Origin of the sequence: Arthrobacter pigmenti, assembly GCF_011927905.1 — a bacterium.
Taxonomy (GTDB): Bacteria; Actinomycetota; Actinomycetes; order Actinomycetales; family Micrococcaceae; genus Arthrobacter_D; species Arthrobacter_D pigmenti.
In genome coordinates this window covers 1895546-1953216 of sequence record NZ_JAATJL010000001.1, presented here as the reverse complement: position 1 = coordinate 1953216, position 57671 = coordinate 1895546, and the positions used below count along the sequence as shown (strand labels likewise).

Genomic DNA, 57671 nt, shown 5'->3' with positions numbered 1-57671 from the left:
GCCCGGCACACCGGCGGAACCATGGTTTTCCGGATCGAGGATACTGACGCCGCCCGGGACAGTGAAGAGAGCTACCAGCAGTTGCTCGATGGGCTGAAGTGGCTTGGCATCGACTGGGACGAAGGCGTCGAGGTAGGCGGACCGCACGGTCCTTACCGGCAGTCCCAGCGCGGCGAGATCTATCAGGACGTCATCGCCAAGCTGGTGGCGGCAGGTCACCTGTATGAGTCCTACTCCACACCGGATGAGGTGGAGGAGCGGCATCGTGCCTCAGGCCGTGACGTAAAGCTTGGCTACGACAATTTCGATCGCAACCTCACTGATGAGCAGAAGGCGTCCTACGCTGCCGAGGGACGCCAGCCCGTGCTCCGCCTCCGCATGCCGGATGAGGACATCACCTTCAATGACCTCGTCCGCGGGGAGATCACCTTCGCCGCCGGCAGTGTTCCGGATTTCGCCGTCGTGCGGGCAAACGGTGCACCGCTGTACACGCTGGTGAATCCGGTGGACGACGCCCTCATGGGCATCACGCATGTGCTGCGCGGCGAGGATCTGCTCTCCTCGACCCCCAGGCAGGTGGCCCTGTACCGCGCGCTGATTGACATTGGGGTGGCCCGGTACATGCCCTTGTTCGGGCACCTACCGTACGTGATGGGACAGGGCAACAAGAAGCTGTCCAAACGTGATCCCGAGTCAAACCTTTTCCTGCATCGGGAACGCGGATTCATCCGTGAGGGGCTGCTGAACTACCTCTCGCTCCTGGGCTGGTCACTGAGTGCGGATGAAGACATTTTCACTGTCGATGAACTCGTCGAGAAGTTCGACATCCATGATGTGCTGGCCAATCCCGCGCGCTTCGACGTGAAGAAGGCTGAGGCGATCAACGGTTCCCACGTGCGTCTGCTGGATCCGGAAGATTTCAGGATGCGGTTGGTTCCGTACCTCCAGTCGGCGGGATTGCTTGGGCAGACGCTCGGCACCAGCGAACTGCAGATCCTCACCGACGCTGCGCCGCTTATCCAGGAACGCATCACGCTGCTCGGCGAGGCGCCGGAGATGCTCGGTTTCCTGTTCAGGTCCGATGCAGAGATCACCGTTGCCGAGGACGCCCGGAAGGGTCTGCCCGCCAACTACGCGGAGGTGTTGGAGGCTGCACTCAAGGCCCTCGAAGCTGTGGAGGAGTGGACGGCAGAGAACATCCAGGCCGCGCTGCGTCATGCTCTCGTCGAAGAGCTCGGAATGAAGCCCCGCGTGGCCTTCGGTCCCGTGCGGACCGCGGTCTCGGGCCGGAAGATCTCACCGCCCCTGTTTGAGTCCATGGTGATCCTCGGCAAGGACTCGTCGCTTGCACGGGTCCGGGCGCTCCGTAGTGAGTGACATGCACGCGGTCGAGGGCGTCCTGTTCGACATCGATGACACCCTCGTGGACCTCGAAACCGCCATGGGCCGCACCCTGCACCATATCGGTGCGGAAACCCTCGCGCATCTAAGCGTTGCCGAGTGGGCCGAGTACAAGCGGCTCTACACCCGGGATCCGCACGGCTACTACAACCAGTACCTCGCTGGAGAACTCAGCTTCACCGAGCAGCGCGTCCGACGGGCCCGGCATGCCCAGGCGTCCTTCGTCACCGAACCGTTGGAAGGCGAATCAGCACACCGGTGGAATACCGCCTACGAGGCGATCCTGCCGCTGCATTTTAAACCGTACGACGACGTCGTCCCCCTCCTGGACGCGCTGGACGAGGCAGGCATCCCCTACGGCGCCGTCAGTAACAACGTGCACGACTATCAGCGCGCCAAGCTGGACAAGGCCGGGCTGGAGCGGGTGGCGGCGCTTGTTGGAATTGACGCGGTTGGCGTCGCGAAGCCGGATCCAGCCATCTACCTCGAAGGCGCCCGCAGGCTCGGCACAAGCCCGTCCGGAACGCTCTACGTCGGGGACAATCCCGCCATCGATGCAGAGGGTGCGGATGCGGCCGGGCTCGTGGGGATCTGGCTGGACCGGGGGTTGCACACCGGTGTTGAAGAGTTCAAGGGGCGGCGCATCACCTCGCTTGCGCACGTTTTGCAGTTCTTGCAGGAAATCCGGTAAAGTTTTATCTCGGCGCGGACGGGATTGGCCTGCTGCAAAGCACGGGAAAACCTCCGAAAAGTGCCATTGGGGTATGGTGTAATTGGCAACACACTGGTTTCTGGTACCAACATTCTAGGTTCGAGTCCTGGTACCCCAGCGCTGCAAATCAGCACAGTTTATGCGGACCGTGTAGGTAGATGGTTCGGATAAATTTGGTCGGTTTCAGTTTGGCGCACAGCGTCGGATGTGAAAGAATTATCTAGCTCGTTTGGCGGGAAACCGGCAAACACAAAGTACTGGCCCCATCGTATAGCGGCCTAGTACGCTGCCCTCTCACGGCGGTAACGCGGGTTCGAATCCCGCTGGGGTCACAAAAGTTCCGCCTCAACCACTGCGGTTGGGGCGGAACGTTTTTAACGTTAAGCGGCGGGAACGTCGCTCTGCAGCTATCCAACTCGGGAGCTATCCAGCTCGGGCTCGCGTGCTTTTTGTCCAGTAGGGGCCGCGAGGTTTTCGTACAGGTGGAGCGCCGTGGCTTCAGAACAACTCCTGCCTGCTGCGCAGACCTAACTTGTGCAAAATATTGCTTACGTGTGTTTTCACTGTCGGCAGTTCGACGAACAACTCATCTGCGATCTGCGCGTTGGTGAACCGTTGCAACATAAATCCGAGCACCTCGCGTTCCCTCCGTGTGAGATGAGAGTTTTCGACAGCCTGCTCCAATCTTGCCATCTGGTCACTCGCTTCGGTTCCGAGCCGCCAGACCCTGCGACCGGTACTTGTTGCCCTGATGCTATCCAGCAAACGTCCAGTGTCTTCGCCCTTGTGCAGATAACTATCAGCTCCCGAGAGGTAAGACGAAGAAGAGTCTTCCTTGGAGTTATAAGACGTGTAAACAAGCACAAACGGTGCATCGGGAACGCTCTTCACCTCTCGGCAAAGTTCGATGCCTCTAAGTTCCCCTCCGAGTCGTAGCGGAATGATGACCAACTGAGGAACGTGCTCTTTCTGCTTGGCCAGCGCTTGTTCGGCCGAATCTGCTTCAGCAACGACCTCCATGTCTGGTTGCGCGCAGATGGCGGTTCGGAGCCCGAGACGAACCACGGGGTGATCCTCAACGAGCAATATTCTAATTCGCCCTGCCACGCCCGTCCTCTCTCGACGTCATTGTTCACGTCCGCTGAAACAGTCAAGCTCGTGATTACCGGGCTCTACTATCGCGCACTCAGCGTACATTAAGGCCGATCTGGCCAGGATGGCAGCAAAAATCATCCTTCAAGGCGGATCTGTGCGAGCGTCCGATCGATCTAACGTCGGAGTGTGAGTTGGAACACATCAACTCGAAGCGCTTTCAGTCATGTCGCACGGAACGAGGAATGTAATGAACACATGCGCCGGCAACAGCGCCGACGTCGTCATCATCGGGGCTGGGGCAGTCGGTGCCAGCATCGCCTATGAGCTCTCAAAGCGTGGCGCTTCAGTCATCGTGCTCGACGGGGGAAAAAACATCGGCAACGGATGTTCGTACGCCAACGCGGGGCTGCTCGCTCCGAGTCACGTAGAGCCGCTGGCCACGCCAGCGAACGTCGCGGCTGGGATACGTTACATGTTTTCGCCTGGCAGTCCGTTCTACGTGCGCCCGACACCCCGGCTTGTCCCGTGGTTCGCGCGCTTGGTTGCCTCGGCTAGTCCGCGGCGCGTCCAGGCGCTGACTGCTCGGATGAGGGAACTGGCGACACGTAGTCTGCAGCTGCACGAAGAGTACGCCATGGCAGGCTTGCCCACCGGCTTTCGCAAGAGCGGATCCCTGGATGTCTTTCTCACGGAGAAGCATTTTCACCAAACCACTGGCGTACTGCGCTCCCGACCAGCCAGCCCTGCAACCGAAGAAATTCTTTCTGCTGTGCAAGCACGCAAGCTCGAACCGATGCTTGGTGAAGTGGCCGGAGCCATTTACAGGCCCCAGGAGGCTCAATGCGGAAGCCAAGACTTCGTTCGAGCCACGTTGGAAGCAGCAGAACAGTTCGGTGCCCGAGTTTTCTGGAACACACAGGTCCACCAGCTTCCACTTGCCGGCGGACGTATAGCTGCGGCAGACACCAACAACGGACGATTCACCGCTGACACATACGTTGTAGCGGCGGGGCTGGGATCCGAGAAGCTGTGCAGGGGAGTCGGAATCAGAATGCCAATGGCCGGCGCGAAGGGCTACGTCGTCGACCTGGCACCGGATGGTCCGAGCCCGCAAATTCCTCTCTCGTTTAAAGAGTTGAAGGTCGTCGCAACTCCGTACTCGGACCGCCTTCGACTCTGCGGAACCTTGGAACTCGGCAGCGATCCGGAGGCTATGAGCGCGCGCCGGATTCAAGCGATCCGCGACGCTGGCCACCGGGGCCTGCCGGAACTGAAATTCCGAAGGACTCTGCAGACATGGGCCGGCCAGCGACCCTGCACGGCCGATGGAGTTCCATCTCTGGGCCGCAGCACCACGCGACCAAATCTCGTCGTGGCCGCGGGCCACGGAATGTGGGGGCTCGTGCTCGCTCCAGTAACCGGTGAACTTATCGCCCAGGGGATCCTCGAGGCAGCACCGAGCCTGCATGAAGCCGCATTCTCACCAGATCGTTTCGGCAGACACAGACGTTTCACCTCAAATCTGCACTAACTACTTGCTCATTCCCAATACGAAAGAGGCCGCCATGCTTCACGATGAATCGACCACCAACAAACTGCAGGAGGGAAATGCCTATGAAGTGAAGCTTTCGCCGGGCCGCAACCGGCTACTTGCGATCTTGTCAGCGGTCGGGCTTATCACTGCCCTGATCGTTGGATTCACAACCTCCACACCGTCGCTATGGGGGCTACTCCCCATCGCGCTGTACGCGGTTCTGGCATTGCTGAGTATGGACATCGTTGTGGCCACGGTCATCGCGCTTCTCTCGGGTCTGCTGATCCTGCAGCCCGCTCCCGTCGAAGTGGGTGCCCTGCTGGGCGATTCCCTCGGCGAATTCATCACCACCATCGGCTTGATCATCATGCTCGGTGCCGGCGTCGGCGAAATACTCAAAGAAACTGGAGTTGCGAGCACGATCGTAAAAGGCGTGATGCGCGCCGTCGGTGAACGCAACATGATGGCCGTTACCTTCGGAGTCATGCTCGCGTGCGGAATCCTGGTTGCAAGCCTCGGCACTCTCGCCGGTGCGATCGCCATCGCCGCACCCATCTTGCTGCCGATTACCGCCCGGCTCGGATTCACCAAGTCGGCGACGGCTTCCATGCTCTTTATCGGTGGCGGTGCCGGCCTGGCTATGGCTCCTTTCGCGGGTTCAAACGTAGTCATCATGGGAGCCGCAGATGTGACTTACCTTCAGTACGTGTTGTTCGGAGGCGGCCCGCTCGCGCTGCTTTCCCTGGCCCTTGGCCCGTTCATCGTGCGCTGGATCCAAAATCGCACTGCGAATAAGGACGACTACTATGATGCTGACGAGTTCGGCGGCGAAGAAGTCGTGCTTCCGGCCCATGCAGGACGAACAACCATCGTATTCGCGCTCGTGCTACTGGTAAGTGTTGGCTACGCTGTGCTGACTGCTGCCGGAACGAGCTTTCCTTTGCTGGCATTGCCCACTATCGGAATCGTGACTGCTATTGCAGCCCGTCTCTCGATCGCTGACACTGTAAATTTCATGTACCGCGGAGCAACCAAATTGATCAGCATCTTCATGCTGTTCTGGTTACTCGCTGCCCTGTTCCTGGTGATCGATCTACTTGCACCATTTGACGTCATCCTGGAGAACTACGGCGGCGCCTTGTCCAATAGTTCCCCATTCGTCTTTGCCATTCTTATTGCCCTGCTGGGCTGGGTCGGTGTGCCGGGTGCGACGGCGGCGCAGGTTGTACTGCTGGACGAAGTCTTCGGCGGCATCGGCGCAACCCTCGGTATTACCGCAGCCTCATGGGTCGTGATTTTGCTGTTCGCCTCAAAAGCCGATACCTACGGGCCCTTTCCCAACGCCAACATGATCGGAGTGATGGGCCTAGCCCGGTCTACAAACCTCAAGAACATGCTGATCACCGGATGGATGTTGCTAGTGCCTGCATGCATCATGTACGGCGCCATCCTGTTCTTCCAAACGCGATAGGAGGCAACAATGTCCGAGACCCGCTTCGACATTGCAATCAATAATGCGCATATCCTCGACGGCACGGGTGGGGCGCCCATGGCCGGATCTGTCGGCATCCGAAATGGACTGATCGCGGAAATTCATCCTCAGATTGGTGGATCTGCTGCCCTGACGGGAGCTGAGACCATTGACGTGCAGGGACAGGTTCTCTGTCCAGGCTTCATTGATCTGCACTCACATGCAGACTTTTCTCTTGCTTCCAGTCCGGAGGCAATTACCCAGCTCACGCAGGGGGTAACGACACTGCTGACAGGTAACTGCGGAACGTCGCCGTTTCCAGTGAGCGATCTAGCCGCTATTCAGGCTGCCACCTCATTTTTACGGCCCGAGCTCGACTGGTCATGGACTGATGCCGCCGGCTTCACGGAGGTCCTGCAGCGCAGCAGTCCAGCAGTCAATGCGGCCCTCCAAGTTGGACACGGAGCACTGAGAATCGCAGCGAAGTTAAATGCTGATCGCGCCCCTAACCCGGAGGAGTTGGAGCGGATGTGCGATTTGCTGCGCCAAGCTGCTGGAGCGGGCGTTCACGGTTTCTCAACTGGACTGATTTACGCTCCCGGTTCGTTCGCGGCCACCGCCGAAGTCGAAGCTCTTGCGCGCGTTGCGGCAGAATGCGGGTTGCTGTACTCAACCCACATGCGAAATGAAACCGACAGCCTGCTTGAGTCCGTGGCGGAGGCTATTGCTGTCGCGCGATTGACCGGAGTCCGGCTCGAGGTTTCCCACATCAAAGCCATGGGTCCACGCAATCACGGCAAGGTCGAAGAGGCGCTGCAGATGATGTCTGATGCCCGCGCAGACGGCATCGATGTTACGGCCGACGTCTACCCTTACACAGCATCCAGCACGTCGCTCAGCTCGCGCCTACCGGGATGGGCCCTCGACGGGGGCAGCCACGGCTTGCTGCAGCGTCTTGCGAACCAGGACCAGCGGCAACGGATTAGCGCCGAACTCGCAATAAGGTTTGACGGTGAAATCGACCCGGCCGGGATTGTTCTAGCCGACCTGCCACCGGGGAAATACTCTGAGTGGATTGGGCACTCGCTAACTGAAATCGCAGGTCGATATGACACCAGCGCGCATGAGGCGGCCATAAACGTACTGGCTGACCATGACGCCGCAGTCGCGATCATCAACCATGCGATGGCCGATTCTGATGTGGAGGCCGCGCTGCGCGACCCCCACGTGTCGGTAGCCAGCGACGGCTGGATCATGACGCCGGACGGCGACGGGAAACCTCATCCGCGCAGCTTCGGCACCTTCACGAGAGTCCTGGGTCACTACGTACGAGAACGAGGCGTGCTGTCTCTAGAAGAGGCGGTGCGCAAAATGACGTCGCTTCCGGCATCCCGCGGGGGTCTTCACGATCGCGGGCGCATCAGCGTCGGGCTTGTCGCAGACCTCACCGTTTTCGACCCGACATCGATCGTCGACAAGTCGACCTATGACCAACCGTGGCAACTGAGCGAAGGGGTCGCCCACGTTCTCGTGGGAGGGCGATTCGCGCTTAGGGATTACACGTCGATGTCTGCGGGGGCTGGCCAAGTGCTCTCGACCTCGACATGACCCCCAGCAACGCCGAAGGAAACATCCAGTGAATGATCAAAACAATATTCTGCTTGGGCCGGCATTCAAGTCCTTCCCGCCCCAGGCCTGGGACATGACAGCAGAGGAATTCCTGAAGACCCGCCCTAGACTGTCAAGTTTTCAAACCCCAGTATTGACGCTTGACCGGAAGGCACTTGACCACAATCTTAAGTCGATGATGTTTTGGTGCAAGGAGTCAGGGGTGCAGCTTGCACCGCACGGAAAGACCACTATGGCTCCGCAACTGTGGAAGGAACAGCTGAAGGCCGGCGCTTGGGGCATTACCCTGGCAACCATCTGGCAGGTGCAATTTGCCCGATCCGTCGGGATCAACCGCATTTTGATGGCCAACCAGCTCATCGATCCAGTCGGCCTGGAGTGGGTAGCCGGTGAGTTCCTCCGCGATGCCAGCTTTGACTTTTACTGCTGGGCCGATCAGATAGAGCAGCTCGAACTGATGTCGACGGTCTTCAGCGCCGCGCACACTGATCGCCCGCTGAATGTCATCGTCGAGCTAGGCGCCTCGGAAGGCCGAACCGGAGCGCGCACAACAGCAGCGGCCTATGAACTGGCGCTTGCAATCGATAAAGCTCCCGGGCTGCAATTAGCCGGAGTGGGCGGCTACGAAGGCGTTCTGTCCCGTGATCGCACCCCGGCCGGCTTGGCTCGGGTCAGCGCCTACCTGGAGGCACTTTGCGGCTTGCACAGACGTCTGAACGAGGAAGGCTTATACCGGTCTTCCGCGCTTCTCACCGTCGGAGGCAGCGCATTCTTCGATCTCGTCGCTGCGCATTGCGCGCCGGAGGCCGATCCATCGGGGGACTTCGGCACACCAACGACAGTACTGCTGCGCTCTGGCGCCTATCTCACACACGACAGCGGACACTATGCCGAGATCTCTCCTCTCGAGCAACCCGGCGCTACCCAGACTCTCAAAGCAGCGATACACGGTTGGACACGGATTCTGTCCAACCCGGAGAAGGATCTATGCATTTTCGATGCCGGCAAACGGGATTTGCCTCATGACTTCGATATGCCGAATCCGCAAGTCCTGCTGAATAAGCACCGTGAGGGACCAGTTGCGGACATCTCATCCAACCAAATCCTGAAATTGAATGACCAGCACGGATTCATGAAAGGCGAGAGCCTTCCCATCGGTTCGGTGGTCAGACTCGGGCTTTCGCATCCTTGTACGGCGTTCGACAAGTGGCGCCTGGTGCCAGTAATCGACGACGCAGATCAGGGCGACCCGGAAGTTGTCGACCTTGTGCAGTTGTTTTTTTAGCACCTGGTGGGAAAGGAACAAGAATGATACGCCCAAATAGATCGATCAATCTGGCGGTCGCGCAGATGGGACCAGTTAACCTCGCTGATGAGAAGGACACGGTGGTTAGCAGGCTTATCGAAATGATGGAAGAGGCGAAGGCCCGTAGCTGCGATTTTGTGCTTTACCCGGAACTAGCCCTTACAACATTTTTTCCCAGATACTGGGTTCCGGAAATAGCTGAGATGGATAAGTATTTCGAAAGCGAGATGCCCAACGAAAGGGTGGCCCCGCTGTTCGAGGCCGCTCGCAAGCATGGCATTGGATTTTACCTCGGTTATGCCGAGCTGACCGCCGAGGGGAGGCGATTCAACTCTTCCATCATCGTCAACAAGGCTGGTTCGATCATTGGCAAATACAGAAAGATCCACCTCCCCGGACACAGTGAGTATCGGCAGGACCGAGAATTTCAACATTTAGAGAAGCGGTACTTTCAGGTCGGTGACCTCGGGTTCGGTGTTTCGGAGCTAATGGGTGCAAAGATAGGAATGGGCTTGTGCAACGATCGTCGTTGGGCGGAAACCTATCGCGTCATGGCTCTACAGAGTGCCGACCTGATTCTTTTCGGCTACAACACCCCTGCAATGAACCAAAATGCGGTCGAGGAACCCCATCTTAAAATGTTTCACAACCTGCTTTCCATTCAAGCTGGCGCCTATCAGAATTCAGTATGGGTCGCTGCGGCAGCTAAGAGCGGTTCTGAGGATGGATACCGTCTGATTGGTGGATCTGCCATAGTAGCGCCAACTGGAGAAGTTGTAGCCAAGGCGCATACGCAAGAGGACGAGGTAATCAACGCTGTGATCGATCTGAGTCTTGGTGACTATCTCAAAGAACACATTTTTAATTTTGACGAGCACCGCCGACCTGAGCACTATCAACTGATTGTGGACCGCACCGGCAGGGGAGCTCCTGAAAGCCCTCCCGAGGAGTTCATCGCGCCGGAGCAAATTGGTCCAGTCTGAACTAACCGAAAAGGATTTTGTGAAATGAATGATCCCATGGTCCCGCCGCCCGCCCAGGGACTCTACGAGCCCTCCAGTAGTCATGCAGATCTGGTTTACTCTGCTGGTATGACCGCCAGAGAAAGTGGAGTTCTTCAGTACAAAGGTCTAATTGGCGGCGGAGTAGACATGGAAGAGGCCAAGGCAGCGGCTCGAATCGCCTCGAAGAATGCCGTGGACGCGATCGAAGCGTCGCCGGAAGGCCGTAGGACAATCCTTCGCGTGGTCCAGACGACGGTATATCTTGCCTGCGTTGAAGGTTTCGAATCACATTCTCAAGTTGCGGACGCTGCTTCGGAGTATCTTCGAGACCGTCTGGGCTCGCAAATACTTGGAGCGCGAGTGGCTATTGGCGTTTCTTCCTTGCCCGGTGGATCACCGGTCGAAATACAGTTAACGGCTACAGCACGAACGGTGATTGGCGAAAACCCTAGAGCGGGCTCATGAGGGCGTCCGAGTGACGCCCGTCTAAATCGCCTTTCGCCCGGCCTCATCTCCCACATACCCGAGGCGCCGGCTCCAGGGGACAACGCTTCAGTTGCTGGCATGATGGGACCATGACTGTCTCGCCGCCGGATTCCGAAGTTAACGGCTACAGCACGAACGGTGATTGGCGAAAACCCCAGAGCGGGCTCATGAGGGCGTCCGAGTGACGCCCGTCTAAATCGCCTTTCGCCCGGCCTCATCTCCCACATGCCCGAGGCGCCGGCTCCAGGGGACAACGCTTCAGTTGCTGGCATGATGGGATCATGACTGTCTCGCCGCCGGAATCCGATGCCGCGGGGCTTCCCGTCCTGCTCGGTCGCCTCCGGGAAATCCTGGACAGCGTCACCTTTCCACTTCAATTTCCCGGCTCCGCTGGTGCCCGGCGGGAGACCGCTGCCGCCGTGGCGCAGTTGGATGACTACATACTGCCCCGCGTGCAGAGCCTTGATGCGCCCCTGCTCGCGGTGGTCGGTGGCTCCACGGGTGCCGGCAAGTCAACACTCGTGAACGCCCTGGTTGGCCACCCAGTCACCCGCTCCGGGGCAATCCGGCCCACCACGCGGCAGCCCATCCTCCTTCACCATCCCGCCGAAGGACACTGGTTCGCTGATGACCGGGTGCTGCCGACGCTGTCCAGGCAACGTGCCGTCGTCGTTCATCCTGAGGCGGACCCGGTTCCGGCCTCCCGCGTGGGCACGGATCACGACGCCGGAAGCGCGGCCCAACTGCGGCTCCAGCCAGACGCGATGGTTCCGCTGGGCCTTGCCCTGCTCGATGCGCCGGACATTGACTCGATCGCGGATGAGAACCGGCGCCTCGCATCCCAGTTGCTCGCCGCTGCGGATCTGTGGCTGTTTGTGACCACAGCCAACCGCTACGCCGACGCCGTTCCGTGGGAGCTGCTGCGGGAGGCATCGCAACGGGACATCCTGCTCGCCGTCGTACTGGACCGGGTGCCGCACGGCGTCGAGGAGGAGGTGCGTGAGGACCTCCATACACTGCTGGCGGCCGAGCAGCTTGGCCATGCGCCGATCTTCGTGATCTTGGAGGAGCGTCTGGATCCGCTCGGAATGCTTCCCGCCGAATCGATCGACCCGCTGCGGCGGTGGTTGCAGGCGATTGCCGCTGATGCCGAGGGGCGCAGGGAAATCGCACGTCGGACGCTCGAGGGGGCTGTGCGGGCGCTTGGTCGCCGGGTCGACGGCCTCGCCGGCGCACTCGATGATCAGGAAGAGGCCGCGGTACGGTTGCGGCAAACCGCCAGAAAAGCGTACGACGGCGCCCTCGCGGCAGTGCTCGAATCCATGAAGGACGGCACTCTGTTACGCGGTGAGGTGCTGGCCCGCTGGCAGGATTTCGTGGGTACGGGCGAATTCATGCGCGGTCTGGAATCGCGCGTGGGACGGATCCGGGACCGGATCGGCGGTTACCTGAGCGGCAAGCCGCCGAGGGCGGTCTCCGTCGAGACGGCCATCGAGAGCGGACTGCAGACTGTCATCGTCGAGGAAGCAGCGAAGGCCGCGGATCAGACAGACCGTCTCTGGCGGGCCGAAGCTGCCGGTCGGGCGCTGCTGTCGGACGGCGCGGAGTCGATGTCACCGGATTTCACCGACAAGGTTGCACGCGAGATCCGTGCCTGGCAGAAGGACCTGTTGGAACTTGTCCGATCCGAGGGAGCGAACAAGCGGTTCGCCGCACGGATGCTGTCTTTCGGGGTCAACGGCGTGGCGGTGGCGCTCATGATTGTGGTATTCACGTCCACGGCGGGCCTCACGGGGGGCGAGGTGCTGATTGCCGGCGGTTCCGCCGTCGTCGGGCAGAAACTGCTGGAAGCCATCTTCGGTGAGGATGCCGTGCGGCGCCTGACCAGGACTGCGCGGGACCAGCTGCACAAGCGCTGCGAGAAGCTGTTGACGGCGGAGCGTGAGCGTTTCACTGACCTCCTCGGAATAGTCTCCGGTGAACCCCTGCCTGCCGACCTCCGCGCGCTCGCGGCGACCCTGTCCGAGCGGCGCACCGTCGCCGAAGACCTGGCCGGTGATGCGTCTCTGGGTTATAACCACGGGAACGGCGGCAACCGGGAGGGTGAGCGGTGAGCCGGCATCGCGGTGAGCGGTTGGAATCGCAGCGGCACGCACGCCTGGCAACGCGCCTGGAGTCGCTGAACACTGCTCGTGAACTCGCTGTTGGACGCATCGAAGCAGACGAGCTGCAGCAACTGTATGGAGTGCTCGACAGGGCGAGCACGCGGCGGTCTCTTTCCTCGGGGCACACGGTCGTCGGGCTGTTCGGGCCCACTGGAAGCGGGAAATCGTCGCTGCTCAACGCGCTCACCGGCACTGACCTCGCGCGGGTGGCTGCGCGACGCCCCACCACAGCCGAACCGCTCGCCGTGATCTGGGGTGAGGACGGCAGCTCGGACCTCCTGGACTGGCTTGAGGTGCAGAACCGTCATGTCATGCCCGACGGCGCACACCTCCTTCCCGGGGTGAACGGCAGCCGCGCGGATGCCGACGGCGGGCTGATCCTCCTGGACCTCCCGGACTTCGACTCAACGGAACGCGGTCACCGCGCGATTGTCGAGCGGCTGGCAGGTCAGGTGGACGTCCTGCTCTGGATCGCCGATCCACAAAAGTACGCCGACGCTGCACTGCATCACGACTTCCTAGATCCGCTGGCTACCCATGGGGCGGTGACGCTCGTTGCCCTTAACCAGGCGGACCGGCTGGCGGAGGACGAGCTTGACCAGGTGACCGGTTCGCTGAGGCAGATCCTTGCCGCTGAGGGGCTGGGCGCCGTGACAGTGCACCCTGTGTCTGCCGTCACCGGACACGGACTGCAAACAATCGCGGAGGATGTCCGCGCGATCGTGCGGAAGAAGGAGGCTGCGACCGGGCGGCTCTCCGCGGACGCCGACGTAGCCGTTGCCTCGCTTCAGGAATTCACCGGCGCCGAGCTGCCGGCCCCTTCGAAGACTGTGCGGACTGCCCTTGCCGATCGGCTCGCAGGGGCTGCCGGCGCCGACGCGGTGATCGACGCCGTCGTGCGCTCTTATCGCCGGGATGCCCACGCAGTGACCGGCTGGCCGGTCACCCGGTGGCTGGGGCGGCTTCGCGCGGATCCGCTGCGGCGGCTGAACCTCCGCCACAGCGATGTGCAGTCATTCATCGGCAGGACCTCGCTGCCGGAACCCGGACCTGCACAACGCGCAGCGGTCGACCGCGCCCTGCGGCACTTCGGCGAGGAAAGCTCCAACGGTGCGGTGGAACCTTGGCGGACGGCGATCCGGGACGCCGCGAGGAGCTCCGAGCCGGAACTCATTGACAGCCTCGATGACGCCGTAGCGAAGACGGACTTCACTTCCGGATCCCGCGCGTGGTGGTGGCCGGTAGCCGGTGTGCTCCAGTGGCTGTTCCTGGCCGCGATGGTGGTTGGGATCGGCTGGTTGGGCGTGCTGGCGGGCCTTGGATTCCTGCAGCTCCCGGTTCCACCCTCGCCCCGGGTCGAGGGGATTCCGGTGCCCACGCTGCTGGCGCTCGGGGGAGTGGCGGCGGGAATCGCCCTGGGCATTCTGTGCGCGGCGCTGGCCCGCCTCGGTGCGCAGCGGCGCGGTAAACGCGTACGACGGCGGCTGGTCGCCTCGATCAGCGGGACCTCCGACGCGGTGGCGGTGGCGCCTGTCGCGGCCGAAGTTGAACGCTACAACGCATTTACCCGTGCCGTGGAGGAAGCAGCGAAGCACCGGTAGTCAGCGCTTGAACGCAGCGAGGACTTTCTGCATGGTCCGGATGTTTCGCGTGGTGGTTGCGCTTTTGAAGCGGGCCTTATTGGTAAAGGCGTTCAGGGGGCTTTCGAGCGTCTGGCCCTTGGGAGACTGCCATGCGGCGGCGACGGTGCCCAGCGCGTGCACCGGTTCGTTGATGGAGCCCGCGAAGGTGACCAGCTCTGTGAGAACGGCGGGGTCCGAGAAGAGCGTGATGTAGGTGTGGGTGGTCGGGTCGTCAGCCGGGAAGGGGCACTCGGCAACGATGCGGGCGATCGCGTCGGCATCGAGCACCACCACCCAGGCCTCATAGCCGAAGCGCGTCCGCAGCGCCTGCTCGGCAGCGGATTTCAGCTCAGCCAGGCCCAAATCGCTGCTGCAGACCACGTTGCCGGAGGCCAGGAGGGTCTTGACATTCGTGACGGGTAGCCCTGCCATTGTCTGCCTGAGGTCCGCTGACTTGATGGTGACCCCGCCAACGTTCACGCCCCGGAGGAACACCGCGTAATCGCTCATGAAGCCCACTCTAAACCCGGAACTTTCGTGCGGCTCTGGTGACTTCAGGCGCTGGAATGTCACCACAGCTGCACGAAAGTTCCCCCGGTCTACTCCGCTGATTTCCCGACGGCGTTGGTCAGCTGCAGTGCGGCGTTCACCACCACCTCGGCGTGGATCCGGCCGGGCTGGCGGGTGAGGCGTTCGATCGGTCCGGATATTGAGACGGCGGCGATCACTCGCCCGGACGGGCCGCGGACGGGCGCCGAGACCGAGGCAACCCCCGCCTCGCGTTCACCGAGGCTCTGAGCCCAGCCCCGCCGTCGTACTCCTGCCAGAACTGTCGGCGTATACCGGGCATTCTGCAGACCCTGGAGCAGCCGGTCATGGTCTTCCCAGGCGAGCAGGCACTGGGCAGCTGAGCCTGCCTTCATGGACAGCTGGGTGCCGACGGGAATGGTGTCCCGCAACCCGATGGGCCGTTCAGCGGAAGCGACGCAGACGCGGGCATCGCCCTGGCGTCGGTAGAGCTGGGCGCTTTCGCCGGTGGCGTCGCGCAGTTGGAGGAGGATGGGCCCGGCGGAGGCGATCAGGCGGTCCTCACCGGCCGCGGAGGCAAGCTCAACGAGGCGGCTGCCGAGCACAAACCGCCCCTGGATGTCACGGCTGACCAGGCGGTGGTGCACCAGGGCAAGCGCGAGCCGGTGAACCGTTGGGCGGGCGAGGCCGGTGGAAACCACCAGCTGCGCGAGGGTTGTTGGCCCCGCCTCAAGTGCGTCCAGCACAAGAGCCGCTTTATCAATCACGCCAACGCCACTAGAATTGTCCATAGGTTGATATTGCCGTCTCAGTATCTGAGACGCAAGTAGTCGGGGTGGCGCACCAAGCCGTGCGGCTGCTTCAGTTAATGGAAGATCTGATCAAAGGCACGCGGAGGAACCGGCCATGGGCAAGACGCTCGCAGAAAAAGTCTGGGAATCGCATATTGTGCGCAAGGGCGAGGTTGTAGGTGGCCAGGCGCAGCCGGACCTGCTCTACATCGACCTTCACCTCGTCCACGAGGTCACGTCCCCCCAGGCCTTCGAGGGCCTGCGGCTGGCAGGACGGCCGGTGCGCCGTCCTGACCTGACAATCGCCACCGAGGACCACAACACGCCCACCATCGACATCGACAAGCCGATCGCGGACCTGACCAGCCGAACGCAGATCGAGACGCTGCGTTCGAACTGCAAGGAATTCGGTATCCGGCTGCACTCGCTGGGCGACGCGCAGCAGGGCATTGTGCACATCATCGGTCCGCAGCTCGGCCTCACCCAGCCCGGCCTCACGGTTGTCTGCGGTGACTCCCACACCTCTACCCACGGCGCGTTCGGTGCCCTGGCAATGGGTATCGGCACCTCCGAGGTTGAGCACGTCATGGCCACCCAGACGCTCTCGCTCAATCCGTTCAAGACCATGGCCATCAACGTCGAGGGCACGCTGAAGCCCGGTGTAACGTCGAAGGACATCATCCTCGCCGTCATCGCGAAGATCGGCACCGGCGGCGGTCAGGGCTACGTCCTGGAGTACCGCGGTTCAGCGATCCGCTCCCTGTCCATGGACGCACGCATGACCATCTGCAACATGTCGATCGAGGCCGGGGCACGCGCCGGCATGGTTGCCCCGGATGAGACTACGTTCGAGTTCCTCAAGGGCCGCCCGCACGCCCCGGAGGGGGCTGACTGGGATGCCGCCGTTGAGAACTGGCGCACCCTGCGGACCGACGACGACGCCGTGTTCGACGCCGAGGTGTTCCTCGACGCCAATGAACTTGAGCCCTTTGTCACGTGGGGCACCAACCCTGGCCAGGGCGTCTCGCTCAGCCAGTCCGTGCCTTCACCCGATGATTTCGCTGACGAGAACGAGAAAGCGGCCTGCAAGCGGGCCCTCGAGTACATGGCCCTCGAAGCCGGAACGCCCATGAAGAACATCCGGGTGGACACCGTATTCCTCGGTTCCTGCACCAACAGCCGGGTGGAAGACCTGCGACTGGCCGCGGACATCATTCGAGGCCGTCAGAAAGACCCGAATATCCGCATGATGGTGGTCCCGGGATCCGCTCGCGTCCGGCTCGAAGCCGAGGCCGAGGGGCTCGACAAGGTGTTCAAGGACTTCGGCGCGGAATGGCGTTTTGCCGGCTGCTCGATGTGCCTGGGAATGAATCCGGACCAGCTGGCGCCGGGGGAGCGGTGCGCATCGACGTCGAACCGCAACTTCGAGGGCAGGCAGGGCAAGGGCGGGCGCACGCACCTCGTCTCGCCCGTTGTGGCGGCTGCGACGGCGGTGCGCGGCACCCTGAGTTCGCCCAGTGACCTCGAGCCCGTACCACCCGGCGCTGCGCTGCGCGCCGAGGACTCAGCCAGCCACGCCGCCTGAACGGGTAAGAGGAGCAAAAATGGAAAAGATCACCACGCACACCGGGATCGGCGTTCCACTGCGGCAAAGCAACGTGGATACCGACCAAATCATCCCCGCCGTCTACCTGAAGCGGATCACCCGCACCGGTTTCGAGGACGCACTGTTCGCGGCCTGGCGCAAGGATGAAAACTTCATCCTGAACACCGAGCCGTTCAACCGTGGATCGGTACTTGTTGCCGGCCCGGACTTCGGCACCGGCTCCTCCCGCGAGCACGCAGTCTGGGCTTTGAAGGATTTCGGCTTCCGGGCTGTCCTGTCCTCTCGGTTCGCTGACATCTTCCGCGGAAACTCCGGCAAGCAGGGCCTGGTCGCGGCCCAGCTCGCGCAGGACGACATTGAGCTGATCTGGAAAGAGCTCGAGAACCACCCGGGAACCGAGATCACCGTGGACCTTGAGGCCCGCCTCGTGACCTGCGGCTCCATCGTCGCCCCGTTCCAGATTGACGACTACACGCGCTGGCGCCTTCTGGAGGGCCTTGATGACATCGGGCTGACCCTGCGCCACGAGGAATCCATCACGGCGTTTGAAGCAGAGCGGCCGAGTTTCAAGCCGACCACCCTGCCCGCCCGCACCTAGCCGAATTTCCGGATGCAAGGAAGATCACCCGCGCATCCGGAATTCTCCGCGTAACCAGGCCGTTTGAACTCCCAGACGGGCACAACACGGTGCAACACGATCCCATCCGGGGACCCGTCGGTATTTCAGTCTGGTAACAGTAGCTCCTATGCTTAGCAGGAGTCTTATCTGCTGTTGGGGCTTACACGTTGAAGGAAATTAGGTGTTCATGGGTAGCGTTCTGACAATCCGTGGTGGTGTCCCTCTCGCAGGCAAGGTGACCGTCCGCGGCGCCAAGAACCTGGTGCCGAAAGCAATGGTCGCGGCCCTGCTGGGCAACGCGCCGTCGGTGCTTCGGAACGTACCGGAGATCAAGGATGTAGACGTCGTAACCAGCTTGCTGAAGCTGCATGGCGTTGAGGTGACCAAGGATGAGGTGACCGGGGATCTCACCATGGATCCCGCGAACGCCAAGATGGCGGCCTCGAAGGACATCGACGCGCACGCCGGGGATTCGCGCATTCCCATTCTTTTCTGTGGCCCCCTCATGCACAGCATCGGCGAAGCGTTCATCCCGGACCTCGGCGGCTGCAAGATCGGTGACCGCCCCATCGACTACCACCTGCAGGTGTTGCGGAACTTCGGTGCCGTTGTCGACAAGCGGCCCGGTGGCATCTCCATCTCCGCCCCGAAGGGACTGCACGGCGCCAAGCTCGAGCTGCCGTACCCGAGCGTGGGTGCCACGGAGCAGGTCCTGCTGACCGCAACGCGCGCCGAGGGCATCACCGAGCTGAGGGGCGCCGCCGTCGAGCCGGAGATCATGGATCTCATTGCCGTGCTGCAGAAGATGGGCGCCATCATCGCCGTGCAGACTGACCGCACCATCCGGATCGAGGGCGTCAAGGAACTTGCCGGCTTCAATCACAAGGCCATTTCGGACCGAAACGAGACAGCTTCCTGGGCCTCGGCCGCACTGGTCACCCGGGGGGACATCTACGTTGAGGGCGCCCGCCAGCTGGACCTCACCGCGTTCCTGAATACTTACCGCAAGATCGGCGGGGCGTTTGACGTGAACGACGACGGCATCCGCTTCTACCACCCGGGCGGCAAGCTCTCGCCGCTCGTCCTCGAGACGGACGTCCACCCCGGCTTCATGACGGACTGGCAGCAGCCTCTCGTGGTCGCGCTGACGCAGGCCGAGGGCGTTTCGATCGTCCACGAGACCGTGTATGAGAACCGGTTCGGCTTCACCGATGCCCTGGTCCGCATGGGTGCCAACATCCAGGTGCACCGCGAATGCCTCGGCAGCGTGCCGTGCCGGTTCGGACAGCGGAACTTCCTGCACTCGGCCGTCATTTCCGGCCCGGTGCAGCTGCGCGGAACCGACATCGATGTGCCGGACCTCCGGGGCGGCTTCAGCCACCTCATCGCGGCGCTGGCAGCAAACGGAACCTCGCGGGTGACCGGTATTGAGCTGATCAACCGCGGGTACGAGCGCTTCCAGGACAAGCTCGAGGGCCTTGGCGCGGATTTCGATGTCGCGCAGATCGACGACGCCGCACAGAACGCCACCTCCGGGACCGGCCGCTAGCCGCGGCGGTGGACCAACCAGTATGAAGGAACCTTTCTCCTCGCGCGCGACGTTCGCGGTGCTCGCCACCATTCTTCGGCCGCTCATGAACGCCATGATGTCCAAGGAATGGAAGGGTGCCGAGAACCTGCCGCGCAGCACGGGGTTCATCGTGTGCCCAAACCACGTCACCGAGATCGATCCCGTGGTGGTAGGCCACTTCCTCTACAACAACAAGGTCCTTCCGCACTTCCTCGCCAAGGCGTCCCTGTTCAAGGTTCCCGTGGTCGGGGCGGCACTGCGCGCCACCCTGCAGGTACCGGTTGAGCGCACCACGGCGGGAGCCAACCGCTCCCTCGATATCGCCAAAGAGGCAATCGAGGCCGGTGGCGGGATCATCATCTACCCGGAAGGGACGCTGACGCGGGATCCGGACATGTGGCCGATGAAGGGCCGGACCGGCGCCGCCCGCCTGGCCCTCCAGACCGGCGCGCCTGTGGTCCCGATTGCCCACTGGGGAGCGCACGAGGTTTTCCCGCGCTACGCCAAGCGGCTCTACCTGTTCCCGCGCAAGACCTCCCGCGTGCTGGTGGGCAAGCCTGTGGACCTCTCGGAGTTCCAGGGCGGCCCAATTACGCGGAGTACGCTGGATGCGGCAACGGAACGCATCATGGAAGATTTGACGGCGCTTGTTGCCGAGCTGCGCGGGAAGACCCCGCCCACCGAGCGCTGGGATCCGGCCGCGAAGAAACAGAAGCGGACCGGGCGAAACTTCGAGACCCCTCAGGGTGAGGCTCAGTGACGCGTCGGCCTCCCGCCGTCGTCGCCGTCCTGGGGGCCGGCAGTTGGGGGACCACGTTCGCCAAAGTGCTTGCCGACGCCGGGAAGCGGCACGGTACGCAGGTACGGTTGTGGGCGCGCCGCGAGGACATCGCTGAGGAAGTCAACACCCACCACACCAACAGCCAGTATCTGGCCGAGACGGTTCTGCCCGGCAACATCACGTGCTCCACGGATGTCGCGGCCGTGCTGGCGGACGTTGAGCTCGTGGTGATCGCAGTTCCCGCCCAGTCGCTGCGGTCCCAGCTGGGTGGGTGGAAGCCGCTGATCTCGCCTGACGCCGTCGTCGTTTCCCTCATGAAGGGCCTTGAGGTGGGCACCGATGACCGCATGAGCCAGGTGCTTGCCGGTGAATTGGGTCTGCCTGCGGAGCGCATCGCGGTGGTTTCCGGTCCGAACCTCGCCATGGAGATCGCGCGGCAGGAGCCCACGGCGTCTGTGGTGGCGTGTCCGGACCCCGAGGTGGCGACGTGGATCGCGGCTGCCTGCACGGCGTCGTACTTCCGGCCCTACACCAACACGGACGTGGTGGGGGTGGAAATCGGTGGGATCGTGAAGAATGTGATCGCGCTGGCTGTGGGTATCTGCGAGGGCAAGCAGATGGGCGACAATACCAAGGCCTCTGTCATCACGCGCGGGCTCGCCGAAACCACCCGCCTTGCAGTGGCTCTTGGCGCGGAGGCGGAGACAATGGCGGGGCTCGCCGGTATGGGGGACCTGATCGCCACCTGCTCGTCCTCGCTGTCACGGAACCATACGGCCGGCCGCCTGCTCGGCCAGGGCCTCACGCTCGATGAAGTCACCGCCCATATGAACCAGACCGCCGAGGGCATCAAGTCCGCGCAGGCCGTATTGGACCTCGCGCGTCAACTGCGCGTCGATATGCCGATCACCGCTAGTGTTGTTGCCGTGCTGCAGGGCAACCTGTCGGTACACGATCTCGGCCCGCGCCTGCTGGCCCGCGAACTGAAATCCGAAGGCGAACTGTGACTTCTTCTGGCAAGCCCCGTGTCCTCGTGCTGTTCGGCGGGCGCTCGAGCGAGCATTCGGTCAGTTGTGTGACGGCCGCTGGCGTCCTCGACGCGATCGACAGGAACAAGTACGACGTCGTCCCCGTCGGTATCGCGAAGAACGGCCAGTGGTCGCTGGTTTCCTCGGATCCGGCGCAGTGGTCGCTGCGCTCCTCGGTGCTGCCGGAGGTGCCCGCCTCACCCGAGTCGGTGGTGCTCGCAACGGCAACCGGTGAGGGCCAGGCGCAGGAACTCGTGGCCACCTCGTCCGACCGGATGCCGCGGAGCCTGGGTGAGGTCGACGTTGTTCTGCCGTTGCTGCACGGTCCGTTCGGTGAGGACGGCACGCTGCAGGGCATGCTGGAGATGGCCGATGTGCGGTACGTTGGCGCGGGTGTGCTCGCGTCCGCCGTCGGAATGGACAAGCACTACATGAAGGTGGTGTTTGCCTCGGCGGGGCTGACTGTCGGTCCCTACGAGGTGATTACCGACCGCGAGTGGTCTCGTGACCGGTCGGTAAGCCTGGAGCGGGCCTCGCGGCTCGGCTTCCCGGTGTTCGTGAAGCCTGCGCGTGCCGGCTCCTCGATGGGTATAACGCGCGCAACCTCCCCGGCGGAGCTGGAGACCGCCGTGGAGGCTGCGCGCGAGTTCGATCCAAAGGTCATTGTCGAGGCCGGGATTGTTGGCCGGGAGATTGAAGTGGCAGTCCTGCAGGGCCGCAGCACCAATGACCCGCGTACCAGTCTCCCGGGCGAGATTGCCGTGCAGCCGGGGGAGCATGAGTGGTATGACTTCGAGGCCAAGTATGTGGACGGGTCCGCTGCCGAGCTGAGCTGCCCTGCGGACCTGCCCCCGGATGTGACCGAGCGGGTTCGTGAACTCGCTGCCCGGGCGTTCGATGCCCTCGGAACGGAGGGCCTTTCGCGCGTGGACTTCTTCTACACGCCGGCGGGCGAGCTGATCATCAACGAGATCAACACCATGCCCGGCTTCACCCCGATCAGCATGTACCCGCAAATGTGGGCGAAGTCGGGGCTGACTTACACGGAGCTGATCGATGAGCTGATTGCTCTCGCCCTCGAGCGCAAGACCGGCCTCCGCTAGGTACGGCTCGTGACTTCCCGATGACGGAGCCCAAGCGGCCCACCCTCCGCGATGTCGCCCAGGCCGCAGGCCTGTCGAAGGCGGCCACGTCCTACGCACTGCGCGGTCTGCGCGGCTCGGAGAAGACAGTTGCGCGCGTTCGTGCCATCGCAGATGAGCTGGGCTGGTCCGCGGACCCGGTTGCCCGCGCACTTGCGGGCGGCCGTACGGGGAACGTGGCGATCCTCGGCTCCCTGGGTGATCTGTGGCGGCAGGGACTCGCGATGATGCTGTCCCAGGCGCTGCACGAGCGCGGCATGTTCTCGGCAATTATCGACGTCGACACCTCGCCGAAGCGTGAAAGCGAAGTCCTCGCCTCGCTGGCTGCACAGCGGCTGGACGCCGCTATCGTGCTTCCGGTGGACCCGTCAGCCGAGTACTGGGTGGAGGTTCCGGAACGCATTCGCCTGATCTCGATCGGTGACGCGCTCACGCTGCGGCCGGATGCCAGGTGTGTGCTGTTCGACAACGAGTACGGAATCGGAACCGCGCTTGGGCATCTCGCGGAGGCCGGGCATCGCTTGATTGGGCTGCTGGTGCCGTCGCTGCCTTCCACGCCGGGCAGGCCGGCCCAGCTGCTGGTTGAGAAGCTCGGTGCGGAAATGGGGCTCAGTGTGGCGGTGGAATCCTCGAGGTCTTCGGTGGCCGGGGCATCGGAGGCAGCATCTGCTCTTCTGACCCGTTCCCGGCGTCCGACGGCGCTGCTCTGCCTGGGCGATTCCCTTGCCTTTGGCGCTTACAGCGCTGCGCAGTCGCTCGGCATTTCCATTCCGGGTGACGTGTCGATCCTGGGATTCGACGACAGCGAACTTGCGCCGCTCGTGAGCCCGCAGTTGAGCACCTTCGGGTGGGATGAGCGGGCGATCGTCGCCGCTGCGATTCAGGGAGTGGCCGACGACGACGGCCCTGCGTCCACCATGTTCCGCCCGGAGTTCATTGTGCGCGGATCCACGGGAACAGCCCCGACTCCCTGACCATCGATGGGTGCGCTCGCGCGTGATGATCAGTAGGCTGACTAAATGATTACGGTAAGTGGTTCAGTGAAGTCCGACCTGTCACCCGAGCGCGCTTTCGCCTACCTCTCGCAATTCGAGCACACGAGCGAATGGGATCCGGGTACGCCCGTGGTGGAGAAACGTTCCCAGGGCCCGGTCGCAGTGGGGCACCGATACCACGCTGAGGCCGAGTTCAGGGGCAAGCGGAACCCGATCGAGTACGAGGTTATCGAGCTCGAGGGCAACCACATCAAGCTCCGTGGCGAGAACAAGAGCGTCACGGCGTTCGACTCGATCGATGTCAAGCCCGACGGGACGGGCTGCGAAGTGACGTACACGGCGGAGTTCGCTGTGAAGGGACCGGCAAAGATTTTGCAGCCGTTCCTGAAACCGGCGTTCAACTCCCTGCGGGATCCTGCGCTCAACGGATTGAAGCAGAAGCTGCAGTCGCTGACTTAGGTTTCGAGCCCCGCAGGCATTGTGCTAGGAGTCCTCCGGCGGGATTGCCCGATGCCGTACCAGGATCTGTTCGGCACGGCCGATCATCGCCGGATCGACCATCGAACCGTCCGGCAGGGTTCTCACCCCGTCGGTCGCCATCGCAATCTGGACCGACTCAGCCCAGCTCAGCTCGTCTGTGGAAGGACGGTGGGCCTCACGAATGATAGCCAACTGCGTTGGATGCACGGCCGTTCGCCCCACCATTCCGAGCGTGAGCCCGTGAACGGTGTCCCGCAGCAGCCCTTCCGCATCCTGTATCCGCGGATACACCGACATCATCGGCGCTTCAATCCCGGCCGCCCTAGCAGCGAAAACCAACCGAAGGCGGGCGAAATCGAGCACCGCGTCGCTGTCGCTTCCCAGCTCGCTCGCGAGATCGGATTCTCCCAGTGCCACCCGCGTCACCGCCGGGTGCCTTGCAATCGCGAATGCATTCTCCACGCCGAGCGCATTCTCCAGTAACGCGGTGACTGCTCGCCCACGAATAGCGTCCATGTCATCGGGCTGGGTGGCCTTGGGTAGGCGCAGTTCCACGGTTGGAGGCAAGTCCGCAACAGCCTCAAGATCAGCGGCGTCACCAGGATTGATCCGAATCTGGAACACAGGGTCGCGGTCCGTTGGATGGCGGCTTTCGAGCCACCGCACGACGGCGGCCCTCGCCGAAGTCTTGTCTGCCCGGGGCACAGAGTCCTCCAGATCAAGGATGACCATGTCCGCGCCGGCGCCCACCGCTTTACCGAACCGATCGGGACGGTTCCCCGGAACATAAAGCGCGGTCAACAAAGTCACACAACACCTCGTTCCCGCAGTGCCGCCAGCTGTTCAGCGGTAACGCCGATTTCCTTGAGTACGGCGTCGGTGTCCTGACCGTGAGAGCGGCCAGGCCACCGGATGCTGCCCGGCGTCCCGCTCATCCGGAAGAGAACGTTCTGCATCTTGATCTCACCCAACTGATCATCCTCAACACGCTGAACGGTCCCGAGCGCGGCATACTGTGGGTCGGTCATTACCCCTTGGACGTCATACACGGGCGCAACGGCCGCATGCGCGCGTTCAAACTCGGCCAATACCACCGCGGTGGGACGCTGGCCGATCCAGGAGGCGACGGCGTCGTCGAGCTCATCCGCATGCTGGGCACGGGTGTGGCCTGATCCGAACCAGGATTGTTCGGTGAGGTCGCTTCGGCCCACCAGATGTAACACCCGCTCGGCGATGGACTGCGAACTGGTGGAAACGGCAACCCATTCGCCGTCCCCGGTGCGGTACACGTTTCGCGGCGCATTGTTGACCGAACGGTTACCCACCCGCGGTTGGATGTGCCCTAATTGGTCATAGGCTGTGATCTGCCCGCCCAGCAGCATGAGGATCGGCTCGATGATCGCCATATCGACCACCTGGCCCTCACCGGACCGGGACGCATTGTGAAGCCCCACCATCACCGCGTAGCTCGTGGCAAGGGCGGCGATTCCGTCGGCCAGTCCGAATGGAGGCAGCGTCGGCGGTCCGTCCGATTCCCCGGTCAGAGCCGCGAAACCGCTCATTGCCTCGGCAAGTGAGCCGAACCCCGGCCGGGCAGCATACGGTCCGAACTGGCCGAACGCGGTCACACGGGCGATGACCAGACGAGGATTTACTTCATGCAGCCGCTCGGGAGCCAGATTCCACCGTTCCAGCGTCCCTGGCCGAAAGTTCTCGATCAGAACGTCCGCTTCGGCTACGAGCCTCAGCAGTAGCTCAGCACCCTGGTCCGTCCCGAGGTTCAGCGTCACCGCACGCTTGTTCCGTCCCAGCGTTTTCCACCAGAGGTTCACACCCTCCCTGGCGGGACCGTGTCCTCGGGCCGCGTCCGGCTTGGTGGGATGTTCCACCTTGATGACGTCGGCTCCGAAGTCCCCCAGGAACGTTGCCGCCAGCGGACCGGCGAACAGAGTGGAGACATCCAGCACCCGGATGTCCGTCAGCGGTCCGGCAGGGGAACGGCTCATCGCGGACCATCCCAGGCAAGTCGGAAGCCGATGAATGGGCTGCGTTCCATCCCTGCACCGGCAAGCAGTAACTTCGCCGAGAATGCCCCCGACCGTCGGCCGCCGTCGAAATACCAGTCCGAACCCTCCGGCGCGTAGTCGCTGCCGCCCTTGAGGATGACGAACCTCGTCACAGTGTCCGTATGCTCGCTTTCGGTCCAGTTCCAGACCCACGGCTTCAGCCGGGCGAAACTGCTTTCCGTGGATGCCAGTTGCCACTCGTGCTCGGTTGGGAGCCGTGCGCCGGCCCACCGTGCGTACGCGCGGGCGTCGGTGAGCCCAACATAGGTCGCGGGAGCGTCGTCGTGCTGGTCATCCCAATCCATGAAGCGATTTTGATGTAAGGGCTGATACCCGGTCTCGGTTACGAACCGGGCGAATTCCGCACGCGTTACCTCAGTGGCGGCAACCGCCACACGGCCGATGGTGACGCTGAAGGTTTCCTGCCGGTCGTCGTGCAGCCGGGGAGGCAGAGGCTTCCATTCCTCCACGTATGGTGCGTCGAAGTACAGGCCGGTCTCGCGCCGTCGGTACTCGACCGTGAGCTTGTGGATGCCCTCAGTCAGGGCCACAGCGTCCGACGACGGCGGGTTGCCGGAGGCTGGAGGATCAACCCGGCGCTGGGGTAATTGCTCGAATGCGTCGTCAGCGGTGAGGTCGCCTGCGTTGGTCTCCGCATACGAGAGAAAGGAGTCGAGCCAGTCAGGAGCGGCGCCGTCGTGCGCGTAAAGTGCCGCGATGCCGCGGGCAGGGATGGTCACGATCCCGGCCTCCGTGGAACCCCGGCCGAGCAGATCAACCACCCTCCGGTCCTCCAAGGCATCCGCGGTGAGTACCTGGCCGGAGTAAGGCGCCTGCGCCCGGTTGATGACTGTCCAGAGCACCTCCCGCCCGCGTTCGAACCGCGAAACATACACGCCAGCGGCAATGGCTTCCGGAACTGCATCGACCAGCGGCGTCCACTCGCCCTCCGAAAACACCGGGCCAAGAACCTTCTGAATCCGCGACATTGCCCGCAAGGTGGCCCGATCGCGCTGGTTCCATCCAACCCAGACGCCAAAGACGGTATCCCATATCAGCATGCCTGTGCCGTTCATGAAACTGGTCTGCAGCTCGGCACTGTGGTCCCGGTTCCACCGGCGGGTCGAGTGCATCATGTGGCGCTGTTCGTACCAGTGGGCGCGCAGCACTCCAGGGGCAGCCGAATCGGCGAACCACTGCGCCCAGCTCAGCTGGTGGTCCTCGACCCGGCTCAATTGAATCCGCGATTCTCCCTCAAGTACCTGCCCCTTCTCGGCAAGTGCGGCGATCAGTTCGGTGCCGCCTTCCTTCATGGTGTCGAGGAAGACACCGTCCACCCCCAACTCCTCAACCAGCGCAGCCAGTTCCGCAGGGTCATCGCCGTCCGCACGGCGGGTGCCGGTGTCCCACGGGTTGTAGTTTATGAATACCCGCACACCTGCAGCTTGGAACTCGGAGACGACTTCCTGCACGCCGGGAACAAGGCGGTAGAAGTCGAACTGGTTTCGGTCGTCGATCCCGATTACCGGGTAGGCGTGCCAGAGCACAACGCCGTTGACTCGACCGTATGTAGAACACCCTTCCAGGTAAGACTGCACAGTGAACCGCTGAGTGCTGTGATCGAAGAGCCGTTCATCCCACAACCACGCCAACGCCACGTTGTAGCAGTGGGCCGCCCAGCGCAACCGGTCGTCGTCGTAACGACCTCCCTGATAGTGCAGCCGCTCACGGGCTTCAACTCGCCACTGCATCAGCGCGGCCCGCCACTGTGGCCACTCTGCCGGGTCATCCGGAGCCGCGAAGATCTTGGCGATGTCGCCGATCGCCGGATCGATTGGTCCGCCCAGGGGAAGCTGAGTGGGCAAATCAATCGGCCGCGCCACCAACGGATCGAAGGAATTGGTGGCGGCTTCGTCAGGATCAGTCAGTTGATTCATGGCGATGAAGATGGCTCTCAATCTCTGCTCGGTCAGGTATGGAAGGCACTGCGCCTTCCCTTTGCACGGATAAGGCAGCTGCGCAGGCAGCGAATCGCGCTGCGTGTAGGACGTCGGTTCCCTCGGAAAGAGCTGCCGCAAAAGCACCGCAGAAGGTGTCACCAGCTCCAGTGGTGTCGATGGCGCGTGCGGCAAACGCTGGTAAGTGCACGGTTTCGGCGCCCCGGCGTGCAACCAGAAGCCCATTTTCACCAAGAGTTACAACGACGGCCGGCACACTCCGCAGGAGTTCAAGCGCAGCGTGGTTTGGGGCGGACCTGACGGTTGTGTCGGCGAGGCCGGCCAGGATCAGTGCCTCATGTTCGTTGACGATCAGCACGTCCAGTTCCGGCAATAGCTGCGCCGGAAGCTCCCGGACCGGGGCGGCATTGAGGATCACGGTACAGCCGGCCTCATGACCCGCCCGTGCAGCGTCCAGTACGGTCTCCATCGGGATTTCCAGTTGCATCAGCAACACGTCAGCAATCCGAATGGCATCCAGTTCAGCCGACGTCAGGTCGGCGAAATCACCGTTAGCCCCCGCATTCACGATGATGGTGTTGGTACCGGCGCCATCCAGCGTGACGAGGGCGGTGCCGGTAGGGCCGTCCTGCGTCCGAAGATGAGCCTTGACGGTCGCAAGTTTCAGCTCACGCCTCAGAATTGCCGCGCTGGCGTCATTGCCGAGGGAACCGATGAAGGATGTTTGGGCGCCCGCCCTGGCTGCCGCGATCGCCTGGTTATTGCCTTTCCCGCCCGGGTACTGCGCTGAACGCGCTGCCAATAAGGTTTCCCCTGGTGCGGGAATGCGGTCAACGTGGTACACGAAATCCAGGTTGGCGCTTCCTACGACGACGACGCTCACTCCGCTCCGTCCTCACTTTTCATGCCGAATTTCTCTTGCAGGCGCACGGTCCTGTCAGTTAGCTCATCGAACGAAATTCCATCGAAGCCCGGGACACTGGATGCAAGCCTGTCCTGTAGGGGATTAGTCCAGCTGGAGGGCAGCGCCTCCGCGCCGAGCAGGCCTCCACAGAGCGACCCAACAGTGGCAGCTGTTGAGTCCGTGTCCCAACCGCCGGTGACAGCGGTCGTGATTGCCTGGGCGAAGTCTCCTTCCGTGTGGGAGCGTGAGCTCCGGGTAAGAGCGAACGCGAGCAGTGCCGAATTGTTCAGGGAGTGGACCCAGTGGAAGTGGCCAAACTCGCTGTGTAGCGCGTCGAGGGCTGTTTCGGTGTCCTGACCGCTCCTGCCGAGCTCAGCTCCCACCTCGATGGCGTGACGGTACCGGCTTTGCGGGGGCACTACGGAGAGCCCGGCGACCAGGACGTCGTCGACGCCGTCTGCGGTGAGCGAGGCTGATGCCGCAGCCGCCACGAACATGGCCCCATAGACTCCGCTACGGCGATGGCTGAGCATTGCATCCTGCCGCGCCAATTCTGCTGCTTCTTCGGGTCGTCCGGGCAGAACCCAGCCGTATACGTCCGCGCGGATCTGCGCACCGATCCATTCCCGGAACGGGTTCCGGTGCCCTCCTGCGTCCAGCGGAGCGTAGCCGTCCAGGAGGTTCCGGTAGGCGATCCGCTCAGCGGTGAAGACCCTGCCGCCTGGAAGGTTGTCCAGCCACGCCTTCGCAACGTGGTCGGTGGTGAAACCGGTCCCGTGTTGTTCAAGAATGGTGAGGGCGATGAGGGGGAAGTTGAGGTCATCGTCCTCGGGCATTCCGGCAATGTTTTCCAGCAGGCTGGTGCCCCGGCTCCGCCGGTTCCACGGATACTGCTCGCCAACCGCGGGATCCAGTCCGCAAGCGGTGAAGTAGGAGCTGATCGGCCAGTTTCCGGTGGACTGCGCAATACGTCGGATGCCCTCGCGGGGAATCTTCTCCACAGGTTTGCCGAGCAGACACCCGGCCGCCCGGCCAAGCCAGGCTCCGCGCACCCGGTCGCGCACCGCCGTCGTGCTCGCTGCTGCGACCGGGCTGGCGAGGACTGGAATCTCCGGCTCCGTGTCGGAAAGGTGCCCAGACACGGGCAGGGTGTCCAACTCGTCAAGCAAATCCCGGGCCAGCGATCGCAGGTTGGCGGATGCGGGGGCATCGGAGGCGCCCGATACTGGCGGCTCCACGGAGCCACCCGCAGCCAGCCAGCGTTCGCGGATTCGGGAAGTGTGCCGTCCTTCGTCTTCAGCCGCCCGTAGCCCGTGCGGAACGAGATCCTCTGGCTGTGTCCAGGTCAAGCGGAAGGTCACCGCATCACTCCAGCAGGTTCCTGCTGCACACCGAGATCGGTGAGCGCAGCCCGGCGCGCTGCCTGCCGAGCCTCGTCCTTGCCCCAGATCTCCCTGGCGACTGCCGCCATCGTAAAGCCGCTGGCTTCGATGTCGAACCTGCTCGCCGTCGCAACGGCCTCACGCCACTCCGCGGGCACACCGTCCCGTCCGGTAAGCGCACCAGCAAGCGAGCCGGCCATGACCGCAATCGAATCGGAGTCCCTCCCGTAGTTGACGGCACCGAGCACAGCTTCGCGGTACCCGCCGTCCGCGGCGATCAGCATGCCCAGCGCCACCGGCAACTCCTCGATCGACTTGGTTCGGCTGGGAATCCTCGCGTCCCGTGCCGGCGAACGATAGTTCTCACCGACCGTGTCGAACGGCCGGACAGCGTCGCGGAGTGCGTGGATCGCGTCCTCCCAGCCGTCGACAGTGCGGGCACGGTCGACGACGGCGGCAATCGCCTCCCGCGTCCCATCTTTAGCAACCTGCAGGGCGACATCAATCACCGAGTCTGCGGTGGAACCTGGGCGCATTGCCTCCGCCACAGTAGCCGCGAACACGCCCGCGGCTTCCCTTCCATAGCTGGATTGGTGAGCGCCTGCGGCGTCAATTGCCTCAGCATAGGCAGCCTCAGGAGACCCGGCATTTGCTATCCCAATGGGTGCCGCGTACATCGTCGCCCCACAGTTGACGATGTTGCCAACCCCAGCCTCTCGGGGATCGATGTGGCCATAATGCAAGCGGGCCACGAGCCATTTCTCCGCGAGGAAGACCCGGTGGAGAAGCAGCGCCTCGGATTCCAGTTCAGGAATCCACCGCTTCTCCCCGATGAGCAGAGGAACCAGGTGTTCAGCTATGGCGTGGGCGTCCAGATGATCTCGAACAGTGGCGTATACGTCGACCAGCGCCGTTGTCATCAGGGTGTCATCGGTGATGTGGCCGTCACCCTTGTGATAGGGCGCGATTGGCCGAGCATTGCGCCAGTCGGCGAGGAACGGTGGAACGATCCCCGTGATGTAGCCGCCGTAGCGCTCCTGGATGGCCTCCGGAGTGTTTCCTTCCGCGGCACCGCCTAGGGCGTCGCCCACGGCGGCACCAGCCAGCGCTCCCACAGCCTTGCTTTCCAGCAGATCCATGCCCATCTCCTGCGTGTAGTGATTCGATGATTCGTCGAAGTGTGGAGTTGTCACCTCATCCGCCGGCAGATTCCCATCCCTCCGACAGCTGCGTCTGCAACTCCTCGTAACTGATCGAATCGGCGAAGTATTGCTGGAAGATCGGTGTTGCGTACTGGTCCTTCCACTGGTTGTAGCTCGTCACCTGCTGGAATGGCGCGGAGGTGAGAAGCTCGCCGGTGGCAAGGGTTGCCGCCCATCCGTTCTCGCCGTCGGTCTGCTCCGCAACCAGCTCGCGTGCGGTACTGGTTGCGGGGATCAGCCAGTCACCCTGTGCCAGTTGGGCAAGGTTCTCCTGTGCCATGAAGTACTCGATGAACTGGGCAGCCGCCTCTGGACTCTCGCTTTCCGCAGCAACCGACATGGTCTGGGGGTTCGCAACCTGCTCTGCTGAAACCGTTCCCTCAAGTGGGGGAAGAATCGACCAGTTGAAGCCTTCGGGCGCGGATTCGATGAGCTGTTGGGCTATGAAGTTGCCGCCCACATACATGGCGTACGTTCCGCCATAAAAGCCGGGAAGTACATCGGAACCGCTCTGGGTCAGGGACACCGGGTCAATCGACCCATCCTCGAAGGCCATCTGATGGATACGTTGGGGAGCAGCGAGTTCCTCCTCGCCGACCTCGATGGTGACGTTCTCGCCGTCGACCTGGAAGAATTCGCCGCCGAACATCGGAGCCATGTTCATGATGGTGGCCGTCGGCTGCCGAAGTCCCCACCCAACGCCGAACGTGCCGTCTCCTGTGAGGTCGGACGCAACCTGCTGGAAGTCGTCCCACGGCAGTGTCTCACCGTCGGGAAGGGGAACACCCGCGGCCTCGAAGGCGTCGTTGTTCGCGAAGACCACGTAGGACTGCAGGAGGGTTGGGACGGCATAAGTGCCGGCTTCCTCCGACGTCACAGTGGACCACAGGTCCTCGGAGACACTGCTCCTGAGGTCCTCGCCGATGTAGGGCTCAAGGTCGGCCAGGTAGCCCTGCTCGGCGAAGCCGGCCATGCCGGCGGATTCGAAGTGGATGATGTCCGGAGCGGTGCCGCCTTCGAACTGTGTGACGAGCTGCGCCTGGACGTTATCCCAACTGCCTTGTCGGAGTTCGACCTGGATGTCGGGGTTCGCCTCGTTCCAGGAGGCGACGATTTCCTCCGTCGCTTCAACGGTTGGACCCTGAAATGCCAGGCTTTGGAAGGTGAGGGCGACGGGCCCGTCCGCCGGTGCATCGCCGCCGCCCTCTGTGGAGCCGCCCCCGAAGGCACAGCCGGACAGCAGGCCCACCACGGCTACGGCGCCGAGGGTGGATGGAACTGTCTTTCTCATGATGTTCTCCTATTCGGTGTTTCTGTGGTGGTGTTGGTTCTTTGGTGGCGCTTAGCCCTTGACCGCGCCGCTCAGCAGGCCGGAGGTCAGCCTCCGCTGGATGATTGCGAAGAAAACCAGGCTCGGAATCGTGGCCAAAAGGGACGCCGCTGCGAGCTGGCCAAGCTGGACCTGCCCTTCCGCGCCGATGAAACGCGCGAGTGTCAATGGGAGGGTTTGGAGGTCTGGATCCTGGATGAGTACCAAGGCGAAGAAGAACTCGTTCCAGGAGGAGATGAACGTGAAGAGGCTGGTGGCCACCAGGCCCGGCGCCAGGAGGGGAAGCACGATGGTTCGAAGAATACGCGGGCGGGAGGCGCCGTCGACTGCGCCTGCCTCCTCAAGATCCACCGGGATGCCGGCGACATACCCACGGAGCATCCACAGCGCAAATGGGAGGGACCATACCGCGTAGACCACCACGAGTCCGACCAGCGAATCGATCAGGCCGATCTGCTGCAGGATGATGTACAGCGGAATGATGATCAGGATGAAGGGGAAGACCTGGCTCAATAGAATCCAGCCCGTCGCAAGTCCGCGGAGCTTCGTCTTGAAGCGGGCCAGCGCGTAGGCCGCAGGAAGAGAAAGCAGCGTGACGATGACCGTCGTAGCGAGTGCCACGATCAGGCTGTTGCGGCCAGCGGTGAGCAGGTCGGCCGTCTGGATCGCCGAAACGTAGTTGGTGAACTCCAGTGACTCTGGTAGCAGTTGCGGCACCGGGGAATTCAACTCACGCGAGGTCTTGAACGAGGTGCTGAGCAGGAATAGCAACGGGAAGGCGAGGAACACCAGGTAACCCGCGAGGACCAGGTATTGCAGGGGACGCGAGATCATCCGACGCTGCTTCTGGCTCAGGCCGTTTCGGGGGGCTGTCTGTGTGCTCATGATTTCACTTCCGTTCCCGTGTCTGCGCCCGCAAATAGACCACCAGGAAGATGGCGATGACCACCACCATGACGTTGCCCATTGCAGAGGCCAGCCCGAACTCGCCGTAGCGGAACGCCTCGTTATAGGCGAAGAGCATGGGAAGCATGGTCTGGCCGCCCGGGCCGCCGGCTGTCAGCACGAATACCAGGGCAAAGGAATTGAAATTCCAGATCAGGTCCAGGGTGGTTATCGCGATGATGATGGGTTTCAGGGCTGGCAGGGTCACGTGGATGAAACGGCCCCATGAGCCGGCGCCATCTATCGCTGCGGCCTCATGAAGCTCCGCCTGGACCGATTGGATACCGGCCAGAAGGGTAATGGTGGTTTGCGGCATTCCGGACCATACGCCCACCACGATGACGGCGGGTAGTGCCGTTGAGAAGTCGCCAAGCCAGTTGATGTTATCCGGGAGTCCCACCGCACCGAGAGCCTGATTTACAGGGCCGAAGGAAGGGTCCAGCATGAGGCGCCACATGATGGCAACGATTACCGGCGGGATGGCCCAAGGAATGAGGACAAGAGTGCGGGCGAGCCAACGCAGTCGCAGATCCATGTTCAGTAGCAGCGCCAGGCCAAGTGAGGCGAAGAACTGGAGGATGGTGACGGAAAACGCCCAGATCAACCCGATTTGGAAGGATTCCCAGAAGAGGTCGTATCCGAATAGCTCCTGATAGTTCTCAAGTCCGTTGAAGGTCGGTTCGACGTTCAGCCCCGCACGCGCATCGGTGAAACCCAGCAGAACGCCTTGCGCGAGCGGGTAGATGCTGAACAGCACCACGGGCAGGAGGGTCGGCAGGACCAAAATCCAAGCGTCGCGGCCACCCGATTTGCGGGTCTTGCGGCGCTTGATGGGGCGTTCCGGTGGGGCCGAAACCGATGCCATGTTTGTGCTCATGACACACCTTCCTCAAGCTCCGGCTTCCTGGCCTTGACATTCTTCCCGCGTGATGCTCCTTCAGCGGTTGACTCCCTCTCCGCCAGCCACGGGGACACCACGGTGGTTTCGGAGGGACGGGATGGATCCTCGATGCGCGCCAGTAGCAGCCGTGCGGCTTCCCGGGCGCGTTCGGCCGACCCCAGGTCCACACTCGTAATGGACGGATTGGCGTGGTCAGCGAGGTCGGTGTTGTCCATGCCGACAATGGCCACGTCCTCCGGCACACGCAGCCCTTTGGAAGTGATCACCTTCATGACGGCAACGGCGAGAAGGTCATTGGCGCAGAGAATGGCGTCCGGCGTTGCCTGCGCCGTGAGCACCTGCGCCGCTTCCAGTCCGGCTGCGTAGGTGAAGTCCGATGCCTCGACCTGCATGTCGGCCGTGGTTGGCAGCCCTCGCGATTCCATCGCGGCGAGATAACCTGTGAGCCGGGCCGATCCCGGCACCGTATCTACGGGGCCGTTCACAAAGGCGATGTGTTTCCGGCCGGTAGCTTTCAGGCGTGCCACAGCGATGTCGACGCCGGTGCGGGAGTCCGCGCGCACGTTGTCAAGGAGAACCCCCTGCGGTAGGGATCCGATGACCACCACCGGCAGTCTCGTGGAGGTCAGGCGTGCGATGATCTCGTCGGTGATGCGCAGGGGACTGAGGATAACGCCGTCGGCATACCCCCGTTCCAGGTTGTCGAGGAGTTCCACCACATCGTTGGGGTCGTTGCCAGTCGAGGAGAGGACGAGCCGGAAGCCAGCTTCCCGCACCACCTCGCTGACGGCGTGCATCATGGTCACATAAACCGGGTTGCCGACATCCGCGACAGCCAGGGCGATCTGCTCTGTGCGGCCAACCTTGAGTGAGCGGGCCATGGCATCTGGAACGTACCCGAGTTCTTCGGCCGCCTTGCGGACTTTTGCCGCGATCGATTCCGATGCCGGCAAGTTGTTCAGCACCCGGCTTACCGACGCGACAGACACACCGGCACGCTGGGCTACCAGGGCAACCGTGGACTTGCGGAGAACTGACATGGGCGGTCCGATCGTCGTTGAGGGAACCTGACGGATTTGTAATCGATTACAGTAATCGATTACAGGTTAGCACTGAGAGTCGGCTCACACAACGTGTTTAGGTGTTTGACGGCCGCGTGCCACCACGGATTGAGTCGAGACCTTCTGATCGCACAGATCAGCGTTGTAGTGTGATTGCGTGATCGTCCCCGATGTCTCCCAGAACGCCGCGGCGGTCGCTGACCATTACGACGAACTCGATCCGGTTTATCGTCAAGTGTGGGGTGATCATGTCCATCACGGGCTATGGGAGACGGGCCGCGAGACGCCTGCCGAGGCCGTTGAGGCGCTGGCTGACACAGTAGGCGACCGGCTGCAGCTTACGTCCGGAGAAGCGTGCGTCGATGTCGGCTGCGGCTATGGCTCAACCGCCAGGCAGTTGGCGGCAACTCGCGGGGTCCGCGTCACCGGCTTCACCCTGTCCGCCGAGCAGGCCCAGTACGCGGCCACGCATCCGGTACCCGGCGTGGACATCCATCTCCTTGACTGGCTCACCAACGGGCTCCCCCACGCCTCGGCCGACGCCGCCTGGGCGATTGAGTCGAGCGAACACATGGTAGACAAGCCCGGGTTCTTCGCCGAGGCGCATCGCGTATTGGCACCCGGCGGACGCTTCGTCGTTTGCGCATGGCTCGCCGAAACAGGTGCGAGCGATAGGAAAGTGCGCCACCTCCTCGAGCCGATCTGCCGCGAGGGGCGCTTGCCCTCGATGGGTACGCGCGAGGAGTACGAGGCGATGGCCAAGGCCGCGGGATTTGCGGTCGTCGACTATGAGGATGTCAGCGACCGCGTTGCGCGCACCTGGATGATCTGTGCCCGACGCCTTATGAAAGCCCTGATCGTCGATCGCGAAACCCGCCGCCTTGCCCTGAGTGCACGCAATCGCGTCTTTGCCCTGAGCATCCCCCGCCTGATCCTTGCCTACCGTACGGGTGCGATGCGCTACGGAATATTCACGCTGTCGAAGGCGAGCGAGTCTGAGGCACCCGGGGCCCGGGGCTAGCCGACACTGAGCCGGGTTGAACAAGCCGGCCAGGTCTCTTCTTGTAGCGCGTTGAACTCTTGTACCGCGTTGAACAAACGTTTAGCATACTGACTATGCGTTTAGTCGATGAGGACCTGAATACCCCGGCAAAGATCCGCAATGCCGCGATACGTAGGTTTGGCGCGGACGGGTTTGCTCGGACGAGTGTTCGGGCCGTCGCGTCGGAGGCTGGTGTATCCCCGGGTCTCGTAATTCACCATTTCGGTTCGAAGGAGGCATTGCGGGAGGCCTGCGATGACTATCTGGTGGAGATGGTGATGGAAACCAAGCCGCAGCTGCTCGATGAACAGGATCTTAGTCGCGGTATCCGCGAATCGTTGGCACGGATCGTTTCGTATCGTCCGCTCTTCATCTATCTGGGGAGGATGCTGACCGACGGGGGACAGGCCGGTGCGCATCTGTTTGATCGCTTCGTCGATGCCACCCGCGCCATGGTCGATGAAGGTGTGAAGTCGGGTCAGATGAATCCGAGCAGCGACCCGCACGTGCTGTCTGTTGTTCTGACAGCGCAAGGGCTGATGTCAGTGGTTCTCGAAGGCCATGTTGCCCGGAAGCTCGGAGCCACTGAACTCACCCCCGAAGTCATGGCGCGAATGACCCTCCCTGTCCTGGAAATGCAGACTTACGGGCTGTACAGGGACGAAACCATGCTCAACGCGGCCCGGCAGGGACTGCAAGCGGAGACAAACGAGGAGAAGGAACGGTCATGAGCAGTGCAATCAGCACGAATGAACTGACCAAGAGGTACCGGGGAAAGACCGCACTGGCGGGTATCACTTTCGACGTTCCCGCGGGCAGTGTCATGGGAGTTATCGGACCCAACGGAGCCGGAAAAACCACCACCATGCGATTGCTGTTGGACCTTATCCGTCCCACGAGCGGTTATGCCCGAGTACTTGGGCAGGATCCACGTGTTGGCGGCACAGCGTTGCGGAGCAGGATCGGCTATTTGCCGGGGGAGCTTCGACTGGATGGACGTGCCACTGGAAAGGACCTGCTCACGCACTACGCGCGTCTCTCCGGTCGGGTACAGGCAGGAACGGTTGAAGCATTGGCTGAGCGGCTCGGGTTTGATCCAACCCGCAGGATCCGCACCTTGTCCAAGGGCAACCGGCAGAAGCTTGGCCTGATCCAGGCGTTCATGCACCGCCCAGACCTGCTGGTGCTGGACGAACCAACGTCCGGGTTGGATCCGCTGGTCCAGCAGGAATTCCTTGCGCTTGTCCGGGACGCTAAAGACGAAGGCCAGACCGTTTTTCTCTCCTCTCATGTGATCTCCGAAATTCAGCAGGCCGCGGACTTCGTCATAATCCTCAAGGACGGTCACATCGTCAACTCCAGATCCGTTTCCGCTTTGCGCAGCGAAGCGGCCCGCAAGGTTCGCTTCGTCATGCAATCCGACGACCTGGAAGGAGACCGCAGCCGCATCACGTACGAGGCGGGGCTGGGAAATGTTCGTACCCTCGAAGAAGAAAGCGGATCACGAGTGGTTGTCGAAGGCACCCTGGAGAGCACCCCCGACCAGTTCATCAAAGCGCTTGCGCGCCTCACGATCGTGGACCTCGTCATCGAGGAACCCGACCTGGAGCGGGCCGTCCTGAGCTTCTACGAAAACGACCTGGAAGGAGCAGCCAGTCATGCGCACTGAGATTCTCCCCCTGTTTCGCCGCACCTTACGTGACTCGGTTCCAGCCCTGCTGGGCTGGGGTACAGGTTTAGCGGGAGTCTGTCTGCTGTATCTGCCCCTTTATCCAACGATGGGTGGTGGAGCGCAACTCCAGCAAATGATCGAGAGCATGCCGGAGGAAATGATCTCGGCGTTGGGGTTCCAGAACCTTTCAACGGGGGCGGGCTATGTCCAGTCCACTGTGTTGGGCCTACTGGGATTCGTGCTGCTCAGCATCGCCGTCATTGGGTGGGGTACCGCAGCAGTGGCTGGAGAGGAAGAACGCGGCGCCCTCGAACTCACCCTCGCGCATGCGGTAACCAGGACACAGGTGATACTCGAGGGAGCTCTGGCACTCTTCACTCGGCTGGCCATTCTGTGCACGTTGCTGCTGGTGATCCTCCTCATCCTCAACGGGCCTTCGCAGTTGGGGCTCCAGACCAGTGCCATCTTCGCCGGTGTCACGGCCCTGGGCGGTCTAGGGCTGCTCATTGGGCTCGCCTCATTGGCCGCGGGTGCACTGGTTCGTAGTAGGACAGTGGCCCTGCTTTCCGGCACCGCTGTTGCGGGCATCGGCTATATGTTCAATGCCCTGGGGAACCAGAGTGTTGACCTGCAGTGGCTCCACGCACTCTCGCCGTATCGCTGGGCCTACGGAGAAGCTCCGTTGAGCAACGGTTTCGACGCCGGAGGGCTCACCCTGCTGTATCTGAGCTCGGCTGCGCTCATCCTCATCGCCGTTGCGGGGCTGCGACGGCGCGACGTCGGCAACTGAATGATCCCCCCAGCGCGGACTTCGCTCGAAGCCGCGCATTCGGTCAGCGCTCCAGCGGCCGAGCGGCCTAGAGAGCGTGGATCCGCCAGCTCACCGAATGGGTGTCGCCCGGCTCCAGCACGATCAGGTCCGTTCCCGAGTTGAAGGCGTCCGGCGGGCACGTCATCGGTTCAGCGGCCAGGCCAAGCCGCGAAACGGCCGGGTTCGGCTTGTCGGCCGTGTGGATCTGCATCCATGGGCAGGCCGAGTCGAACGTGATTGCCGCCCCGCGCCCGTCTGCGGCCCGCACGGAAACGGTGGCGGCGCCGTCGTCGTCGTACTGGACGCCCGTGTAGGCGTGGTCCGCAAAGGTAGAGCCGATCACCCGAGGCTCCCGGAAGTCCAGATCCGACGACGACGCCACGTCGGTCAGCGTTGTCGGGATCAGCCGGTCTTCGGTCACCTGCAGGACTTTCGACGCCGGTACCTGCAGCGTCCAGTCGTCAACCAGTCCGTCGCCCGCCACCAGGTACGGATGGGCGGACGCACCGTACGGCGCGGCGGAAGGCCCGGGGTTGACGGCGGTGATGGTGGTGGAGAGGCCGTCGTCGTCGAGCATGTAAAGCACTTCGACCTCGAGTCGGAACGGGTACCCCTTCTGCGGAACAACAACCGCTCCGAGCCGAACCGAGGCGTCGGTCTGTTCGACCAGCGTCCAGTCAATCCACCCGAGCAGACCATGCAGGGCGTGGCTGCGCTTCGGCTCGGTCAGCGCGAGCTCGAAGTCCTTGCCGTTGAACGAGTACTTGCCGTCGACAATCCGGTTGGGCCACGGAACCAGGACGGCACCGCGGAACGAGGGCCGGATCTCATGGGCGTCGTAGGGGACCACGAGGTCGCGATCATTATGGCGCAGGTAGCGCACGGAGGCCCCGACGCTGGCGATCGAGGCCGTGTATGGCCCGTGCTGCAGGGTGTACTGGGTGCCGGAAACAGGGGTGGAATCGGTGGCTTTCATCGCGCACCACTCTACTTCCGACCCAGCACCAACCCGGAAAGAAACGCTAGGCCGTTTCGACCAGCTTCGCGTACACCACGAGGTTGTCCTCGAACTCGCCGGAGGCCGCCGTGAACCCGTCACAGGTGATCAGCCGCAGCTCGGCCCCGTCGACCGGGAAGTAGACGGCCTTCGTGGGGAATTCGTTCTTCGGGTACACCTCGCTCTTGTACACCTCGAAGATGGCCGTTGAGCCGTCTTCCCGGTCGACCGTGATCCGGTCTCCCGCCTGAAGGGCCTCAAGGTTGTAGAAGACGCCGCTCTCATCGGCGGTCGAATTCACGTGGCCCAGCAGTACTGAAGGTCCGGTCTCGCCCGGTGTCGGTGAGCCGTTGTACCAACTGGCGGGTGCGCCCTCGTTATCCGGCGGCACTTCCAGCGTGTTGTCCTCGCGCAGGCCGGTCTCGATGATCTCCGCCTCCCGGTCCAGGGACGGGATGGAGAAGCTCACCGGAGCGGACGGGTCCATGGCCAGCGCCACCTCGGGCGGTGCGTCGGCGGCGGGGGCGGACTCGCTCGGGGAAGGCGCGGAGGGCGCACTGGATGAAGGCGCGGACGACGACGGCGGACTCCCGGCCGTGCCGGGCTCCTCCGCCGCGGGCGTTCCGCAGGACGTCAGGGTCAGGAAGAGGAGCGCCGCCCCCGCTGCGAGGCGGAGGCGGCGGTCCTTTGCACAATTACTCATGAACGAAGGTGCCGTTCCTTAGCGGTCGGCAACCATACGACGGCGAACAGCGTACGCGCCACCGGCTGCAGCCAGGAGGCCGCCGCCGAGCAGGGCGACACCCATGCCGTTGGACTCTTCGGCAGCCGGCTCCGCAGCGGTCACACCGGTATCGGCGCCGCCGGCGGGCTGCATGTCGAGAGGTCCGCACAGTGCCGGTGCCGTTGCTGCAAGCGGCAACGACTCAGCGCCAGGCAGGCTGCTCATGGTTTCGGTCGCAGCGGCCGGCTGGTTTGCCGGGTCCAGACCGTGAACAACCACTACGCCAGTGCCGTTGGCCAGGGCATCCTGGGTTTCCTGGTTCAGCTCGAACGTGCGCTCGTAGGTGAAGCTGCTTCCGGAAGGAGCAACTGTCACATCGGTTCCTGCTTCAGGGCCGGTGCTACCTTCGAGCGAGAGCGTGGTGCCGATCATTCCGTATGACGGCTGGCCTTCAGGAGTGCTCACGATGCCGTCGCCATTGGCGTCATCCGCCATGGTGGGGCAGGTTCCCTGAGCACCGATGTGAATGTGCTGCACATGCGGGTAGGGGTTGTCCATGAACGTTTCGGCAAGGCCCGACGTCTCGATCGTTACTGTCGCTTCGGTGCCGTTGACGTCAATCCACGCCGTCCCGGATGCTCCACTGTTGTTTACCTGGTTCAGGGTTGTGGAGTAGGAACCGGCCGCGTGATCCGCCATGGCCGGCGCTCCCGCCATTGTGGTGAGCCCGAGGGCTACGGCGGGGGCTAGAAGAGCTACTTTCTTCTTCATCAGAGTTTCCTCCTCATCGGAATGTGTAGGCCCAGCTCTTGGGCGCACATATTTAGACTTCGGAGTACGTTCCCTGGCGGATTGGGATGATTCAGGTTTCATTCAGATAACGACGGCGGCGCTAGCCTTCCGGTGGCAACTCCACCGTGTCGTTGAGGCTCAGGCACTCTTCGGTCTGCTCGATCTGGGAGACCGGCCCGCCCAGGTCGACCAGGACGGTGCTGGACGCCACCTCGTTGGGGTTGAACAGTACCTCGACGGCCGGATTCCGGCCGTAGGTCGTGGCGGTCCAGATGTCGCTCTCGGTCGACTCCGCGATGATCCAGTCAACGTCGTTCACTGACGCGCAGGCGTCTGTGGTTGGGCCGGGGATCTCGACACCGCAGCGCAACACAACCTTCGATGGATCGCCCCACGCGGCGGTCGCCTGGCTGTTGGTTTCCCTCAGCTCGTAGCCTGCAACGTCCGGTGGGAGCGCGATCATCACCTCGGCACAGTCGGGGTTCGCCGCGTCACCGGCCGCGTTGACGTTGACGATGGGGGAGCAGGCGCTCAGCGCTGCGATGAGCAGGGCGCCGGGGCCGGCGGCGCGCAGGAAGGCACGCGGTTGGAATGGCATGACTCCAGCGTAACCGGCGAACCTTGGGAAGATTCGTGCACCTCGGGTGGCTTCGGCGGCTTGCAGCCCACCGGAGGTGCACGAAAGTTCACGTGGAAAGGGAGCTAGGCCCGCGGTTCCCGGCCCGGCGGCTGGCGGGGAGGCGCCGTCGTCGGCTGCGGAATTATCAACGGGGCAGACGCGGGGCATTCTGGGCTCAGTTCCACCCGGTTGCCGTCGATCCACACGGGAACGGGGCCGCCATCGTCGCCCCCATCCCCATCGAGCAGCCGCACGGTGCTTCCCGAGCGGGTTACTTCGACGCCGATGCGGCGCCCGCGCCAGATCAGGCGGAACGCTATCCGGTTCAGCGTTGCGGGCAGCCGCGGAGCCAGTCGGAGTTCCTCGCCGTCCAGGATCAGCCCGCCGAAGCCGCTGACCAGTGCCAGCCACGCACCGGCCAGCGAGGCGAGGTGCACGCCGCGGTGCGTGTCGCCCTGCAAGTCAGCGAGATCGGTCCGTGCGGCCTCACGAAGGTAGGCCAGTGCGAGGTCCAGGTGGCCCACCCGCGTGCACACTACTGACTGCACTGCCGCCGAGAGCGAGGAATCACGTACCGTTCGCTGCTCGTAGTACTCGAGGTTGCGGGCAGTCTGTTCGTCGGTGAATTCTTCCGAGCACCACCACAGGGCAAGGACGAGATCCGCCTGTTTGACCACCTGGCGTCGATAGATCTTCGCGTAGTGGGCGTGCTCCTGCACCGGGTAGGCGTGCGGGTTCGGGTCGAAGTCCCATTCACGGTAGGTGGTGAAGCCCTCGTTGGCCGGATGTACCTGCCTCACGGGATCCCAGGGCACGTACATGGCGTCCGCGATCGACCGCCACCGCGCGGGTTCGTCCGGCTGCACGGACAATTGCCGGGCCTGGTCCGGGTAGCCGTCGCAGGCATCCGCCGCCGCCCGAAGGTTGCGTTGGGCCATCAGGTTGGTGAATACGTTGTCGTCCACGACGCCGGTGTATTCGTCGGGGCCGGTAACGCCGAGGAGGTGGTAGCGGCCGTCGTCGGACTGGTGTGCCGTGGACTCCCACAACCGGGCCGTCTCAACCAGGACGTCCACGCCGCCGACCTCCGTGAGTGGCGTCCCCGTCGCGGTTGCATAGGACGTGTAGGCGCGGGCGATACCGGCGTTGAGGTGGGTGGCCGCAGTGCTGGCCGGCCAGTACGCGGAAACTTCCTCTCCGTTGATGGTCCGCCAGGCGAATGAGGCGCCCTTCACACCCAGCACCTTGGCGCGTTCGCGGGCGGTGTCCAGGGTGGATGTCCGCCAGCGCAGCAACCGTGCCGCGCCCTCGGGGTACAGCAGCGTCAGTGTGGGCAGCACAAACCCTTCGACGTCCCAGAAGGCGTGCCCGCTATAGCCCGGTCCGGTGAGGGCCTTCGCCCCAATCGGCGCCACGCTCAGGGAGGCTGAGGCCTGAAGGACGTGGAAGAGATCGAACCGGATTGCCAGCTGCAATTCGGGACCACCGTCGATCTCTACATCGGCGTCGTCCCAGAAACGGTTGAGGAATGCACGCTGATCCTCGAGGAGTCCTTCCCAACCGCGTTCTCGTGCGTCCTTCATCGCTGCCAGCGCCTGCGCGCCGAGCGACTCCGCGGAATCCTCCGGCGAGCGCACGTGGGAGAGGTATTTGGTGAAGCACAAGCGTCCACCCGGCGGCAGTTCGACCGCCACCGTCGTGACCACCTGGTCCTCGCCGCAGGAGGTGGAGACGTTGCCGCCGTCGGGCATCTCGATGCTGTGCTCCACCATCGCCGCGACGCCGATGCCGCTGCCCTTCGTGCGGTGAACCAGCAGCCCGCCGGTTTCGTAGGACCGGTGGAAGCTGCGCGCGAAGGGGGCGTCAAGGGCCTCCCCGACGCGAGGATCCGGGTTATCGACCTGCCGCGCCGTCCGGTTGACCACCAGTTCGGAACGGAGCGTTGCCCGGACGGGCTGGTCCACGGCCTCCAGCTCGTAGCGGATTGCCGTGATGGAACGCTGGGTGAGGGAAACCAGTCGCGTGGATGTTAGGCGCATGCGCTTCCCAAGCGGCGTCAACCATTCCGTCTCCCGGTGCAGCGTGCCGGCGCGCAGGTCCAGGGTGCGCTCATGGGTTTCGGGAGGCGTTTCGTGCAGATCGAAGGGCGTGCCGTCCAGCTCGAGGTGGATCGGTGTTCCGTCCGCAACGCCGATGATCGCCTGGCCCCGCTCCGGATGCCCGTACCCGTCCTCCGGGTAGGAGAGAGGGTGGAACTCGAAGACGCCGGACATGTAGGTGCCAGGGTTCTGGCTGGGCGCTACTTCATCGAGGGTGCCGCGGGTGCCGATATAACCGTTTGCGAGAGCGAACACCGATTCCGCAACACCCGGTCCGCTCCAGTCGAAGCTCGATTCATTGACCCGCCACGGATGGGGGTCGCTCGAGTTCCTGGGCACGGAACAATGCTAACCGTACTTAGGGTGCGCGGGAGGAGCGCTGGCCGGCATTGCGCTCGCCGGACAGGTCAGCGCCTTCGGGCGTTGGCGGCCGCTTGCCGTATCTCGTCCAGATCAAGCTCCGGTCTTCCACCGGCTTTGCCAACCACCCTCGCAGCGGCTACCGCAGCCCACCATGCCGCGGTTTCCGGGTCCTGGCCATGGAGCAGGCCGACGGTGAGCGCTGCGACAAAGGCATCGCCGGCCCCGGTCGGATCAACCGGCTCTTCCTCGATGAACGGCAGCACCACATGCCCGCCGGGCCACGCCACCACATTCCCGCCGGTAGGCGACGCGAGGGCGACCACCCGCGGGCCTTCCTCGAGCAGCTTCTGGGCTGCTTCGATGGTTTCGGTTAGATCGGCCGGCTTCCAGCCCACCAGCGCCTCGGTTTCCTCGACGTCGGCGCGTACGACGACGGCGCGCCGCAGCACACGCTCGCGGGTTTGGTTGTCCGGCGGTGCGCCGTCGGTGACAACCAATGCGTCCGGGTCAGCGGCGTCCAGGGCGGCCGTTACCGCCGCGGCCGGCTGCTGCAGTTGGATTAGGACGGCGTTGGCCGAGCGCAGAAGGTCTTCGCTGGCCCGGACGTCACCGGCTTCAAGCAGCACGCGGGAGTCGACGTCTTCGAAGAGTCGCCGTACCCCGTCCGGCTGCACGATGTCGAGGAGCAACGCGGTCGGCGCACCGTCACGGATCACTACGCCGTTTACGTCCATCCCGTCTGCCGCCACCTGCGCCAGGACGGTGTGTCCCGCCTGGTCATCGCCCAGTACTCCCACGAGGGACACGTCCGCGCCCAGCCGCCGACAGGCCACGCCCTGGTTGGCGCCTTTGCCGCCCAGGAGCTCTTGTCGTTTCTGCACCGGAACCGAGCCGCCGTCATCGGGCATTCGCTCGATTTGGAGGACCAGGTCGCGGGCAACCTGGCCTACGACAACCACCTTGAATTGCGCATTCGCTTCCTGTGCAGTCACGCGTTGCCCGTCCGTCCGCCCGCATGCAGAAAGGAGTCCTCCAGCAGCTCGCCGAGTTCCTCAACGTCAACCCGTTCCAACCGGATGAGCACCAGCTGCGGTGACCTTTCGTGATGCGGGGTCCAGAAGAACGTTTCCGGATCAGTGCCGGAAAGAGCCTCCCGCTCGTCGGTTTTCACGGTCAGGACGCCCGGCTCCCAAATGCGGGCCATGAGGGTCTTCGCGAACCAGGCGGGCTGGCCCCAGCTCGGGCGCTCCACCACACGGGGTAGGGAAAGGCAGATCCGTCGGGCATCAGCTTCGGTGGCCATGCCCTACTCTTGCACCGCCCGGCTGATGAGGGCCAGTGGAAGCCCAGGATTCGTCGTCGTGCGTTTAGTAGTTGTGCGCGTTGTAACGGTGCGCCGGACTCTCCGGAGAAGAGGCAGGGAAACCGGTTCGAGGGTGTCAACCCCGAGCGAGTGCAAACTGCCAGCAGGCGAGCGACAGCCTGGTGCGGCCGCAGTTCGGGTGAGATGTTCCTATAGACAAATCGAGTCCTTCATATGACGTATCGTCCCTGCTCGGGGCCTTACTCCCTATCGTCGCTGCCGTGCGGATCTGAACCCGGTGGCGCCAATGCCGGTAAGCCCGCGGGGTTTATAGATCGAAAGCCCGAGAGCGACGAGCAGAACGATCAGAGCAGCTGCGGAATGAAGGACCGGCGAGAAGTTTGGCAGGAGATCCGGGACCGTTCCGCCTGGTGTTGACTGCGTCACAGCGTCGGCAAGGACAATTAGGGTTTCCATGTACAGCAGGAGCACCGTTGTGGCCGCGATGGTGATCAGTAGCTTGATGAGCACCCAGTAGTGCTTGATGAGCCCCCACGGTGTGCCGATCGCCTGGAGGACACCTGTGAGCAGTGTGAGAGCGCTGAAGGGGACGAGCGCTGTCCAACCGATGATCTCCATGACCGTGTAGGCGGCCCGCATGGTCCATTCATCCGTGGTGGTGTAGCCGGTGACGGCAAGGACGAGGAATGCTGCCACGGCGCCCAGCCACCCGACGGAGGAGGCGACGTGTGCCACTAGCGCGGCCTTGCGTAGCCGTGGCGGCATGATCACGACCAGGTGTCCCCTGTATACACCGGCGTACCGCTCGGAGTCACAGGAAACGATGAATGCAGTCCGGGGCCGTGTTCTCCTCCGAGAAGCATCGCCACCACGAACACCAGTAGCACCGCCAGGGCTATGAGGGCGATTACTTTCACCCATCGGGGCATCCCGGGGCGTTCCTGCCCGGGTAGGCTGTGGCTTTCCTGCCCTCGATCAGAGTGAATATCCATGGGTTGAACCTCTTTCTATGTCAGCTTTTCTATACGGAGTGTATAGCAAACCGCTGTGGGTGAGGGTGGTTGCCAGTACATTGGTGGTATGCCCAAGCTCTGGACGGAAACGGTGGAGGGCCACCGTCATGCCGTCCGGACCGCCGTCCTGGACGCGGTGGCAGCCCTTGTCGCAGAGACAGGATTTTCCGGTGTGTCCATGACCCGAGTGGCCGGATATGCGGGGGTTACCCGGGCCACGCTGTATAAGTATTTTCCTGACGTTGAATCGCTGCTGGCCGCCTGGCACGAACGGCAGGTCCGTGAGCATCTGGCTGGGCTCGAGGGGATAGGCCGTGAGACAGCTGGCACGGGACGACAATTGCAGGCGGTGCTTGAGGCCTATGCGCTGATGATCTATGACAGGCCGGGCCACGACACATCAACCCCGGTGTTGCATCAGGGCAGCCATATCGACCATGCGCATCAGCACCTTGAGGCATTTATCGCAGACCTGATCCGGGCAGACGCGCAGGAGAAGGCCGCGGACCTGGCGATGGATCCGACAGATCTTGCCCGGTACTGCATCAAGGCCCTCAGTTCCGCCGGATCGCTCTCCTCCCGGGGTGCCGTCTCGAGCTTGGTGGCGGTCACGGTACGAGGGCTTCACACCTGACTCCCCTTCCGTGTGGCCTTTATTTCAGGTGGTTTGATCTGGCGTCGGTGAAGGTTTGGCCGTTGTCGTTGGAGACCTGGACGCTGTCTCCGGTAGCAACCCATATTCGCAGGGTTGTGTCATCGAGCGTATGAGCCGCGATTGCTGCTGGTTCCCCGGGAACGGCCCCGCGTTCGACCCAGGTCACCCCGGCATTGCCGCTGGTGTACACCACACCTTCGGGTGTGATGCCGGTGGCCTTGCCTTCGCTGAGTGCTGTGAGCATTAGGAGGGGTGCACCGGGCACGGCCGACCAGGTGCGGCCGTCGTCGGTCGAACGCTGCAGGCCCTCCTCGGTGGTCGCCAGAACCACACTGTCCCGCGGTGTTGCGGCAAGGTTGAACGCCGGCACTGACATGTTCACCGCCCCCCAGGATGTGCCGTCTTCACTAGTGCGCAGTTGCCCGTCGTATCCCACGATTCCGGAGTCGGTGGCGGCTAGGGCGTGGAAGTCGGATTCGCCTTGGCGGGACAGGGGTTGCCAGGTTTGACCACCGTCGGTGGATCGGATGAGTCCTACTGGGTCCGGCAGATCCGTGCCTTGTCCGGGGTGCCCGGAGGCGTAGAAGTCACCGTTAGCTGTGGTGGTGAAGCCCATCAGGTCGATGGTTGGTCCGATCTTACTGATTGGTGAGGTTGAGATGTTGAACAGGCCGTCGTGGGTAGCCAGAAGCACTTGGTTGGTGGCGGGGTCGACGCTCATACCGTGGATATGACCGCTCGGGTAACTGGTTGCGGTGGGAGCTTCGGTGGGCGGCGCCGCAGGTGGTGAGCAGGAGGTCAGAAGAAGTGCGCCGGCTGCTCCGGCAGCGAGGGCCTTCGTCCTGACGGTTTCGGGGTGTGTGAAGTGAGGATATGGGCGGGACATAGTCGGAATCCTTGAGGTGAAAGTAGAAGCCAGGAGGGGGGCGGGAGGGCCAGTTACCTGGCCCTCCCTGGGAGTACTGGTGCCGGTTTTAGAGTTCGGCTAGCAGTTCTTCCATTTCCTGGATTTCTGCCTGCTGGGTTTCCACGATGGTCTCGGCGAGGGCGATGGCTTCGGGGTTTTCGCCGTCGTCGATCTCTTCCTGTGCCATGTCGACAGCGCCGTTGTGGTGTTCGGTCATGAATTCAAGGAACATCCGGGCCGCTTCCTCGCCTTCGGCGGCTTCGAGTCCGGCCATCTGGTCCTCGCTCATCATGCCGTCCATACCGCCACCCATGGAGCCCATGTCGTGACTTTCCATGCCGCCAACGGGTTCGCCCCAAGCTTCGAGCCAACCGGTCATGGTTTCAATCTCGGGGCCTTGGGCGTCCTTGATTTGGGTGGCCAGTTCGGTCACTTCGGGGTTGATGTTTTCCTTGGCGAGGATGATTTCGCTCATTTCCACCGCCTGCTGGTGATGCGGGATCATCATCTGCGCGAACATCACATCAGCATCGTTGTGCTCCTCGGAAACGTCCGTGCTGGGTTCGGCGGTGGTTGTCGTCGCTGCCGGGGTGGAGGCCGTGGGGTCCCCTACTGGTGCAGCGGTTTCAGCGTCAGCTCCGCATGCGGCAAGGGTGATAACCGCAGCGATGCTCAGTGCTGGCCGGGAAAGGTAACGCTTCATGGTTGATCTGATCCTTCTCAATGATGTCGGGGAATTCTGTTGGTGTGCCCGTCCTTTTCGGGGCTCACCTCATCGCCGCGCACACGTCATCCCGCTCAATACACTCGGGCAAGGTGGTGGCGGCATGCCGCGGATCAGGTACGGCTGATACAGAGTCGGATCAGTGAAGGAACAGGAATCGATAGCGCCCGCAAGCTCATTGTTGGTGGACCACGCAGGACTGCGGTGCCGGAAACTTCCCTGTACGCAGGTAGCAGGAATGCCAGGACGGTCACGACGATAAGGGCCAGCATGCACATACCCAGGGCCATACCTTCATCCCCGCAGGAACCGACACAACCCTGATCCAGGTCCACGGTGCCGCCGGGATGGACAGCCGGTATCGCCTTGTGGGTTTCAGCTGCAGTTCCGGTATGTGTGCCATTATCAGCTGCGGCCATGGCCTGGTGGCTCGCTATGACGGGGCCGGTGGTGGGGTGTGATCCGTGGGTTGCGGTGGGACCGTGGCCGCCCATCCAGATGTGCATGGCAAGGATGCCGATGATGACGGCGGTCAGGCCCAGCATCGTGAAGACGGCGCGCGGCAGGGCCAGGAGGTTCCTGGTCCTGGTCCTGCCGGTCATCGCCGCGCCTTTCCGTTCATCGTGGTGCTTTCAGCGTCCCGATCAAGGTCGGTGTCCTCCCCACCTCTGTGAGGAGGACACCGACCGTCCCATAGTAGGTACGTTCCTAGGCGGTGATCCGTTCCGGGCTGAGGTCGATCCGGCGCAGTAGCTGCGCGTTGAGGGCGACCACGATGGTGGACACGCTCATCAGCACCGCTCCTGCTGCGGGTGAGAGCACGAAGCCGGCGAACGCGAGTACGCCTGCTGCCAACGGGACGGCGAGGACGTTGTAGCCGGTGGCCCAGACGAGGTTCTGGATCATCTTGCGGTAGCTGGCCCGTGACAGGTCGATCATCGCCAGCACCGAGCGCGGATCGTTTCCTGCCAGCACGACGCCGGCGGATTCCATCGCGACGTCGGTCCCGGCTCCGATAGCGATGCCGACTTCGGAGCGGGCCAGTGCGGGGGCGTCGTTCACGCCGTCGCCGACCATCGCCACCTTCAGCCCGCGGGATTGCAGTTCGGCGACCTTGGAGTCCTTGTCCTGCGGCAGTACATCGGCGAAGACCTCGTCGATACCCAGCTCAGCGCCGACGGCGTCGGCGACCTGGCGTGCGTCACCGGTGATCATTGCGACTTTCACCCCGCGCTCCTGCAGGGCTTTCACCGCTGACCGGGACTCATCCCGAACCCGGTCCTCCAAACGGACGGCACCGATGATCGCACCGTCGCGGACCACGTGCAGCACCGAGGCGCCGCGGCCCACCCATTCCTGGATGGTGCCGGTCATTTCTGCCGGGGTTTCCAGGTTTAGTTCTTTGAGCAGGTTCGGGCCGCCGACGGCGATCTTGGAGCCGTTCACGGTTGCCCGGACCCCGCGACCGGTCATGGAGGAAAACCCGGTACCGCGGTACCCGTACGCACTGGCTTCCTGATGGTTGGTGGCAGCGTGGACGATAGCCCGAGCGACCGGGTGCTCACTATCGGATTCGACCGCTGCAGCCAGGGCCAGCATCTCCGCATCGCTGACACCGCCGGTTGTGATGGTCGCGGTGACGGCGTGGCGGCCTTCGGTGAGGGTACCGGTCTTGTCGAACAGGACCACATCGATGGTCCGCATCCGCTCAAGCGCCATACGGTTCTTGATCAACACCCCGCTCTTTGCTGCGCGTTCGGTGGAAATGGCAATCACCAGCGGGATCGCCAGGCCGAGGGCATGCGGGCAGGCAATGACCAGCACCGTGACGGTCCGGATCACCGCGCCATCCGGGCTGCCCAGCAGCAGCCAGGCGATGAAGGTGAGAATGCCCGCGCCCAGGGCGAAGTAGAACAACAGGGCCGCCGCACGGTCCGCAAGGGCCTGCGCCTTCGATGAGGAGGCCTGCGCCTCTGCGACCAGCCGTTGAATACCCGCCAGGGTGGTGTCGGAGCCCACAGCCGCGACTTTCACCCGTACCGCGTTATCGGTCGCGACCGTTCCGGCGACCACAGTTTCTCCGATGGTGCGCGAGACGGTACGTGATTCACCGGTGATCATGGATTCGTCGAACTCCGCAGTGCCGTCGACGATGTTCCCGTCGACCGGGACCCGGGCACCCGAGCGGACGAGGACAACATCGCCCGTAGCCAGTGAGCTGATGGGGACTGTTTCGATGCCCGACTCGGTGACCTTGTCGGCCTCGTCGGGCAGGAGTGCTGCCAGCGCGTCAAGGGCACCGGCCGCGGATCCGAGTGCCCGCATTTCCATCCAGTGGCCCAGCAACATGATGACAACCAGCAGGGCCAGTTCCCACCAAAAATCGAGGTTGAAATTCCCGACTCCCAAGGTCGTAATCCAGGAAGCGATGAACGCGACACTGATAGCCATCGCGATCAGCAGCATCATCCCGGGTTGCCGGGACTTCAGCTCCGTGAGGCCGCCCTTGAGGAACGGGGCGCCGCCATAGATGAAGATGACCGTGCCCAGGACCGGGGAGACCCACATGGAGCCGGGGAACTCCGGCGGTGTATAGCCGACGATCATGGCGAACATGTGGCTGAACAGGACCACCGGGACAGTCAGGACCAGGCTGATCCAAAACCTGTTCTTAAACATCGCGGTGGAATGCCCGGCATGCTGACCGTGCGTATGCACTTCATGGTCAGCATCCGCGTGCCCGGCGTGGGTGCCATGGCCCCCATGCTGGTCGGTGTCCAACGCGGAGGCCGGTTCCTGCGTGGGCATGGCCTGGCCGTGGGTGTCGTGATCACCGGTCACGGGCCCGGTGTGCGTCTGGTGTTTCATGGGAATTCTCCTTCGGTCACACGGGGCTTACGTCCCGGACCTGGAAAAGTCAGGCGTTAGTGAGTTGATAGCCTGCCCTGCTCCACAGCGGAACGTACCCCTGCGGAAGGAACCGGCTGGCTGCTGAGGACGGTGACCGTTGAGGCCCCACCCGACACGAAATCAATCTGGACGTCCTTGACCTCATCAAGAGCGCCGACGGCTGAGGTAACCCGGGAGGCGCAAGACCCGCACGTCAGCCCGGTCACGGCGAAACTGGCGCTAACACCGCCGGCGGTTGCGACAACGGACGGGGCCGCGCTTTCCTGAGGTGCGCAGCAGGCGCACCCGCAGCGAACTTATCAGTCAGGGTCAGATCGGAAGAAGAAGTTCCGCACATGGTGATCTCCAAACAAAAGGGGACTGGTTTTTCGAGAATCAGCGGCGGCTGGAACCGGTGGTCATTCACGCCGCCCACAGCCGCCTGAGGGACCTTCAAGGAGTAAGCGGCCACTGATGGGCTCGGACTTCCCGCTCCGGTACCCGTAAACTTATACCCCCCGGGGGTATAAGTCAGGATTGCTGCTTCCCTCGCTTGAGATGTGGTCCGCCGGCGGCGCGGGAGGGGCTACTGATTGACCTGCTGCTGGAGAGTCGCCGAATTCACCCCGGTGGTGTGCGTTGTGCAGTTTACCCTCCGGCGCACTCGCGCTCTGCAGCCTCCTCATATTCGGGGACCGGACGGTCTTCCGCTTCCTGGGCGGTTGCGGCGATACCGTTCTGCTCGATGTCCTCGATCAACCAGTCCATCTCGAAGATCTCCCGACGCTGGGCCTCACTGATTTCAACCGCGAGCTGACAGACCCGCACGTCGGCCAGCTCGGAACGCTCAGACCGGGTGATGGCTAGCGAATGGTGCGGGATCATCGCGCTCATGAAAGCCTGGTCCTGCACGGTGGTCTGGCTGCGGTCAAGGAAAGCCCCGCCGCCGAGCAGCAGAAGACTGGCTACTACCAGGGCCACATTCGCCTTCGTGTTCTTGTACATGTTCAGCATCCAAGCCAGCATGATCAGCCCCATCGTGCCACCCATCGTGAGCGCCATGAACATGCGGCTCTCGCTCCAGCGCACATGGCTCCACTCATAGGAGCCGATGAACATGACGAAGTACATCACCACCATGGCGGTCAGGATCATCGCCCCGAATCGCAGGTACATGTTCCGCATCTGGTGGGACTTCTGCTCATCCTGGCCTTGCTCATGGGACTGCTTGTTTTCCGTGTTCGACACCGGACTCCTCCTTTTGTTCATTAATGCTCCAGCGCAGATCTTGAATACTGCAGATTCGTAAGTAGCGAGCAGCACCGGCCTGGCGCCCCAGGCCGGTGCTGCGCGCCCAGGGCTACCGAAGATTCTCCGCGGCGATGGCCACAGGTTTCCCTGCCTTCCAGTAACGAAAGGCAGGGAAGGCTCTAGCCGAGTGAGGACAGCAGTTCCGCGCAGGCCTTCTCACAACGGCGGCACGCCTCTGCACAGATCCGGCAGTGGTCGTGCATCCCGGCGTGCTCTTCACACTCGTCGCCGCAGGCCTTACACGCGACGCGGCAGGCCTCCAGCACCGCGCGGGTGAGGTTTGCGTCGTACCCGGTATGACGGGACAGGATCTTGCCGGTGGTTCCGCAGATATCAGCGCAGTCCAGGTTGGTCCGGATGCACTTGGTCAGTTCCGCGACCATGTCTTCGCTCAGGCACGCGTCCGCGCAGGCGGTGCAGGTCTGGGCGCACTCGAAGCACACCTCGATGCACTCGGCGAGCTTTTGCTTGTCCATTCCTCCGAGGTCCTTGGGGTAGGTGTCAAGCATGGACGTCACGTGGTGTGTCATTGGTTTCTCCTCGATTTGGGGTGCAGCCGATCAAACGCCGAGCTGCATTTGTTCGTTCTGTAAGTGATGCCTCGCGGCAAACACAACCAGCCAGTGTTGGCCGGGTGAACAAGTGGAAGCGACACGCAAAGAAAAAGGGGTATGCGTGCGCGAGGAGGATTTATGTGCGACTGATCGAGAGGGCTGTCAGTGACGGGGCGAGGTGGTCACGTTTTTCCAGCGCCGGATCGAACAATCCCGGTGGTTGCCCGTGCTCAGCAGGAAGCTGCATGACTGCCAAGGAGAACACGGCCGTTGGTTCAGTCGGCACCGCGCGTTGCGGCGGGGTAACCGGGTCAGGAGTGCTGGCCTGCTGGTGACAGCACGCATGCGTCGACGAGGACCCCTCAGATCCTGCCGACATGAACATTCCTTCGCTGCCGCTGCCAGGAGCCGACGAATCCATGGCCATACCGCTGCCGGTCATGACGCCAGGAGTGTGCTGCTCCGTCTGCAGGCACAGTGCGGCAGCGGCAGAAGTCGTGAACGCAACCAACAGCGAAACACACAGCACAAGCCGCATCACCGCCTGCGCGGTGATGCTCACCCTTCCTGCTGGTATTGGAATGAGTACCCTCCAGTCCGTTTGCTTCGTAACGCTCAAGATCCAGCCTAGTGAAAGGTAAGCATGCTGACTAGCGCGCGGCCTTACCGGGAGCAGCCCGGCATGCTGCACATGTGACTCTGCGTCCCCCACCACATCAACACGAGACCGGATCACCCGGACTGAGGTCCCGCTTCAGCGCGTAGTTGAGCTCGCGGGTGATAAAGCGCTTGAGGCTACGGATGGCGTCTGCTGAAGAGTGCCCTTGTGCTCGTTTGCGGTCGCGGTAGGCCTGGGAGCGGGGGTCGTAGCGTAACCGGCAGATGGTGACCAGGTATATGGCCCGGTTCGCGCGGCGGTTGCCGCCTCTATGGAGGCGCATGCGATGGGTTTTCCCGGACGATACTGGAATCGGTGCGACGCCGCAGAGCCTGGCGAAGGCTGCCTCGCTGGGGAACCGGCCGATGTTTTGCCCTGCCGTGATAAGCAGCTGCGCCACTGTGGGGGCCGACCTGGGGCAGGGCGATTGTGGTGGGTGCGACCACTTCAACGAGCTTGGTGATGTGTTTCTCCGTTGCGTTGATCTCAGCGGTGAGGTTGAAGATACGACGGCCCAGTTCCCGCAGTGTGTACTTCACCGCGTGCTCCGGTTCATCCAGCCGGCTGCTGTCCGGGCGCAGGGCGCGGGCCTGCGTTGCCTTGCCTTCGAGTGTCTTGGCATCAAACCGCCCGCGCATCCCAGTAGGGGCCGTGACTAGAACATCGCGTAACTGAACGAGCGCGGCCGCACGTGATTTCACAGCCGAGTCCCGCAGCAGATGCAGGTTGCGGATTGCTTCCACGGCGCCGGTAGTGTCCTTGGCCGGTGAAGAACATTCGCCCGACATTACTTTCCTAGCGGCAGCCTCGGCATCAATAACGTCATTTTTGCCTGAGCGGCTGCGGGTGAGGCGGTGTCCACGGTTGACCTCGACGACGTCGGTGCCAGCGGCCAGGAGGTGCCTGGTGAGGCCGGCTCCGTAGGAGCCTGTGCATTCAACGCCTGCTGCGTTGATGATTCCATAGCTGGCAGCCCAGTCTAGAAGCTCCTGGTAGCCGGCGATGTCGGTGGTGAACTGCCGATGTCCGAGCAGTATGCCGTGCTGGTCGAGGACTGCAGCGTGATGGAGCTGTGAGTGGGTGTCCACGCCTATCGTGATGGTGGTTACCGGCCGGCTGGTCGTTTCGGTCGTTGCAAGCGTCATGCGTACTCGTTCCTGTCGATGGGACGTTTGGCGAGCACGGGTGACCGGGCCGGGCGGACAAAGCACTGAAGAGCCTGAGTTCGCCACGTTCCTATCAAGTCACATCCCGTCCGGCCCGGTCGCCATAGGTAGGCGGCAGGAAAGGCGAGCCGACACGTCTCCTCATAGACCAGCAAGCACCGGAAGAGATGCCAGCCGTCACGCAGCGGGTAAGTCAGGAACCCCTCCCCTGCCACGTGTCACCCATCTTTCCTCAGTGCGGAGCGGGGGGGGTATGTCCTTTCTGGGAACTGCCTCAGCTGCAGGCATCGCAGGCAATGCCTGCAGCGCATGCGGATCCCCGCGAGACATAGGACTCCGCCGAGGCGCAGTGGGAGTCAGGATTCGACGTCGGCCGCGTCAATTGCCTTGTCGGTCAGGATCGGCATCAGGCCGAGCAGGGCGAGGGTCAGCACGCCCATGATCCCGAACATCACCTGAATCCCCAGCCACTGCGCCAGAAGGCCACCGACGACGGCGCCGAGCGGCATGGTTCCCCAGGCAAGCAGACGGTAGGCACTGTTTACCCGGCCCAGCAGCCTGTTCGGCGCAATGCGCTGCCGGAGCGAGACGGTGATGACGTTCCACAGCACAATGAGTGCTCCGCCAACAAAGAAGACCGCGCCCAGGATGTAGGGGTTGTCGGTCAGCGCGGGAGCGCCGACGAACAGTGCCCCGCCAACCATGGTCAGCGCCAGCGCCTTGGAGCGGCCCAGCTTCCGCTCGACCCATTCGGCAAGGAACGAGCCGAGGAATGCGCCGATAGCCGAGGACGTCAGGAGGATGCCGAAGCCCACCTCCGTGAGCTGCATCGCGGACGTCGGCCCCACCGCGAAGAGCACAAACACCGCAAACGCGGCGTTCGAGGCGAAGTTGAAGGTACCGGTCATGATTGCGAGCGTGCGCAGGATCTTTTGGTTCCAGAGGAAGCGCAGGCCCTCGGCGATGTCGTACCGCAGGGTGGTCTTCTGCTCGCGCTCAATCCGGAACTTTCCGCGCACCAGGAACAGCGCGCCGACGGCGGCCAGCCACAGAGCTCCGGGCACGATGAATCCTGCGACAACACCGGCCGCAACCAGCAGGCCACCCAGCGGGGGCCCAATGAACTGGTTCGTGGTGAGTTCGACGGCGTAGAGGCGGCCGTTTGCGCGCGAGAGCTGGTCCCGGTGCACCACCTGCGGCATGATCGACTGCGCCGAGGTGTCGTACAGCGTTTCCGCAACACCCACCAGTAGAGCCACCACGTACAACGCCCAGATGGAGCCGAGGTCCAACAGGATCACTCCAACCAGCAGTGCGGGCAGGATGGCGCGGGTGATGTTGGCGAAGAGCATGAGCAGCCGCCGGTCCAGCCGGTCAGCAAGCGCGCCCGCCGTCAGGGCGAAGAGCAGCCAGGGGAGTGTTCCGGCGAAGGTGAGGCCCGCAATCAGCGTTGGTGACTGCGTGAACTGGATCGCGAGCAGTGGCAGCGCGATCTTGAAGACGCCGTCCGCCAGGTTGGATAACCCGGAGGACGTCCATAGCTTCCAGTAGGAGGGGCCCAGCGGCGTCCGCGTTTCCTCGGAGACCAACGCGTCGTCGTTTGTCATGTGTGAACAATCCCACATTGATTGAGAAAG

53 protein-coding genes, 2 tRNA genes and 1 pseudogene (1 of these 56 cut by a window edge) are annotated in these 57671 nt (G+C 63.0%); 25 read left to right on the top strand and 31 right to left on the bottom strand.

What is annotated here, in order from left to right:
* The 4 genes from gltX to BJ994_RS09000 form a co-directional block, all read left to right on the top strand.
* Positions 1–1377: the 3' portion of a glutamate--tRNA ligase gene (gltX, locus tag BJ994_RS09015; RefSeq protein WP_167993471.1), read on the top strand. 138 nt of this gene lie to the left of the window's left edge; only the last 1377 of its 1515 coding nucleotides appear in the window; its start codon lies off the left edge, out of view; its stop codon occupies positions 1375–1377.
* A gap of 1 nt (position 1378) precedes the next feature.
* Positions 1379–2092 (top strand): HAD family hydrolase, encoded by a 714-nt coding sequence (locus BJ994_RS09010; protein WP_167995947.1) that lies wholly within the window; start codon positions 1379–1381, stop codon positions 2090–2092.
* 67 nt (positions 2093–2159) lie between these two features.
* A tRNA-Gln gene (locus BJ994_RS09005) sits at positions 2160–2231 on the top strand.
* A 141-nt stretch (positions 2232–2372) separates the two neighbouring features.
* Positions 2373–2445: transfer RNA gene (locus BJ994_RS09000), tRNA-Glu, on the top strand.
* Between the two features lie 166 nt (positions 2446–2611).
* Here the strand turns inward: BJ994_RS09000 and BJ994_RS08995 are convergent.
* On the bottom strand, positions 2612–3220 hold the full coding sequence (locus BJ994_RS08995) for a response regulator (protein ID WP_342450333.1): 609 nt from the start codon (positions 3218–3220) through the stop codon (positions 2612–2614).
* Positions 3221–3455: 235 nt separating this feature from the next.
* Between BJ994_RS08995 and BJ994_RS08990 the strand changes: the two genes are divergently transcribed.
* From BJ994_RS08990 to BJ994_RS08955, 8 genes are all read left to right on the top strand, one after another.
* Positions 3456–4739 (top strand): NAD(P)/FAD-dependent oxidoreductase, encoded by a 1284-nt coding sequence (locus BJ994_RS08990; RefSeq protein WP_167993467.1) that lies wholly within the window; start codon positions 3456–3458, stop codon positions 4737–4739.
* 34 nt (positions 4740–4773) lie between these two features.
* Complete coding sequence (locus tag BJ994_RS08985) at positions 4774–6213, top strand: Na+/H+ antiporter NhaC family protein (protein ID WP_167993465.1); 1440 nt, start codon at positions 4774–4776, stop codon at positions 6211–6213.
* Between the two features lie 9 nt (positions 6214–6222).
* Complete coding sequence (locus BJ994_RS08980) at positions 6223–7821, top strand: N-acyl-D-amino-acid deacylase family protein (RefSeq protein ID WP_167993463.1); 1599 nt, start codon at positions 6223–6225, stop codon at positions 7819–7821.
* A 28-nt stretch (positions 7822–7849) separates the two neighbouring features.
* A complete protein-coding gene (locus BJ994_RS08975) occupies positions 7850–9127 on the top strand; it encodes a type III PLP-dependent enzyme domain-containing protein (RefSeq protein ID WP_342450332.1) in 1278 nt (425 codons plus the stop codon).
* 23 nt (positions 9128–9150) lie between these two features.
* Positions 9151–10131, top strand: coding sequence for an N-carbamoyl-D-amino-acid hydrolase (locus BJ994_RS08970; RefSeq protein ID WP_167993461.1), 981 nt, complete (start codon positions 9151–9153; stop codon positions 10129–10131).
* Between the two features lie 24 nt (positions 10132–10155).
* Positions 10156–10617, top strand: coding sequence for a RidA family protein (locus BJ994_RS18565; RefSeq protein WP_167993459.1), 462 nt, complete (start codon positions 10156–10158; stop codon positions 10615–10617).
* A 302-nt stretch (positions 10618–10919) separates the two neighbouring features.
* A complete protein-coding gene (locus tag BJ994_RS08960; RefSeq protein WP_167993457.1) occupies positions 10920–12752 on the top strand; it encodes a dynamin family protein in 1833 nt (610 codons plus the stop codon).
* Positions 12749–14404, top strand: coding sequence for a GTPase (locus BJ994_RS08955; RefSeq protein WP_167993456.1), 1656 nt, complete (start codon positions 12749–12751; stop codon positions 14402–14404). The genes BJ994_RS08960 and BJ994_RS08955 overlap by 4 nt, the downstream gene beginning before the upstream one ends.
* Here the strand turns inward: BJ994_RS08955 and BJ994_RS08950 are convergent, their stop codons facing one another.
* Together BJ994_RS08950 and BJ994_RS08945 are read right to left on the bottom strand one after the other, a co-directional pair.
* Positions 14405–14935 (bottom strand): DUF1697 domain-containing protein, encoded by a 531-nt coding sequence (locus BJ994_RS08950; protein WP_167993455.1) that lies wholly within the window; start codon positions 14933–14935, stop codon positions 14405–14407.
* An 89-nt stretch (positions 14936–15024) separates the two neighbouring features.
* Positions 15025–15744: an IclR family transcriptional regulator gene (locus BJ994_RS08945; protein WP_167993454.1), complete on the bottom strand. Its 720-nt coding sequence runs from the start codon at positions 15742–15744 to the stop codon at positions 15025–15027.
* 115 nt (positions 15745–15859) lie between these two features.
* On the opposite strand from BJ994_RS08945, the gene leuC reads away from it, so the two are divergent.
* From leuC to BJ994_RS08905, 8 genes are all read left to right on the top strand, one after another.
* Complete coding sequence (leuC, locus tag BJ994_RS08940; RefSeq protein ID WP_167993453.1) at positions 15860–17329, top strand: 3-isopropylmalate dehydratase large subunit; 1470 nt, start codon at positions 15860–15862, stop codon at positions 17327–17329.
* 19 nt (positions 17330–17348) lie between these two features.
* A complete protein-coding gene (leuD, locus tag BJ994_RS08935; RefSeq protein ID WP_167993452.1) occupies positions 17349–17948 on the top strand; it encodes a 3-isopropylmalate dehydratase small subunit in 600 nt (199 codons plus the stop codon).
* Between the two features lie 208 nt (positions 17949–18156).
* The gene (gene murA, locus BJ994_RS08930; protein ID WP_167993451.1) at positions 18157–19518 is read left to right on the top strand and encodes a UDP-N-acetylglucosamine 1-carboxyvinyltransferase; all 1362 of its coding nucleotides are present in this window, start codon (positions 18157–18159) and stop codon (positions 19516–19518) included.
* Between the two features lie 22 nt (positions 19519–19540).
* The gene (locus BJ994_RS08925) at positions 19541–20299 is read left to right on the top strand and encodes a lysophospholipid acyltransferase family protein (RefSeq protein WP_167993450.1); all 759 of its coding nucleotides are present in this window, start codon (positions 19541–19543) and stop codon (positions 20297–20299) included.
* The gene (locus BJ994_RS08920) at positions 20296–21327 is read left to right on the top strand and encodes an NAD(P)H-dependent glycerol-3-phosphate dehydrogenase (RefSeq protein ID WP_167993449.1); all 1032 of its coding nucleotides are present in this window, start codon (positions 20296–20298) and stop codon (positions 21325–21327) included. Before BJ994_RS08925 ends, BJ994_RS08920 begins: the two co-directional genes overlap by 4 nt.
* A complete protein-coding gene (locus BJ994_RS08915) occupies positions 21309–22451 on the top strand; it encodes a D-alanine--D-alanine ligase (protein ID WP_167995945.1) in 1143 nt (380 codons plus the stop codon). The genes BJ994_RS08920 and BJ994_RS08915 overlap by 19 nt, the downstream gene beginning before the upstream one ends.
* Positions 22452–22471: 20 nt before the next feature.
* The gene (locus tag BJ994_RS08910; RefSeq protein WP_167993447.1) at positions 22472–23464 is read left to right on the top strand and encodes a LacI family DNA-binding transcriptional regulator; all 993 of its coding nucleotides are present in this window, start codon (positions 22472–22474) and stop codon (positions 23462–23464) included.
* A gap of 45 nt (positions 23465–23509) precedes the next feature.
* Positions 23510–23944, top strand: coding sequence for an SRPBCC family protein (locus BJ994_RS08905; protein ID WP_167993446.1), 435 nt, complete (start codon positions 23510–23512; stop codon positions 23942–23944).
* A 24-nt stretch (positions 23945–23968) separates the two neighbouring features.
* On the opposite strand, the gene BJ994_RS08900 is transcribed toward BJ994_RS08905, so the two are convergent.
* Genes BJ994_RS08900 through BJ994_RS08855 form a run of 10 tightly spaced genes read right to left on the bottom strand, consistent with a single transcriptional unit; the run spans position 23969 to position 35693 of the window.
* Positions 23969–24775 carry an aldolase/citrate lyase family protein gene (locus BJ994_RS08900; RefSeq protein WP_209066731.1) on the bottom strand — a complete coding sequence of 269 codons (807 nt, stop codon included), beginning with the start codon at positions 24773–24775 and terminating at the stop codon, positions 23969–23971.
* On the bottom strand, positions 24772–25971 hold the full coding sequence (locus tag BJ994_RS08895; protein WP_167993445.1) for a CaiB/BaiF CoA transferase family protein: 1200 nt from the start codon (positions 25969–25971) through the stop codon (positions 24772–24774). Before BJ994_RS08895 ends, BJ994_RS08900 begins: the two co-directional genes overlap by 4 nt.
* Positions 25968–27968 carry a formylglycine-generating enzyme family protein gene (locus tag BJ994_RS08890; protein ID WP_167993444.1) on the bottom strand — a complete coding sequence of 667 codons (2001 nt, stop codon included), beginning with the start codon at positions 27966–27968 and terminating at the stop codon, positions 25968–25970. Before BJ994_RS08890 ends, BJ994_RS08895 begins: the two co-directional genes overlap by 4 nt.
* The gene (locus BJ994_RS08885; RefSeq protein ID WP_167993443.1) at positions 27952–28872 is read right to left on the bottom strand and encodes a PfkB family carbohydrate kinase; all 921 of its coding nucleotides are present in this window, start codon (positions 28870–28872) and stop codon (positions 27952–27954) included. Before BJ994_RS08885 ends, BJ994_RS08890 begins: the two co-directional genes overlap by 17 nt.
* Positions 28869–30254, bottom strand: a complete 1386-nt coding sequence (locus BJ994_RS08880) for an ADP-ribosylglycohydrolase family protein (RefSeq protein ID WP_167993442.1) — start codon at positions 30252–30254, stop codon at positions 28869–28871. The genes BJ994_RS08885 and BJ994_RS08880 overlap by 4 nt, the downstream gene beginning before the upstream one ends.
* On the bottom strand, positions 30251–31468 hold the full coding sequence (locus BJ994_RS08875; RefSeq protein ID WP_342450331.1) for an ADP-ribosylglycohydrolase family protein: 1218 nt from the start codon (positions 31466–31468) through the stop codon (positions 30251–30253). Before BJ994_RS08875 ends, BJ994_RS08880 begins: the two co-directional genes overlap by 4 nt.
* Before the next feature lies 1 nt (position 31469).
* Entirely contained in the window at positions 31470–32768 is a 1299-nt protein-coding gene (locus tag BJ994_RS08870) for an ABC transporter substrate-binding protein (protein WP_167993441.1), read from the bottom strand.
* 51 nt (positions 32769–32819) lie between these two features.
* Positions 32820–33692: a carbohydrate ABC transporter permease gene (locus BJ994_RS08865; RefSeq protein ID WP_167993440.1), complete on the bottom strand. Its 873-nt coding sequence runs from the start codon at positions 33690–33692 to the stop codon at positions 32820–32822.
* 4 nt (positions 33693–33696) lie between these two features.
* On the bottom strand, positions 33697–34629 hold the full coding sequence (locus BJ994_RS08860) for a carbohydrate ABC transporter permease (RefSeq protein ID WP_167993438.1): 933 nt from the start codon (positions 34627–34629) through the stop codon (positions 33697–33699).
* Positions 34626–35693, bottom strand: coding sequence for a LacI family DNA-binding transcriptional regulator (locus tag BJ994_RS08855; RefSeq protein WP_167993436.1), 1068 nt, complete (start codon positions 35691–35693; stop codon positions 34626–34628). The genes BJ994_RS08860 and BJ994_RS08855 overlap by 4 nt, the downstream gene beginning before the upstream one ends.
* A 178-nt stretch (positions 35694–35871) precedes the next feature.
* Here BJ994_RS08855 and BJ994_RS08850 point away from each other — a divergent pair, with 178 nt between their 5' ends.
* The 4 genes from BJ994_RS08850 (at position 35872) to BJ994_RS08835 (ending at position 39218) form a co-directional block, all read left to right on the top strand.
* Complete coding sequence (locus BJ994_RS08850) at positions 35872–36735, top strand: class I SAM-dependent methyltransferase (protein ID WP_167993434.1); 864 nt, start codon at positions 35872–35874, stop codon at positions 36733–36735.
* Between the two features lie 95 nt (positions 36736–36830).
* Complete coding sequence (locus tag BJ994_RS08845) at positions 36831–37487, top strand: TetR/AcrR family transcriptional regulator (protein WP_167993432.1); 657 nt, start codon at positions 36831–36833, stop codon at positions 37485–37487.
* Complete coding sequence (locus BJ994_RS08840) at positions 37484–38425, top strand: ABC transporter ATP-binding protein (protein ID WP_167993430.1); 942 nt, start codon at positions 37484–37486, stop codon at positions 38423–38425. Before BJ994_RS08845 ends, BJ994_RS08840 begins: the two co-directional genes overlap by 4 nt.
* Positions 38415–39218, top strand: coding sequence for an ABC transporter permease subunit (locus BJ994_RS08835; RefSeq protein ID WP_167993428.1), 804 nt, complete (start codon positions 38415–38417; stop codon positions 39216–39218). Before BJ994_RS08840 ends, BJ994_RS08835 begins: the two co-directional genes overlap by 11 nt.
* Positions 39219–39285: 67 nt before the next feature.
* On the opposite strand, the gene BJ994_RS08830 is transcribed toward BJ994_RS08835, so the two are convergent.
* The 8 genes from BJ994_RS08830 to BJ994_RS08795 all read right to left on the bottom strand — a co-directional run bounded on the left by BJ994_RS08830 (position 39286) and on the right by BJ994_RS08795 (position 46892).
* On the bottom strand, positions 39286–40215 hold the full coding sequence (locus tag BJ994_RS08830; RefSeq protein ID WP_167993426.1) for an aldose-1-epimerase: 930 nt from the start codon (positions 40213–40215) through the stop codon (positions 39286–39288).
* 46 nt (positions 40216–40261) lie between these two features.
* On the bottom strand, positions 40262–40939 hold the full coding sequence (locus tag BJ994_RS08825) for a class F sortase (protein WP_167993423.1): 678 nt from the start codon (positions 40937–40939) through the stop codon (positions 40262–40264).
* Between the two features lie 18 nt (positions 40940–40957).
* The gene (locus BJ994_RS08820) at positions 40958–41731 is read right to left on the bottom strand and encodes a hypothetical protein (protein WP_167993422.1); all 774 of its coding nucleotides are present in this window, start codon (positions 41729–41731) and stop codon (positions 40958–40960) included.
* A gap of 121 nt (positions 41732–41852) precedes the next feature.
* Positions 41853–42350: a DUF3515 domain-containing protein gene (locus BJ994_RS08815; RefSeq protein ID WP_167993421.1), complete on the bottom strand. Its 498-nt coding sequence runs from the start codon at positions 42348–42350 to the stop codon at positions 41853–41855.
* A 104-nt stretch (positions 42351–42454) separates the two neighbouring features.
* Positions 42455–44809, bottom strand: a complete 2355-nt coding sequence (locus BJ994_RS18410; RefSeq protein ID WP_167993420.1) for a glycoside hydrolase family 65 protein — start codon at positions 44807–44809, stop codon at positions 42455–42457.
* A gap of 68 nt (positions 44810–44877) precedes the next feature.
* Positions 44878–45825 (bottom strand): PfkB family carbohydrate kinase, encoded by a 948-nt coding sequence (locus BJ994_RS08805; RefSeq protein ID WP_342450330.1) that lies wholly within the window; start codon positions 45823–45825, stop codon positions 44878–44880.
* Positions 45822–46136: an MmcQ/YjbR family DNA-binding protein gene (locus BJ994_RS08800; RefSeq protein ID WP_167993419.1), complete on the bottom strand. Its 315-nt coding sequence runs from the start codon at positions 46134–46136 to the stop codon at positions 45822–45824. The genes BJ994_RS08805 and BJ994_RS08800 overlap by 4 nt, the downstream gene beginning before the upstream one ends.
* Before the next feature lie 267 nt (positions 46137–46403).
* Positions 46404–46892 carry a DUF2269 domain-containing protein gene (locus BJ994_RS08795; protein WP_209066729.1) on the bottom strand — a complete coding sequence of 163 codons (489 nt, stop codon included), beginning with the start codon at positions 46890–46892 and terminating at the stop codon, positions 46404–46406.
* A 345-nt stretch (positions 46893–47237) separates the two neighbouring features.
* Between BJ994_RS08795 and BJ994_RS08790 the strand changes: the two genes are divergently transcribed.
* Positions 47238–47804 carry a TetR/AcrR family transcriptional regulator gene (locus BJ994_RS08790; RefSeq protein WP_167993417.1) on the top strand — a complete coding sequence of 189 codons (567 nt, stop codon included), beginning with the start codon at positions 47238–47240 and terminating at the stop codon, positions 47802–47804.
* A 19-nt stretch (positions 47805–47823) separates the two neighbouring features.
* Here the strand turns inward: BJ994_RS08790 and BJ994_RS08785 are convergent, their stop codons facing one another.
* From BJ994_RS08785 to BJ994_RS08740, 10 genes and pseudogenes are all read right to left on the bottom strand, one after another.
* Positions 47824–48711: a F510_1955 family glycosylhydrolase gene (locus BJ994_RS08785; protein WP_245192278.1), complete on the bottom strand. Its 888-nt coding sequence runs from the start codon at positions 48709–48711 to the stop codon at positions 47824–47826.
* 88 nt (positions 48712–48799) lie between these two features.
* Positions 48800–49435, bottom strand: a complete 636-nt coding sequence (locus BJ994_RS08780; protein WP_167993416.1) for a DUF305 domain-containing protein — start codon at positions 49433–49435, stop codon at positions 48800–48802.
* A gap of 134 nt (positions 49436–49569) precedes the next feature.
* A complete protein-coding gene (locus BJ994_RS08775; RefSeq protein ID WP_167993414.1) occupies positions 49570–50058 on the bottom strand; it encodes a hypothetical protein in 489 nt (162 codons plus the stop codon).
* A gap of 106 nt (positions 50059–50164) precedes the next feature.
* Positions 50165–52324: a copper-translocating P-type ATPase gene (locus tag BJ994_RS08770; RefSeq protein WP_167993411.1), complete on the bottom strand. Its 2160-nt coding sequence runs from the start codon at positions 52322–52324 to the stop codon at positions 50165–50167.
* Positions 52325–52380: 56 nt separating this feature from the next.
* The gene (locus BJ994_RS18560; RefSeq protein WP_167993408.1) at positions 52381–52572 is read right to left on the bottom strand and encodes a heavy-metal-associated domain-containing protein; all 192 of its coding nucleotides are present in this window, start codon (positions 52570–52572) and stop codon (positions 52381–52383) included.
* A 421-nt stretch (positions 52573–52993) separates the two neighbouring features.
* On the bottom strand, positions 52994–53593 hold the full coding sequence (locus BJ994_RS08760; protein ID WP_342450329.1) for a DUF305 domain-containing protein: 600 nt from the start codon (positions 53591–53593) through the stop codon (positions 52994–52996).
* 182 nt (positions 53594–53775) lie between these two features.
* On the bottom strand, positions 53776–54186 hold the full coding sequence (locus BJ994_RS08755) for a four-helix bundle copper-binding protein (protein WP_167993406.1): 411 nt from the start codon (positions 54184–54186) through the stop codon (positions 53776–53778).
* A gap of 160 nt (positions 54187–54346) precedes the next feature.
* On the bottom strand, positions 54347–54772 hold the full coding sequence (locus tag BJ994_RS08750) for a hypothetical protein (protein WP_167993404.1): 426 nt from the start codon (positions 54770–54772) through the stop codon (positions 54347–54349).
* Between the two features lie 154 nt (positions 54773–54926).
* A pseudogene (locus BJ994_RS18405) lies at positions 54927–56013 on the bottom strand (IS110 family RNA-guided transposase).
* A gap of 377 nt (positions 56014–56390) precedes the next feature.
* A complete protein-coding gene (locus BJ994_RS08740; RefSeq protein WP_167993402.1) occupies positions 56391–57641 on the bottom strand; it encodes an MFS transporter in 1251 nt (416 codons plus the stop codon).
* Positions 57642–57671: the final 30 nt, after the last annotated feature.

Coding starts and splice junctions, on each gene's coding strand:
- BJ994_RS09010 (WP_167995947.1), top strand. CDS start 1,379: ATGCACGCGGTCGAGGGCGTCCTGTTCGACATCGATGACACCCTCGTG.
- BJ994_RS08990 (WP_167993467.1), top strand. CDS start 3,456: ATGAACACATGCGCCGGCAACAGCGCCGACGTCGTCATCATCGGGGCT.
- BJ994_RS08985 (WP_167993465.1), top strand. CDS start 4,774: ATGCTTCACGATGAATCGACCACCAACAAACTGCAGGAGGGAAATGCC.
- BJ994_RS08980 (WP_167993463.1), top strand. CDS start 6,223: ATGTCCGAGACCCGCTTCGACATTGCAATCAATAATGCGCATATCCTC.
- BJ994_RS08970 (WP_167993461.1), top strand. CDS start 9,151: ATGATACGCCCAAATAGATCGATCAATCTGGCGGTCGCGCAGATGGGA.
- BJ994_RS18565 (WP_167993459.1), top strand. CDS start 10,156: ATGAATGATCCCATGGTCCCGCCGCCCGCCCAGGGACTCTACGAGCCC.
- BJ994_RS08960 (WP_167993457.1), top strand. CDS start 10,920: ATGACTGTCTCGCCGCCGGAATCCGATGCCGCGGGGCTTCCCGTCCTG.
- BJ994_RS08950 (WP_167993455.1), bottom strand. CDS start 14,935: ATGAGCGATTACGCGGTGTTCCTCCGGGGCGTGAACGTTGGCGGGGTC.
- BJ994_RS08945 (WP_167993454.1), bottom strand. CDS start 15,744: ATGGACAATTCTAGTGGCGTTGGCGTGATTGATAAAGCGGCTCTTGTG.
- leuC (WP_167993453.1), top strand. CDS start 15,860: ATGGGCAAGACGCTCGCAGAAAAAGTCTGGGAATCGCATATTGTGCGC.
- leuD (WP_167993452.1), top strand. CDS start 17,349: ATGGAAAAGATCACCACGCACACCGGGATCGGCGTTCCACTGCGGCAA.
- murA (WP_167993451.1), top strand. CDS start 18,157: ATGGGTAGCGTTCTGACAATCCGTGGTGGTGTCCCTCTCGCAGGCAAG.
- BJ994_RS08925 (WP_167993450.1), top strand. CDS start 19,541: ATGAAGGAACCTTTCTCCTCGCGCGCGACGTTCGCGGTGCTCGCCACC.
- BJ994_RS08910 (WP_167993447.1), top strand. CDS start 22,472: ATGACGGAGCCCAAGCGGCCCACCCTCCGCGATGTCGCCCAGGCCGCA.
- BJ994_RS08905 (WP_167993446.1), top strand. CDS start 23,510: ATGATTACGGTAAGTGGTTCAGTGAAGTCCGACCTGTCACCCGAGCGC.
- BJ994_RS08895 (WP_167993445.1), bottom strand. CDS start 25,971: ATGAGCCGTTCCCCTGCCGGACCGCTGACGGACATCCGGGTGCTGGAT.
- BJ994_RS08890 (WP_167993444.1), bottom strand. CDS start 27,968: ATGAATCAACTGACTGATCCTGACGAAGCCGCCACCAATTCCTTCGAT.
- BJ994_RS08870 (WP_167993441.1), bottom strand. CDS start 32,768: ATGAGAAAGACAGTTCCATCCACCCTCGGCGCCGTAGCCGTGGTGGGC.
- BJ994_RS08865 (WP_167993440.1), bottom strand. CDS start 33,692: ATGAGCACACAGACAGCCCCCCGAAACGGCCTGAGCCAGAAGCAGCGT.
- BJ994_RS08860 (WP_167993438.1), bottom strand. CDS start 34,629: ATGAGCACAAACATGGCATCGGTTTCGGCCCCACCGGAACGCCCCATC.
- BJ994_RS08855 (WP_167993436.1), bottom strand. CDS start 35,693: ATGTCAGTTCTCCGCAAGTCCACGGTTGCCCTGGTAGCCCAGCGTGCC.
- BJ994_RS08845 (WP_167993432.1), top strand. CDS start 36,831: ATGCGTTTAGTCGATGAGGACCTGAATACCCCGGCAAAGATCCGCAAT.
- BJ994_RS08840 (WP_167993430.1), top strand. CDS start 37,484: ATGAGCAGTGCAATCAGCACGAATGAACTGACCAAGAGGTACCGGGGA.
- BJ994_RS08835 (WP_167993428.1), top strand. CDS start 38,415: ATGCGCACTGAGATTCTCCCCCTGTTTCGCCGCACCTTACGTGACTCG.
- BJ994_RS08830 (WP_167993426.1), bottom strand. CDS start 40,215: ATGAAAGCCACCGATTCCACCCCTGTTTCCGGCACCCAGTACACCCTG.
- BJ994_RS08825 (WP_167993423.1), bottom strand. CDS start 40,939: ATGAGTAATTGTGCAAAGGACCGCCGCCTCCGCCTCGCAGCGGGGGCG.
- BJ994_RS08820 (WP_167993422.1), bottom strand. CDS start 41,731: ATGAAGAAGAAAGTAGCTCTTCTAGCCCCCGCCGTAGCCCTCGGGCTC.
- BJ994_RS08815 (WP_167993421.1), bottom strand. CDS start 42,350: ATGCCATTCCAACCGCGTGCCTTCCTGCGCGCCGCCGGCCCCGGCGCC.
- BJ994_RS08800 (WP_167993419.1), bottom strand. CDS start 46,136: ATGGCCACCGAAGCTGATGCCCGACGGATCTGCCTTTCCCTACCCCGT.
- BJ994_RS08790 (WP_167993417.1), top strand. CDS start 47,238: ATGCCCAAGCTCTGGACGGAAACGGTGGAGGGCCACCGTCATGCCGTC.
- BJ994_RS08785 (WP_245192278.1), bottom strand. CDS start 48,711: ATGTCCCGCCCATATCCTCACTTCACACACCCCGAAACCGTCAGGACG.
- BJ994_RS08780 (WP_167993416.1), bottom strand. CDS start 49,435: ATGAAGCGTTACCTTTCCCGGCCAGCACTGAGCATCGCTGCGGTTATC.
- BJ994_RS08775 (WP_167993414.1), bottom strand. CDS start 50,058: ATGACCGGCAGGACCAGGACCAGGAACCTCCTGGCCCTGCCGCGCGCC.
- BJ994_RS08770 (WP_167993411.1), bottom strand. CDS start 52,324: ATGAAACACCAGACGCACACCGGGCCCGTGACCGGTGATCACGACACC.
- BJ994_RS08755 (WP_167993406.1), bottom strand. CDS start 54,186: ATGACACACCACGTGACGTCCATGCTTGACACCTACCCCAAGGACCTC.
- BJ994_RS08740 (WP_167993402.1), bottom strand. CDS start 57,641: ATGACAAACGACGACGCGTTGGTCTCCGAGGAAACGCGGACGCCGCTG.